We start from the raw sequence: 56,970 nt of genomic DNA, 5'->3' as shown, positions 1-56,970 counted from the left end.
CTTCACCATCGGGGTGGTGGTGAAGATCTCCTGATTCTCCGCGGCCGGAAGCGCGCAGGAGGCCTGCGGCTTGGGGGGGCCAGGCTTCACCTCGACCAGGCACATGCGGCAATTGCCCGCGATGGACAGCCGCTCATGATAGCAGAAGCGCGGGATTTCCTTGCCCGCAAGCTCACAGGCCTGCAGCACGGTGGCGCCCTGCGGCACCTCGATCTCGACGCCGTCGACTTTGACCTTAGGCATTATTCGGCAGCTTCCATCATCGGGGCGTTGCCGCCCGTCTCGCCTTTGCGTTCGCGAATGCGGCGTTCCATCTCCGGGCGGAAGTGGCGGATCAGGCCCTGGATCGGCCAGGCCGCCGCGTCGCCGAGCGCGCAGATGGTGTGGCCTTCGACCTGCTTCGTCACCTGGAACAGCGTGTCGATCTCGGACACATCGGCATCGCCGGTGCGCATCCGCTCCATCACGCGCCACATCCAGCCGGTGCCTTCACGGCACGGGGTGCACTGGCCGCAGCTCTCATGCTTGTAGAAATAGGACAGGCGGCTGATCGCGCGGACGATGTCGGTCGACTTGTCCATGACGATGACCGCCGCCGTGCCGAGGCCCGATCCGACCGCCTTCAGGCCGTCGAAATCCATCGGCGCGTCCATGATCTCGGCGGCGGGCACCAAAGGCACCGACGAGCCGCCGGGGATGACCGCGAGCAGATTGTCCCAGCCGCCACGGATGCCGCCGCAATGCTTCTCGATCAGCTCACGGAAGCTGATCGACATGCTTTCCTCGACCACGCAGGGGCGATCGACATGGCCGGAAATCTGGAAGAGCTTGGTGCCCTTGTTGTTCTCTCGCCCAAAGGAGGAGAACCACTCGGCCCCGCGCCGCAGGATCGTCGGCGCGACCGCGATCGACTCGACATTGTTGACCGTGGTCGGGCAGCCATAAAGGCCCGCCCCCGCCGGGAAAGGCGGCTTGAGGCGCGGCTGCCCCTTCTTGCCCTCCAGGCTCTCGATCATCGCGGTCTCTTCGCCGCAGATATAGGCGCCCGCGCCGCGATGGACGAAGACGTCGAAGTCGTAACCCGAGCCGCAGGCATTCTTGCCCAGGAAGCCCCGGTCATAGGCCTCGGCGACCGCCGCGAACAGCGTCTCAGCCTCGCGGATATATTCGCCGCGAATGTAGATGTATGCCGCCCGCGCGCGCATAGCGAAGCCCGCGACGAGCGCGCCCTCGATCAGCTTGTGCGGATCGTGGCGGATAATCTCGCGGTCCTTGCACGAACGCCGACTCGTCGGCGTTGATGACGAGGAAGCTCGGCCGGTCCGGGCGCGGTTCCTTGGGCATGAAGCTCCACTTCATGCCGGTCGGGAAGCCGGCGCCGCCGCGCCCGCGCAGACCCGACGCCTTGATGACGTCGATGATCTTGTCCTGGCCCAGCTCCAGCAGCGCCTTGGTATTGTCCCAATCGCCGCGCTTCATCGCCGCGTCGACGTTCCACGGCTGATAGCCGTAGAGATTGGTGAAAATGCGGTCCTTGTCAGCGAGCATTATGCGCCCCACTCCCCGCGATAGTCGTGATTCTCGCCGACCATGGCGGTCAGCGTGGTCGGGCCGCCGATCGGCTCGACCGTGTGGCGACCCGGCTCCTGCGTGCCGGTCTTGGGGCTCTCGCCCCGGGCCAGCGCTTCCAGGATCGTGACCGTGCGGTCGTAATCCAGATCCTCGAAATTATCGTCGTTGATCTGGACCATCGGCGCCGAGGCGCAATTGCCCATGCACTCGACCTCGGTCAGCGTGAACAGGCCGTCGGGCGTGGTCTTGCCCTTAATCAGCCCCTTGTTCTTGCACGCCGCCAGCACATCGTCCGACCCGCGCAGCATGCACGGCGTCGTGCCGCACACCTGCACATGATAGCGGCCGACCGGCGCCAGGTTGAACATCGTGTAGAAGGTCGCGACCTCGTAGATGCGCATGTACGCGACGCCGAGCTGACGCGCGACGAACTCGATCACCGGAACCGGCAGCCAGCCTTGCGTCTGCGTCTCGGCACCGACCTGACGCTGCGCCAGATCGAGGAACGGGATCGAGCAGGACTGTTCGCGGCCCTTCGGATAGCGCGCGAGAATCTCGTTCGCTTTCCGCTGGTTCTCGTCGGTCCAGGCGAAATTGCCCCAGCGGGCGCGGACTTCCGCCTCGTCGGGGATGTTGGGTGCGTCAGCCATTAGCGGTCACATTCACCAAAAACGATGTCCATCGCGCCCAGGATCGCGGTCGTGTCGGCCAGCATGTGCCCCTTGGACATGAATTCCATGGCCTGCAGATGGCTGAACGCGGTCGGGCGGATCTTGCAGCGATAGGGTTTGTTCGATCCGTCGGAGACGAGATACACGCCGAATTCCCCCTTAGGGCTTTCGGTCGCGACATACACCTCACCGGCGGGGACGTGATACCCTTCGGTATAGAGCTTGAAGTGGTGGATCAGCGCTTCCATCGAGCGCTTCATCTCGGCACGCTTGGGCGGCGTGACCTTGCGGTCGGTGGCGAGCACCGGACCTTCGGGCATCTGCGCCAGGCACTGCTTCATGATGCGGGCCGACTGGCGCACTTCCTCGACGCGCACCATGAACCGGTCATAGCAGTCGCCGCTGGTGCCCACCGGCACATCGAAGTCCACCTTGTCATAGGCGTCATAGGGCTGCGACTTGCGCAGATCCCACGGAATGCCCGAACCACGGATCATCGGGCCGGAGAAGCCCCACTTGATCGCGTCCTCACGGTTCACCACCGCGATGTCGACGTTGCGCTGCTTGAAGATGCGGTTGTTCGACACCAGGCCGATCGCATCCTCGAACAGCTGCGGCAGACGCGTATCGAGCCAGTCTGCGATGTCGGTCAGCAACTTGAGCGGCACGTCCTGATGGACGCCGCCGACACGAAAATAATTCGCATGCATGCGCGCGCCCGAGGCCCGCTCATAGAAGTTCATGCAGTCTTCGCGGATTTCGAACATCCACAGGTTCGGCGTCATCGCGCCGACGTCCATCACATGGCTGCCCAGGTTGAGCATGTGGTTCGAAATACGCGTCAGCTCGGCGAAGAACGTCCGCAGATATTGCGCGCGCAGCGGCACTTCGAGGTCGAGCAGCTTCTCGACCGCGAGCACATAGCTGTGCTCCATGCACATCGGCGAGCAATAGTCGAGGCGGTCGAAATAGGGCAGCGCCTGCGAATAGGTCTTGTATTCGATCAGCTTCTCGGTGCCGCGATGCAGCAGACCGACATGCGGATCGACCCGCTCGACGATCTCGCCGTCCAGCTCCATGACGAGGCGAAGCACGCCGTGCGCCGCCGGATGCTGCGGGCCGAAATTGATCGTATAGTTCTGGATCGACACGTCACCCGTGGTCGGGTCGGCCGCATCCGAATGGTGGAGCAGTTCGTCGACGTAGTCGCTCACTGATTCTGTCCTCCGCCCTTGCCCGGCACGACGTCCGGGTCCTTGGGCTTGTCCTCGGCCTTGTTGCCCGGATGCGGCTGACCCGCGCCCGTCTGCTTGGGGCTTTCGGTGGTCTTGGTCTCGGGCGCATTGGCGGCGACCGTCTTGTCCGGCGCCGCATCGGCCTTCTTCACCGCATCGGCGCTGGCCGGGGTCTGCGCGCCCTTGCCCTGCGCCTGCACGCCCTTCTCGTCGCCCGGAAGCACGTATTCGGCCCCTTCCCACGGGCTCTGGAAGTCGAAGTTGCGGAAGTCCTGCGCCAGCTTCACCGGCTCATAGACGACGCGCTTTTCCTCTTCCGAATAGCGCAGCTCGGTATAGCCGGTCAGCGGGAAGTCCTTGCGCAGCGGATGACCGCGAAAGCCATAGTCGGTCAGGATGCGACGCAGGTCGCTATTGCCCGAGAACAGCACGCCGTACAGGTCATAGACCTCACGCTCCAGCCAGCCGGCGACCGGCCACAGCCCCGTCACCGACGGCACCGGCTTGTCCTCGTCGGTCGAGACATGGACGTGCAGGCGGTGATTGCGGGTCAGCGACAACAGGCAATAGACCACCTCGAAACGCTCGTCGCGCTCCGGATAGTCGACGCCGGCGATTTCCATCAGCTGCTGATATTCCAGCCCCTTGGTATCGCGTAGCGCGGTCATGGCGGGCACCAGGTTCGCACGGTCAACGACCAGCGCGACCTCACCGACGTGCTCGCGCGCGTCGAGCAACCAGGGGCCGAGTGCGGCGCGCGCCGCATCGATCACGCCGTCATTCGCGGCGAAACGGGGAGCAGGCGCCCTCACCGTTCGATACTCCCGGCGCGGCGGATCTTCCGCTGCAGCTGCATCACGCCGTACAGCAGCGCTTCGGCAGTCGGCGGACAGCCGGGGACATAGATGTCCACGGGCACGATCCGGTCACAGCCGCGCACCACCGAATAGCTGTAATGGTAATAGCCGCCGCCATTGGCGCAGCTGCCCATCGAGATGACGTATTTCGGGTTCGACATCTGGTCGTACACGCGACGCAGCGCCGGAGCCATCTTGTTGCACAGCGTACCCGCGACGATCATCACGTCCGACTGGCGCGGCGACGCACGCGGCGCGGCGCCGAAGCGCTCCATGTCGTAGCGCGGCATGTTGACGTGGATCATCTCCACCGCGCAGCACGCCAGACCGAAGGTCATCCACCAGAGCGAGCCGGTGCGCGCCCATTGGAACAGCTCCTCGGTCGAGGTGACGAGGAAGCCCTTGTCGGTCAGTTCGCCGTTCAGCCCGTCGAAAAAGCCCTGATCGGGCTGGATGAGGGCCTGGCCGTCATGCACGGCTCCGCCATGGGCCTGCGGCTTGAACTCAACCGGACCGGAGTGAAGATTTACTCCCAATCCAATGCTCCCTTCTTCCACGCATAGACGAGACCCAGCGCGAGCTCGCCGATGAAGATCATCATCGAAAACCAGGCGGTCCAGCCGAGGCTGAAGACACTGACCGCCCAGGGGTACAGAAACGCCGCTTCCAGATCGAAGATGATGAACAGGATGGCGACGAGGTAGAAACGCACGTCGAACTGGCTGCGCGGGTCTTCGAACGCGGGGAAGCCGCACTCATATTCGGACAGCTTCTGCTCGTTGGGCTGGTGCGCACCGGTCAGGCGCGCGACGAGCATCGGCAGAAACACGAAGGCCGTCGACAGTGCCAGGGCAACGCCCAGGAACAGGAGGATCGGCAGATATTGCGACAGATCGACCAAGTTTTTCTCTCGCGGATGCGGAACTGGATGCGGACGGCTTTAGGCCGATGGGTCGGCTGGAGCAAGCCAGCGGAGCCATGAGAATGAATCGCAAATGAACCGCGCCATTCATCCCATCCGACAGGAATTCAGATGGTATCTGAGGGGCTTGAGCGCAATGGCGATCCGCCATCGCGCTCGAAATCCCTCAAAAAACCTTAACGGAGCGCGTTCGCCAGCAGCTTGTGCAGCTTGGAATGCAGACCCTCGTTGGCGGCCAGATACTCGCCGCGCTCGAGCGACTTGTCCGAACCCCGGAAATCGCTGACGAAGCCGCCGGCCTCGCGAACCAGCAGCATGCCCGCCGCCGCGTCCCAGGGCTTCAGGCCCGACTCCCAGAAGCCGTCATAGCGGCCCGCCGCGACCCAGGCGAGGTCGAGCGCGGCCGACCCGAAGCGGCGGATACCGGCGACCTGCGGGGCGATCGCACCGAAAATGCGGCTCCACTGGACGAAATCGCCATGCCCGAGGAACGGGATGCCGGTGGCGATCAGCGCCTCCGACAGATCGCGGCGCGACGACACGCGCAGGCGGCCGTCCTGCAACCACGCACCCCGGCCCTTTTCGGCCCAGAAGCTCTCGTCGGTCAGCGGCTGATAGATCAGGCCGGTCGTGACCTCGCGCTTGCCGTTCGCCAGCGGCTCCTCGACCGCGATCGAGATCGCGAAGTGCGGGATACCGTGCAGGAAGTTCGAGGTGCCGTCGAGCGGATCGATGATGAAGCGCGGCTTGGACGGATCGCCCTTGATCTCGCCGCCCTCCTCCATGAGGAAGTTCCAGTCGGGACGCGCCTTCTTCAGTTCCTCGAAGACGGTTTCCTCGGCGCGCTTGTCGGCCATCGACACGAAGTCGGCGGGACCCTTGCGGCTGACCTGGAGGTGCTGGACCTCGTTGAAGTCACGGCGGAGACGCGGGGCGGCCTTGCGCGCGGCGCGTTCCATGATGGTGAGAAGCCCGGAGTGCGAGGCCATGATCGTCCTTTCGATCGCGCCGCTGCTTGCCCAGGGCGCTCAGAATTGAAAAGGCCCGCCGCGAACGACGGGCCGGGATGGCGGATGACGGGGTCGCGCTTAAATCGCGCCGGTCATCCGCCGATACCGATTAGTCCGCGCGGCGGACGTAGGTCTGTTCATACACATCGACGACGATGCGCGTGCCGCTGGCGATGTGCGGCGGCACCATCACGCGCACGCCATTGTCGAGGATCGCGGGCTTGTACGAGGACGAGGCGGTCTGCCCCTTCACCACGGCGTCCGCCTCGACGATCGTCGCTTCGATCTGATCGGGAAGCTGGACCGAGATCGGCTTTTCCTCGTGCAGTTCCATCACGACGTCCATGCCGTCCTGCAGGAACGCGGCGGCATCGCCCAGCAGGTCGCGCGGCAGCGTGATCTGCTCATAGGTTTCCTTGTCCATGAAGGTCAGGTCGTCACCCTCGGCGAACAGGAACTGGAAGTCCTTGGTATCCAGGCGGACGCGCTCGACCGTCTCGGCGGAGCGGAAGCGGACATTGGTCTTGCGGCCGTCGATGAGGTTCTTCATCTCGACCTGCATATACGCACCGCCCTTGCCGGGTTGGGTGTGCTGAATCTTCACGGCGCGCCAGATGCCGCCTTCATACTCGATGATGTTGCCGGGACGAATGTCCACGCCGCTGATCTTCATGGGTCTTCAACCTACTGGAAAGAGCGAAGGATACCGGCGCGAGATACGCGGTCCGGCCTCCTGTGTCGGCCGCTTTAGCTCGAAGCGGTCTTTCCGGCAAGCAGCGGATAGGGATCGACCGGCTCCCCCTGATACCAGCGGTCGCCGGCGCGCATCCAGCTGACCCCGAAATGCAGATGCGTATTGCCCGCCCCCGCATTGCCGGTATCGCCGACATAACCGACCACCTGCCCCCGCGCCACGCGCTGCCCCTCGGCCAGGCCCGGCGCATAGCCTTTCAGATGCGCGTAATAGAGGCTCCAGCGGCGATCGAGCGAGCGGATATAGAGCGTATGGCCGCCACGTTCGCTGTCGAACAGCTTCTCGACCGTGCCCGGCAGCGCGGCGACGACCGGGGTGCCCGATGGCGCCATCAGATCGATGCCCTGGTGCTTGCGCTTGCCGCCCTCGCGCGGATCGCCCCAGTCGCGGTGCAGCGAGGTGGCAGGATAGCTCGCGATCGGCATGGCCAGCGCCGCCGAACTCCCGGCCGCCGCCTGTCTGGGCGGCGCGGTGACCTCAGGCACGACGACTTCGGCGGGGCCGAAGGACAGCATCGACAGGAAGCCGCCGATACCGATCACGATCAGCGCCAGCATCACCCATCCGAAACGGGAGAGCGGCCCCCTGCCCCCGCGCCGGCTCATTCGGGAATGGCCACCGCGGCCTCGATGGTCTTCGAAAGCGGCGCCATGATCGGTGCCTGCCGCACAGCGGGATCGGCGGTTCGGATCGCACCCTGTGCGGGGGTCGGATGGGTCGCGACCGCGACGAAGGCCAGAACGATGCCGCCGCCCATCGCCATTGCCAGTCTGCGCATCGGCCCCTCCTTCACGTCAAATGCTACCGCATGGGTTAACGCGAGGCGGCGCGCTTGTTTCCGGAGCGCAACGGATCGGCCGTTCCGCCCCGGGCATCGGGGCGGGCCAGACCAGCAAGACGGCTAGACCATGATGACATGGCATGAAACTAACGCGAGCCCCTCCCCTTCAGGGGAGGGGTTGGGGTGAGGCCTCATCACAGGCGGCATGCACGCGGAGCCGCCCCACCCCCGGCCCCTCCCCTGAAGGGGAGGGGTGAGTCCGTCTTATGTCATCACGCTTTAGGCTGTATTGACGTTTGGACGCAGCCGGATGGACTGCTCCCCGTAGTGCAAAGGTGGAGGGGCACTTCCGGTCGAGAGTATCGTCCTGCTTCACGAACCGTGACACCCCTCCGTCAGGCCTTCGGCCTGCCACCTCCCCTTGCAGGGGAGGACAAGGGGGAATGTCGATCAGCGCTCGCCGAGGATGTCCGCAAAGGCCTTGACCGCCGCTTCCTCGTCGCCGTTCCACACCGCGCCCGACACCGCCAGGAAGTCGGCGCCCGCCTTGATCAGTGGCGCGGCATTGGCCGGCGTGATCCCGCCGATCGCGACGCAAGGCAGCTCGAACAGGGTCGACCACCAGGACAGGATCACCGGTTCGGGGCGATGCGTAGTGTGCTTGGTCGTCGTCGGATAGAAGGCACCGAACGCGACATAGTCCGCGCCGGTCTCGCCCGCTTCCATGGCGAGGTGGCGGCTGTCGTGACAGGTGATGCCGATGTGCACCGACGGCCCCAGCACGTCGCGGGCTTCGCGCGCATCGCCGTCATCCTGACCCAGATGCACGCCGTCCGCGCCCAGCCGCTTGGCGAGGCTGATGCTGTCATTGACGATGAAGGCGACCTCGCGATCGGCGCAGATGCGCTGGAGCGGCTCGGCCAGCTTGGCGGCGGCGTGCTGGTCCATGTCCTTCACACGGAACTGGAAAGCCGCGACGGGGCCGGCATCGAGCGCGCGCGCCAGTCGGTCGGCGAAACCGCCGGTCACATCGAGCGGCGAGATCAGATAAAGCTGGCAGGGGGGCCGCCGCATGTCGCGCACGAAGGCGGAGGCGAAATTGGGGTCGAGGGGCCCCAGGGGATCGTCGTCAAGCGTCATGCCGCTTCCCTAGCGCGTGACGGGCCTCACGTCACCTGCCCGACGCACCCGGCAAAGAGGCGTGGAATGGGCGTCCCGGTTCCCCAACCGGAACGCCCAACCCTAGCAAGAACTTATTCTTCGTTCTTGTAGATCGCGATCAGTTTATCGAGCATCGCCAGCGCCTCGTCGCGCGGACGCTGGAAGGTGTTGCGGCCGATAATCGAGCCGTTGCCGCCACCGTCGCGAATGTCGCGCGCGTCCTGATAGACGGCGTCCGCCCCCTTGGCGGCGCCACCCGAGAAGACGACGATGCGACGGCCCGCAAAGCTGGACTGGACGACGTGGCGCACCCGGTCGGCCTGGTTGGACCAGTCGGTGCCCTCATAGACCTTCTTGGCCTCGGCCTGTTCGATATGGTCGCTGGGCAGCTTCACCTTGATGATGTGCGCGCCGAGCAGCGCCGCCATGTGCGCGGCATAGGCGCCGACGTCGAGCGCCAGTTCGCCGTCCTTGCTCAGCTTGCCGCCGCGCGGATAGCTCCAGATGACGGTGGCGAGGCCCGCCTCGCGCGCCTCGGCCGACAGGATCGCGATCTGGTCCATCGCATCGAAAATGCCGTCCGAGCCGGGATAGATGGTAAAACCGATCGCCGAGCAGCCCAGCCGCACCGCGTCCTGCACGCTGCCCGTCACCGCCTGGGTGATCGAGGTGCCCCAGCTGTTCGAGCTGTTGATCTTCAGGATGGTCGGGATCTGGCCCGCGAAGGTGTCGGCCCCGGCCTCCAGCATGCCCAGCGGCGCGGCATAGGCCGACAGCCCGGCGTCGATCGCCAGCTGGAAATGGTAATGCGGATCATAGGCCGGCGGGTTGACCGCGAAGCTGCGCGCCGGGCCATGTTCGAAGCCCTGGTCGACCGGCAGGATGATCAGCTTGCCGGTACCGCCCAGCTTGCCCTGCATCAGGATGCGGGCGAGATTGGCCTTCACCGCTGCCGGCGTGCCTTCATATTTGTCGAGAATGGCCTTCACGGTCGGGGTCATCGATTCTCTCCGGATTGAATGGGCTTCGGGAATAGGGGTCAGAGCATCAGCCAGCGGCGCAGCGCCTGATCGACCTGCTCCATGCGGGTGGGCGAAGCATGGCCGATGACTTTGACGATATGATTGCGCGGGATGGACAGGATCTTGTCGACCTGCACTTCGCACTCGACGGTCAGGCCGGTATGTTCGCGCGGCGAGAAGGCGACACGGAACAGCGCCTCGCCGCCGACGACCGAGGTCATCGGGCAGACGGTGATGGTGTTGTGCGTCTCGTTATACAGGTCCGACTGGACGACCAGGAACGGGCGGTGATCGCCGCCCTCCCCCGTCGTCGCCAGCACGATGGCGGCATGCGAAATCGTCATGCCTCGTCCCCCTGCGCGTCGGATTCCCGGGCCAGCGCGTTCCAGAAGGCGAAATCCTCCGGCGTGTCGCGCTTCGACGCCCGCGTCGATTGGCGACGGGCTTCGCGCCGATAAGCCTCGTCATGCAGGTCGACATAGCGGCGCACGGCTTCCCGCGCGATGTCGCTCTTGCTGCGCCCTTGCGTGCGGGCAACGGCCGCCAGCCGCTCTTCCAATTCGGTATCGAGGCGGACGCCGAGCATTGCCACTTCCTTCGTTTAACGTGTTTAACCTAGCAAGTCCGACAAGAGGGATCAAGCGGTCTTGCGTGCCGATGCCGACTGGATCATCCTGATCTGGGGCAAGGGGGGGGACGATGAGCATGGCATGGCTTCGATGGATCGCGGCAGCGGCACTGGCGGCGGCGTCCACCGGTTCGTCGGCGCTGGTGCGCTCGGACCCACGAGTGGGTGAGATGGCCCCCGATTTCGACCTGACCCTGGTCGACGGCACGCATGTCCGGCTGGCGGACCTGCGCGGACAGGTGGTCGTGCTGAACTTCTGGGCGACATGGTGCGGCCCGTGTCGCACCGAATTGCCGCTGCTCGACAAATATTATCGCATCCAGGGTCCGCACGGACTGAAGGTCTTTGCGATCGCCACCGAGGACTCGGTGCCGCTCTACAAGCTGAAGCCCCTGTTCGCGACGCTGGCCATGCCGTCGGCCAAGCGGATCAAGGGGCCGTATAATACGCTGGGCGCGGTGCCGACCAACTACATCATCGATCGCGGCGGGCGGGTCCGCTACGCGCAGGCGGCGGCGTTCGATCTGGACGACCTCAACCGGTTACTCGTGCCGCTATTGAAAGAAACCCCGCCGCCTGAGGCGACGGGGTTATAGCCCTGCAAGCTTCCTCCCCTGCAAGGGGAGGGGGACCATGCGCAGCATGGTGGAGGGGTGTCCCCGGTTGCGATGACAGCTATCCTCGCCAGCCCTGACACCCCTCCGTCAGGCCTTCGGCCTGCCACCTCCCCTTGCAGGGGAGGAATGATCTCAGGCCAGCAACGCCGCGACCCCAGGCAGGTCCTGCCCTTCCATCCACTCCAGGAACGCGCCGCCCGCGGTCGAGACGAAAGTGAACTGCGTCCCCACGCCGGCCTGGTTGAGCGCGGCGACGGTATCGCCGCCGCCCGCGACCGAGACGAGGCTGCCGTCCTGGGTCAGCGCCGCCGCCGTCTTGGCGAGCGCGACGGTCGCCATGTCGAAGGGCGGCGTCTCGAACGCGCCGAGCGGGCCGTTCCAGACCAGCGTACGGCAGTTCTTGAGCACATCGCCCAGCGCCTCGACGGCGTTGGGGCCCAGGTCGAGGATCATCTCGTCGGCGGCGACTTCGTGAACATTGACGGTGCGGGTCTCGGGGTTCGGCTTGAACTCCTTGGCGACCACCACGTCATAAGGCAGGTGGACGGTGCAGCCCGCCTTATCGGCGGCGTCGAGGATGTCCTCGGCGGTGCCGGTCAGGTCATGCTCGCACAGCGACTTGCCGACATCGACGCCGCGCGCGGCGAGGAAGGTGTTGGCCATGCCGCCGCCGATGATGAGGTGATCGACCTTGCCGACCAGATGCTTGAGCACCGCGAGCTTGGTCGAAACCTTGGCGCCGCCGACCACGGCCGCGACCGGATGCTCGGGATTGCCGAGCGCCTTTTCCAGCGCGTCGAGTTCAGCCTCCATCGCACGGCCTGCGAATGCCGGAAGCTGGCGCGCCAGCCCTTCGGTCGAGACATGGGCGCGGTGCGCGGCCGAGAAGGCGTCGTTGACGTACAGGTCGCCCAGCTTGGCGATCTGTGCCGCCAGCTCGGCGTCGTTCTTTTCCTCACCGGCATGGAAGCGGGTGTTTTCCAGGATCGCGATATCGCCGGGGTTCAGCGTCGCGACCGCCGCTTCCGCCGCCTCCCCCGCCACATCGTCGATGAAGCGAACCGGACGGCCCAGCACGTCGCTGTACGGCTGGGTCAGCATCGCCAGCGAATAGTCGGGGTTACGCTGCCCCTTGGGGCGGCCGAAATGGGCGAGGATCAGGACGATCGCGCCCCTGTCGGCCAGTTCGGTCACGGTCGCGATCGTCGCGCGCAGACGGGTGTCGTCGGTGACGCGGCCATCGGCCATCGGCACGTTCAGATCCTCGCGGACCAGCACGCGCTTGCCCTGGACATCGCCCATATCGTCGAGCGTCTTGAAGGCCTTGGTCATGATTCCTCGATCCTAATATTATCGCCGATGCTGATCGTGCCGCCCTCGATCACGCGCGTGCAAACGCCGCCGCGCCAGTCGGGGGTCAGGGCCGCGCGCAATCCGTCGGCGATCGCGTCCATGCGGTGGCACGGATCGCATTCCATGGTGATTTGCAGAAGGACAGGCCCGATACGCAGCCGGGTGCCCGGAATGTGGGGAAGGTCGAAATCCTCGACCAGCAGGTTCGCACGGCGCTCCTGCCAGGGGATGTCGTGGTCGATCTCGGCCAGCGCGGCGTCCCAATCGGCCCGCTCGATCAGCGTCACCTGACGCCGCCCGCGACCGCCGGGCTTTACGCGCCCGCGACAATCGCCTTCGATACCGCCCTCCAGGGTGACGATGGCGGTGTCGATCACCGCCATCGGCCCCTTCGGCACGGCATGACGGGCGATGCCGGCCAGACGCCCGGTCATCGCCCGCGCCGTCATCAGAGGAACTTCGCCATCGCGGTCGCGGTGTCGACCATGCGGTTCGAGAAGCCCCATTCATTGTCGTACCAGGACACGACGCGCACCAGCTTGCCGTCGATCACCGCCGTCTCGAGGCTGTCGACGGTCGAGGACTGCGGCGAGTGCATCAGGTCGATCGAGACGAGCGGCTCGTCGGTATAGACCAGCACGCCCTTCAGCGCCTCGCTCTCCGACGCGGCCTTCAGGATCGCGTTGACCTCTTCCTTGGTCGTGTCGCGCGCCGGGGTGAAGGTCAGGTCGACCAGGCTGACGTCCGGGGTCGGCACGCGGATCGCCGAGCCGTCCAGCTTGCCCTTCAGCTCGGGCAGAACCTCGCCCACCGCACGGGCCGCACCCGTGGTGGTCGGGATCATCGACATGGCGGCGGCGCGGGCGCGGCGCAGGTCGGGGTGGATCTGGTCGAGGATCTTCTGGTCGTTGGTATAGGCGTGGACCGTGGTCATCAGGCCGCGCTCGATGCCGATCGCGTCGTTCAGCACCTTGGCGACCGGCGCCAGGCAGTTGGTGGTGCACGAGGCGTTCGACACGATGGTGTGGTCGGCGGTCAGCTTGTCATGGTTGACGCCGTACACGACGGTCAGGTCGACATTCTTGCCCGGCGCCGAGATCAGCACCTTCTTGGCGCCCGCCGCGATGTGCTTCTCGCACGACGCCTTGTCGGTGAAGAAGCCGGTGCATTCCAGGACCAGGTCGACGCCCAGTTCCTTGTGCGGCAGGTTCGCCGGATCGCGCTCGGCGGTGACGCGGATGCGCTTGCCGTCGATCACGATGTCGTTGCCCTCGGCGGCGACTTCGCCCGGATAGCGGCCATGGATGCTGTCGCGGCTGAACAGCCAGGCGTTGGACTTGGCATCGGCGAGATCGTTGATCGCGACCAGTTCGAGAGCGCCTTCGCCACGCTCGAGGATCGCACGCGCGACCAGACGACCGATGCGGCCGAAACCGTTGATTGCAACCTTGACCGTCATGCCAGCAAGCTCCTGTCTCTTTCGGGCCGTGCCTGGACGACACCGCCCCCGGTTCGATGGACCCCCTGATCGGTGATTCCATCCTTCGCGCCACGCCTTTCGGAGCCGGCGGGTTCGCTGTCAACCGCCAGCCGACCCCGCATCGTCCAATTGCGGGTTGCCGCGTGAAGCCATCATGCTAAGCCGATCCCATGTCCGAACCCATTGCCGACGATGTCCTTTCCTCCGTCGAGCGTATCGACCGCGCCATTGCGCGCATCGAGCAGACGATCCGCAACCGCGCCGCCAAGGAAGAGGCGCTGGCCCGCCGCCACGCCGCGTTGAAGGCGCGCATGGCCGAGGCGGTCAGCGCGCTGGACGATGTCATCGCCCGGGGGAGTGCCGCCTGATGGCCGAAGTCACGATCATGGTCGGCGACCGCCCCCATACCGTCTATTGCCAGGACGGCGGCGAGGCGCGCGTGCGGATGCTGGGCCAGATGCTCGACCAGCGCTGGGCCGCCGCGCTGCGCGCCTCGGGCGGACATAATGGCGAGCGGGCGCTGCTGTTCGTGTCGCTGATGCTGGCCGATGCGCTGGAGGAGGCCGAGCGCCGCCCGCCGGCGGGCGCGGCGGTCAGCGAGGCCGCGCTGGCGCGCATCGCGGAACGGCTGGAGGCGCTGGCCGACGCGCTGGAACCCGAGGGTCCCGGCGCCTTTGAATAGGATCGGGGCCTTGAGTAAGACGCCACCCTCGCCTACATTGCTTGGCGGCGGGCTCTGCCCGGTACGAGCCACGATAATCCCTGAGGCTATTCTTCATCCAAGGGGGCTGTCCCTGCCCGGGCCCTGGCCCGACGCACATGGTCCCCACCTGACGTATTGGGCGTCAGTGGATATTACGGCACACGGCCACGGCGGTCCCGCCACCCGCCCTTCTCCCGATCCGGCGTCATGATCGACAAGCGCGCCCTTCGCGCCCGGACGCGGGCGGTCCGCGACGCGCATGGCCCCGGGCTGATCCCGGTGCCGCGGCCCTTTCTCGACCGGCTTTTCCCCCAACAGACGATCGCGGCCTATCGCCCGCTCGGCGCCGAGGCGGACCCGGCGCTCTGGGTTGAGGCCGCGCTGCATGCGGGTGCGACGATCGCACTGCCCCATGTCACCGACCGGGAGAGCCCGATCCGCTTTCTGCGGTGGTCGCAGGGGCAGGATTTGGCCATCGGCGCCTTCGGTCTACATCAACCCGCCGCCGACGCCCCTGAATGCCGTCCCGACATCATCCTGACCCCCCTTGTGGGCTTCGATCGGCGCGGCAATCGGCTGGGACAGGGCGCGGGGCATTACGACCGCGCTTTCGCGACCAATCCTGATGCCTGGCGGGTCGGCATCGCCTGGAACGTGCAGGAGGTCGAGGAACTGGTGCCCGACAGCTGGGACGTGCCGCTCCACGCCATCGCCACCGAATCGGAATGGATCGTCCCATGACCCCCAGTTGGCGCAAACCCGCCGGTATGCTGCTGATCGTCACGATCATCATCGCCTGGGCCGCGCTCGTCGCCAGCCTGTCGAGCGTGGTCGGGAGGTGGCATTGGGTGGTGCAGCTGGCGTTCTATGTCGTCGCCGGGATCGTCTGGATCACGCCGATGAAGCCGCTGTTGCGCTGGATGGAAGGTGGGCGGCGCTGAGGCGGGGGTTTTCGCGTGGCCTTCGACTGCGCTCAGGCTGAACGGAGTTTGGGGGATTGTCCTGGTCTAGCCCCAACCGACGCTTCCACACATCCTCCGACCCGTTCGCACTGAGCAAAGTCGAAGTGCACGCCCGACGCTCGCCACGGGACGGCTGGTGGCCTTCAGCGAGCCTTAAAAGCACGTTGCAGCGTGGCCTTCGACTTCGCTCAGGCTGAACGGGATTTGGGGAATGTCTGAAGTCGATTTTTTGGAAGCCCTCGACGCAGCCATGCGGTCGCGCATCCCAACCGACAACATTCGCGCTGAAAACAAAAACGCCATCCCGAAGGATGGCGCGAGTGACGGGGCTCGAACCCGCGACCTCCGGCGTGACAGGCCGGCGCTCTAACCAACTGAGCTACACCCGCTTGAAAGCCATGTGATACCAACCCAGATTGGCATCGGCCCCGAGAGGGGATTTCGATATTTTCAGCCATTCTCCGAAGAGGATGGCGCGAGTGACGGGGCTCGAACCCGCGACCTCCGGCGTGACAGGCCGGCGCTCTAACCAACTGAGCTACACCCGCTGAAAGCGTCGAGGCGCGCCAACTAGGCGAGGGTTCCGGACCTGTCAACGCATCTTTTCAACTTTCTTGCGGAACGTCCGGCGGATCGCTCTCGCGGTCGAGATGGGTGAGCGTGCCATGCTCGAACAGGAAGCCCGCAATGTCGGGCTTTCCGGCCGCCTTCAGGACGGTCTGCAGGATGATCAGCAGCGGGACCGCCAGCAGCGCGCCGACCGTGCCCCAGACCCATCCCCAGAAGCTCAGCGAGATCAGGATGAGCACCGGGCTGATGGTCAGGCGGTGCCCGACGATCAGGGGGGTGATCAAATTCGCCTCGACCAGATGCATGCCATACATGATCGCCGGCGGGGCGAGCGCGACCCAGATGTCGCTGAACGTCATCAACCCGCCAATCGCCAGCAGCAGCGCGCCGATCACCGGCCCGAAATAGGGGATGTAGTTCAACAGGGCGACGATACCGCCCCACATCAGCGGATAGGGCATGCCGAACAGCGACAGCGCGCCCGCCACCGCCCCGCCGAGCGCCAGGTTGATGATGGTGATGGTGCCGAGATAGGCCGAGACGTCGTCCACGACCTCCTGGATCACCCGCGCGGTCGCCATGGCCCCATCGAAGCTGGTCCGCCCCCGGATCGTCTCGCGCCGCATCCGCGTCCACCCCGAAAGCACGAAGAACACGACCAGCACCCCGAACAGGAATTGCACGATCAGCGCGGGCGCCGAGGTCGCCGCCAGCTCCAGGATCGAGCTGGGCGGCGACACCGCCGTCGTCTGCGCCTGACGGATGGGGGTGGTCGCGACTTGGCGCAGCGCCTTGTTCACATAGCGTTCGAGGTTGGAATAGAGATCGAGCAGCGGCGCCAGATTGTCCTGGATGCGCCCGATGCGGCTGGGCAGCAGCCGGAAGAAATCGGTTGCCGGCACGATGATCGCCGCCAGCGCGATGTTGGCGACGATCAGGAACAGCAGCACGCACATCAGCGCGGCCAGCGGCGACGGCACCCGCCGCCGCTCCAGCCATTCGAGGATCGGCACCAGCGCGATCGCGATGACCAGCGCGGTCGTCAGCGGCAGGAAGAACTCCGCCCCCGCCCGCAGCGCAAACGGCAAGGCCAGGATGAAACCCGCCCCCGCCGTCAGCGTCAGCCCGGCGAGCAGCCGATCGCGGCGCATCGCGATCCGCACCGCATCGCGCTGCCCCATGCCGACGGGCATGCCCAAGATCGAATCGCCGGCGATCCCGGTCTTGCCGATCGCCTCTTCCTGCGCGTCACTCATGACCGGCACGTTAGCGGCTTTCCCCTGAGTGAGAAGCCGCTAACGCGCGCGTATCGGGACGATTTTCATGACGAACCTGTCACGATGGACGGCGACGCGTCCCAAGCAACGCGCTACCAGGCGCGGGGGATGCCGCCGGTGCGCTCGGCCACCGCATTTTCGATCGACTGAAGCTGGCTCCGGCTCAAGACGCCCGCATCCATCAGGTGGCGCATCAATTCGTCCGTCAGGGCCGCCAGGAAGTGCAGTTCCGCACGTTCGGACGCGCCATCTTCGTTCAAAACTTCCATCGCAGACTCCCGGCTTGAGCGATGGCACCTGTGTAACCGCCCCGCATTTGTCGCGATAGTCGTTTCGGATCATTACCCTACACTTGACGTTGACGTAAACTGCACCCATCAAATCGCGATGGATACCGTCCCCCGTCCCGCCCCGTCCCCCGATCGCCTGGCCCAGGGTCTGGTCAACCTGCTCGACGTCGAGGAGATCGATACCGACCTGTATCGCGGCGCGCGCCGGCCGGGTGGTCAGGGCCGGGTCTTTGGCGGACAGGTGATCGCCCAGGCGCTGCAGGCCGCGCAACGCTCGACCGAGGCGCCCAAGGTCGCACATTCGCTCCACGCCTATTTCATGCGGCCGGGCGATGAGCGCTATCCGATCATCTACCGCGTCGAGCGCGATTTCGAGGGGCGCAGCTTCGCCACGCGGCGGGTGATCGCGATGCAAAAGGGCAAGCCGATCCTCAACATGGCCTGCTCGTTCCAGACGCCCGAGGAGGGTCTGCATCACCAGGATGCGATGCCCGACGTGCCGCGCCCCGATGCCCTGCTCACCGAACGCGCGCTGCTCGACGAACTCGGCGATCAGGTGCCGGCGCCGCTGCGCGCCTTTCTGAGCCAAATTCGACCGATCGAGATGCGCGTCACCGATCCCCGCCAGGTGATGACGCCCGCCCCCCGCGCGCCACAGCAATCGATCTGGTTCCGCCTGGTCGCGCCGATCGGAGACGATCCCATGCTGCACCGGGCCATCCTGGCCTATGCCAGCGACTTCGTGCTGCTGGGCACCTCCACCCTGCCGCACGGGGTGAGCTGGCTGACCCATGACATGCAGACCGCCAGCCTCGACCATGCGCTGTGGCTGCACGAGCCGTTCCGCGCCGATGAATGGCTGCTCTACACGACCGACAGCCCCTGGGCGGGGCATGCGCGCGGGTTCAATCGGGGGCGGATCTTCACCGCCGATGGCCGGCTGGTCGCCAGTGTCGCGCAGGAAGGGCTGATCCGCCTGCGCCAGCCCCAGAGCGACGCTGGCGCCTGATCAGCGGCGCAGCATCCGCCGCGCCGACTGGGTGGCGGTGCGCGTGTCCTCGGCCAGCTTCTTGACCTCGGCGGCGACGATGCCGAAGCCGCGCCCGGCGGGGCCGGCGCGCGCCGCCTCGATCCCCGCGTTCAGCGCCAGCATGTTGGTCTGTTCGGCGATCGTCGTGATGCTGTCGACGATCCCCTCCATATCGCGCAGCATGGTTTCGAGATTGGTCTGGCGTTCCTCGGCCATGCGGCGGAACTGTTCCGCCTGGCTGAGCTGCTCGGCGGCCTGCGCCTCGAGCAGGACGCGATCGGTCATGTCGCTGGCGAACTTCACGACCTTGTACGGCACGCCGTCGGCATTCAGGATCGGGGTGTAGGTCGCCTGCAACCAGACCGGCGAGCCGTCCGAACGGCGGCGCTCGAACCGGCCGGAGATAAACTGCCCGGCGGCGAGATCGGCCCAGAGCCTGGCATATTCGGGCGTGCGGGCATAGTCCGGGTCGCAGAAGCGGCGATGATGGACGCCGATCGCCTCGCCCCGGCTATAGCCCATCACCGACAGGAAGATGTCGTTGGCGGCCAGCACATGGCCCTTCAGGTCGAACTCGATCACCGCCTGCGACGTGTCGATCGCCGCCAGCTTGCTGTGCGCCTCGCCATCCGCCAGCCGGCGCTCGGTCACGTCGCGGCCGACCTTCAGGATCATGTCCACCCGGCCCTGCGCGTCGACGATCGGCGTATAGCTCGCCTCCAGCCAGACCGCGCGGCCGCCGCGCCCCTGTCGGCGATAGACGCCGCTGTGGAACTGCCCCTGCAACAGCGACCGCCAGAAGCGGTCGTAATTGGGCCCCGGCATGATGGTGGCGGGGCAGAGCAGGCGATGTGGCTGGCCGATCACCTGGTCGGCGCGATAGCCGAAGGCGCTGGCGAAATTCTCATTCGCCCACAACACCCGCTTTTCCGTGTCGAACACCGCCAGCATGTGCGCCTGATCGATCGACTGGAACAGAGGATCGGACCTCTGCCAGATTTGGCCAGTTTCGGCGGCGGGCGTGATGGAAAACATGGGTGCGATTTAGCCAAAATGGACTAATAATTGTTAAATTGCTCTGGATCAGGCACGCCGGATCAGGGGTGATGCACCATGCTTCGCCATACCGGATCGGCGGACCACCGCCCCGCCCGACACCCCAATGCCTTGTGCCGACACGCCGAAAATCCCGGTGACCGGCCATACTTTTTCTTCTAACGTCCTTGCTTGACCAAAAGGGAATAGCGGACATGGCGGCGATGCCCGTCACAGAGGGGCAGAATACCGAACGCTACCGGCAGAAACGCGACGCGATTCTCGCGGCGGCGGCGGCGGCGATCAACGAGCAATCGGCCAAGGGCATGACCTTCGCCGATGTCGCGCGGCGCGTCGGGCTGAACACCACCAGCGTCACCTATTATTTCAAGCGCAAGGAGGATCTGGCCGCCGCCGCGTTCGAGAATACGCTGGAACGGCTGCTCGACATGCTGGCGATCGCCGGGCGCGAACCGACGCCACAGGCTCGGATCGCCCGCTATATCGCGCTCAACATGGCCCGGCTGGCACGGATCGAGCGCGGTGAGGAAACCGCCTTTGCCGTGCTGTCCGATCTGCGCGCGATGGAGGAGCCGATCCGGGGGCGGCTGATGGCCGGCTGGCAAAAGGTGTTCCGCACCACGCGCGGCCTGTGGGGCACCCCCGCCAGCCGGGCGCATCAGGATCTGTACGGCGCACGTGCGCATGTCCTGCTGGAGAACACCTTCTGGCTGCCCATCTGGCTGCCGCGTTACGAACCCGACCAGTATCACCGGGTCGAGGAACGGCTGCTCGACGTGCTGACGCACGGCGTCGCCGCGCGTGGTTCGGCCTGGTCCCCCTCCCTGTTGCCGCTCGGTGCGGAAGGACATGCCGGGCGTGAGGCGGAGCCGGGGCGCGAGGCCTTTCTGCTGGCGGCGACGCGACTGATCAACCAGCTCGGCTATCGCGGCGCCAGCGTGCAGCGGATCGCCTCCGAGCTGAACGTCACCAAGGGCAGCTTCTACCATCATCTCGATGCCAAGGACGATCTGGTCGTCACCTGCTATCGCCGCAGCTTCGACACGATCACCTCGGCCCAGCAACTGGCCGACGCCGCCGGGGGCAGCCACTGGCACCGCCTGTCGAGTGCCATCGCGACCCTTCTCGACATCCAGTTCGCCGAGCGGGGGCCGCTGCTGCGGACCAGCGCGCTCTCCAGCCTGCCCGCCGACGCCCGTCGCGCGATGGTAGACCGGTCGGACCGGATCGCGCGGCGCTATGCCGGGACGATCATGGACGGCGTGGCGGCAGGGTCGATGCGTCCCGTCGACGCACTGATCGCCGCGCAGATGCTGATGGCGCTGCAAAACGCCGCCTTCGACATGCGCAAATGGGCCGCCACCATGGAGCGGCCCCGCGCGATCGCGCTCTATGCCTCGACCATCCTCTATGGCTTGTTCGACGACCGGTTGCTGGCGGACTGACGCCCCCTACAAATTGCGACAATTGCGGGGGCGCCACGACATGATCGGGGGACAGGCGCGGGCCATAGACGCCATCATCGGAAGGGATCGGCCCTTCCCCGACCCAAGGACCCGCCCACCATGCGAAAGACCCTGATCGGCCTTTCCCTCGGCCTGATGATCACCGCGACCGCCGCCCAGGCGCAGACCGGCACGCCCAACCCCACCCCGATGCGCCATGGCCTGATGGGCGTGCAGCCCGATGCCCAGGGCAATATCGACCGTACCGCCGCGCTGGCCGCCGCCGACCGCCGCTTCGCCGCGATGGACGCCAATCACGACGGCACCGTCACGCCCGAGGAAATGCGCGCCTATCGCGACCAGAAGCGTGCCGAGCGCGCGCAGCGCCAGGGTGACCGCCCCGGCCCCCGCGCGCCGCAGCCGATGACCGCCGAGGCCTTCCGCGCGCGGGCGGCGGCGATGTTCGACCGGCTCGACACCAATCGCGACGGCAAGATCGACGCGCAGGAACGCGCCGCCGCGCCGCGCGGGCGCTGGGGCCGTCATGGCGGTGCGGGCCAGCCGGCCCCGGCCACGCAGCCCATGCGCGACGGCGACTGATCGTCGGCGGGGCGGTGCCGAACGCCGGCCCGCCCCGCTTGCGAGGATCTGCCGCCATGCTAGACCCCGGCCCCATGTCCGACACGCCGCATCTGCTGCTCGTCGATGACGAGCGTTCGATCCGCGAACCGCTCGCCGTCTATCTGACCAAACAGGGCTTTCGCGTGACGCAGGCCGGTGATGCCGCGTCGGCGCGCACCCGGCTGGCCGCCTATGCGATCGACCTCGTCATCCTCGACATCATGATGCCGGGCGAGGACGGGCTGTCGCTGTGCCGCCATATCGCGGCGACAAGCGAAGTGCCCGTCATTCTGCTGACCGCCCGCGCGGAGGAGACCGACCGCATCGTCGGGCTGGAGATGGGCGCGGACGATTATGTCGTGAAGCCCTTCTCCCCGCGCGAACTGGCGACCCGTGCCAAGGTCGTGCTGCGCCGGACCCAGGCCGGCGGCGCCCGCGTCCATGCGCCCGACAGCGGCTCCTACGCCTTTGCCGGCTGGGTGCTGAAGTCGGGCGAGCGCTCGCTGGTCGATCGCGAGGGCGTGTCGGTGATGCTGTCGACGGGCGAATACAACCTGCTGCTGGCGCTCGTCAGCCGCCCGCGCCAGGTGCTGACCCGCGACCAGCTGCTCGACCTGACCCAGGGACGCGAGGCCGCCGCCTTCGACCGGGCGATCGACAATCAGGTCAGCCGCCTGCGTCGCAAGATCGAGGCGGACCCGAAATCGCCCGAGATCATCAAGACCGTATGGGGCGGCGGCTATACGCTGGCCGCCGAGGTCACCCGCCTGTGAACCCCCGTCTGTGAGCGTCTGCCCATGACGCTGCGGCTCTGGCCGCGCCGGCTGGCGGCGCAACTGGCGCTGCTGCTCGCCGTGGCGCTGTTCGTGGCGCAGGCGATCAGCTTCACGCTGCTGCTGCGCGAACGGCGCTCGTTGCTGCTCGAACAGATTTCGGGACCGGCCATCGCGCGGCTGAACGACGCGATCGAGCGGTCGGCCAATGGTCGCATCCCGCCCTACGAACGCGGGCGCGTGCGACGCGCCGCCGCCATTCCGATCGCCCCGGGCCTGCCGCGCGTGACGGGTGTCGAGACGCTGATCCGCGAAGGACTGGTCGAGTCGGGCCATCCGGTCGGGCGCATCGTCACCGGTATCCGCCCGTTCAACCCGGCCGATTTCGACTGGCCACGCCGCCGCTTCGGACGGCGTCATCCGGTCGACGAGCTGATGATCGCGGTCGAACAGCCGGGCGGGCGCGGCTGGCTCGTCACCCGTTCGATCTGGCCGCGCGACGGCATGTATTTGGTCTGGCGGCTGATCACCCAGACGCTGATCCTCTATGGCATCATCCTGCTGCCCGTGCTGTGGATCGGCCGGCGCATCTCGCGCCCCTTGCGCGACCTGACCCGCGCGGCCGAGCATTTCGACCCGCGCGAGCCGGGCGAGCCGATCCCCGAACAGGGGCCGCTCGACGTGTCCGCACTGATCGCCGCGTTCAACGCGCTGCGCCTGCGGATCGGGGCGATGCTGGAGGAAAAGGACCGGATGCTGGGTGCGATCGGCCATGACCTGCGCACGCCGCTCGCCGCGCTCCGGGTGCGGATCGAGTCGGTCGAGGACGAGCAGGACCGGTTGCGCATGGCCGACACCATCGCCGAGATGAACAAGACGCTGGAGGACATCCTCTCGCTCGCGCGGGTCGGCCGGCCCAGCGAGGCGGAGACCGATGTCGACCTGAACGCGCTGGTCGATGCCGTGGTCGCCGACTTCCACGATCTGGGGCAGGAGGTGACGTTCGAGGAGAGCGGGCGGCTCCGGCTGAAGCTGCGTCCTTCCCTGATGCGGCGTGCGGTGCGCAACCTGATCGAAAATGCGGTCAAATATGGCCATGCCGCCGATGTGCGGATCGATGCCAAGCCGAACGAGGTCGCGATCATCGTCGCCGATCAGGGGCCGGGCATCGCGCCGGATCAGCTGGAGACGGTGTTCGATCCCTTCATCCGCCTGGAAAGCTCGCGCAACCGCGATACCGGCGGCATCGGCCTGGGACTGGCGCTGGCGCGGTCGATCGTGCGCGAGGCGGGGGGCGACATCCGCCTGGCCAACCGGCCGGAGGGCGGGCTGGCGGCGACCATCACCCTGCCCCGCTAAGCCGCCTCACGCATCGCGTGCGACCCGCAGCATCGCGAGCGCGGCGAGGCCCATCACTCCGGCGGCGATGGCCATCGTCCAGACCACGTCGTGCGGGAAGAAGCGACTGACCACCGCCCCCATCACCGACGACACGATCAGCTGCGGCAACACGATAAAGATGTTGAACAAGCCCATATAAATGCCGAGCTTTTCCGCCGGCAGCGCCGCCGACAGGATCGCATAGGGCATGGTCAGGATCGAGGCCCAGGCGATGCCGACCAGCGCCATCGATGCCAGCAACACCCACGCGTCGGTAATCACCAGGAACGACGCGAACCCCGCCGCGCCGCAGAGCAGCCCGAGGATATGCGTGTTGCGCCGCCCGATCGCGCGCGCCAGCGGCGGCAGCGCGAAGGCCCAGAGCGTCGCCACCCCGCTATAGACCGCGAACAGCACGCCGACCCAGTTCGCACCCTCGTTGAAGGCCGCGCTCGTCGCGTCGCGGGTATGGAAGACCCGCTCGGCCACAATCGGCGTGGTATAGATCCACATGATGAACAGCGCCGACCAAGTGAAGAACTGGACCAGCGCCAGCCGCTTCATCGTCGCCGGCATCGCCGCCAGATCGGCCAGGATCTGGCTCAGCGCGTTCTGTGCCTTCCCGCCCCGCACCAGTACCGCGCTGACGATCTGCGCGAGGCCAAAGGCAATGAGGCCACCGCCTAGCAGATAAACCGGCTTGTCGAGCCCCAGCCAACCCACCGCCGCGACGATCAGCGCCCCAGCGGCGATCCAAATCGGCGCCGCCCCGATCCGCGTGGAGGGCACGGCATCGCTATGCACCGCCTGCCCCGCATCCTGCTCGGCAAAGGCGGCGATCTGCTGGGGCGAATATTCGCGCGTGGTCAGGACGGTCCAGAGCACCGCGACGAACAGCGCCGCCGCGCCGATATAGAAGCCGTAGCGTACCGATGCCGGCACGTCCCCCGCCGGCGCGACATTGGCGACGTGAAAGACATCGGTCAGCAATTGCGGCGCCAGCGACCCCAGCACCGCGCCCGCGCCGATAAAGGCCGTCTGGAACGCATAGCCCGCCGTGCGCTGGCGACTGGGCAGCATATCGCCGACGAACGCGCGGAACGGCTCCATCGAGATGTTGAGCGAGGCGTCGAGCAGCCACAACAGCATCGCCGCCGCCAGCAATCCACCCGCATTGGGCATGCCGATCAGCGCCAGCGTGGCCAGCACCGCACCCGCCAGGAAATAGGGCCGCCGCCGTCCGAACCGGCTCCAAGTTCGGTCGCTATAATGGCCGATGATTGGCTGGACGAGCAGCCCGGTCAGCGGTGCGGCGATCCACAGAAAGGCGAGGTCCTTCTCCGCCGTACCCATCGACTGGAAGATCCGACTGACATTCGCATTCTGCAACGCGAAGCCGATCTGGATACCGAAAAAGCCGAACGAGGTATTCCACAACCCCCAAAAGCCTTGACGCGGTTTCTCCATATCCCCTCCCAATATATTCTTATCGTTGTGATTAGGGCCGCACGCTCGATCCGCGCACGACCAAGGTCGCAGGCAGCAACGTCGCGGTAGTCGGCTTGCCCGAAATCTCCGCCAGCAGCGCCCGGACCAACAGTCGGCCCGCCGCCGCCGCATCCTGCACGACCGTGGTCAGTGGCGGATGTGCGAAGCTGGCGGCGGGAATGTCATCGAAACCCACGACCGAGACATCGGCGGGCACGCGCCGTCCCGTCTCGGCCAGCACCCGCATCGCGGCGAGTGCGATCAGGTCGCTCGCCGCCATGATGCCGTCGAATGCGACGCCGCGCGCCAGCAGCGCGCGCGCCGCGCGCTCGCCCGCTTCCTCGCTGGAGATGGCACCGACCTGGAGCATGGGGTCGCAGGGCAGCCCCGCTTCGGCCAAGGCATCGCAATAGCCGCGATAGCGATCGTGGAATTCGGGATAATGATCGGTCGCGTCACCCAGAAAGGCAATCCGCGTCCGTCCTTGCGCGATCAGGTGTCGCGTCGCCGCCAGCGCGCCGGCATGATTGTCGCAACCGATGGTCAGGCCCGGCTGCCCCGGCGCCACCGATCCCCAGCGCACGAAATGCGTGCCGCGCGCGACCAGCTGGTCGAGCTGTTCGCGGTAATCGGCATAATCGCCATAGCCGAGCAGGATCAGCCCGTCGGCGCGGTGGCTGTCCTCATAATCGGCCTGCCAGTCATTCTCGACATTCTGGAAGGAGACGAGCAGGTCGTATCCGACCTCCGCACAGCTCTCCATGATCGAGCCCAACATACCGAGAAAAAAGGGATTGATCAGCGTCCGCCCGGGCGAAGGATCACGGAACAGCAGCAGCGCCAGCGTCCGCGTCTGCCCGCTGCGCAGGTTGGAGGCGGCGCGATCGACCGTGTAGTTCAGCGTCTTGGCGATCGCCTGTATCCGCGCGCGCGTCGCCGCGCTGACCGAGGGGCTGCCCCGCAGCGCACGGCTGACCGTTGGCTGCGAGACGCCGGCCATTTGCGCGATATCGAACGATGTGGGCTTTCTCTGGCCAACCACGGCTCGGGCATCCTCCTGTGCGAATGCCCTCCGGTATGACCGATCCGGGTTGGGCATGCACCCTGTCGTAATAATGCAACAGACCGAAACGGCCGCATTGAATACGTATGCGGGTTGATTGGCATTTGCCGCGATCGATTTCACAGAAAGCGCCAACAACCATACCCGTCCCTTGAAAGAAGGCGGGGTTTCCTGGAGGGGATTTCATGACGGTTCGCCCTGTGGCGCCGGCCGATGCCGCGCGCTCGTTCCTGAAGCTCGGCGCCAGCACGCTGGCCCTGGTCATCGCCGCGCCGCTCGCCGCGCAGAATTATGCGATCGTGCCCGATCCGGCGGCCAAAACGGCCGACAGCGCCAACCCCAATGACGGCGCCGCCGCCCAGTCCCAGACGCCAGCGCAGGGCGAAGCCGACAGCACCGATATCGTCGTCACCGGCTTCCGCGCCGCGCTGGAAAACGCCGTCGCCGAGAAGAAGAACCGCGATCTGGTCGTCGAGTCCGTCTCGGCCGAGGATATCGGCAAGCTGCCCGACGCCTCGATCGCCGAGTCGATCGCGCGCCTGCCCGGCGTCACGTCGCAGCGCGTCAACGGCCGCTCCAACGCCATCTCGATCCGCGGCTTCGCGCCCGATTTCTCGACCACGTTGCTGAACGGCCGCGAGCAGACCTCGACCGGCGACAACCGCGCGGTCGAATATGACCAGTATCCGGCCGAAGTCGTCAATCAGGTCCTGATCTACAAGACCGCCAATGCCGCGCTGATCGGCCAGGGTCTGTCGGGCACCGTCGACCTGAAGACCATCCGGCCGCTCGATTACGGCAAGCGTGTCTTCTCGGTCGGCGCGCGCGGCACCTATGCCGATATCGGCAAGCTGAATGCCGGATCGAAGGACTTCGGCTATCGCGCGACCGCGACCTATGTCGACCAGTTCGCCGACGACACGATCGGCGTCGCGCTGTCGGCCAGTTATCTCAACGAACCATACCAGATTCAGGAAGGCAATGCCTGGGGCTATGCCGACACCACGGTCGGCGGCCAGCCGGCGAAGGTCATCGGCGGCTCCAAATCCTATGTCACCTCGACCACGCTGAAGCGACTGGGCCTTTCGGGCACGGTGCAGTGGCAAATGAGCGACCATTTCACCAGCACGCTCGACGGCTTCTATTCCGACTTCAACGACGACCAGATCAAGCGCGGTATCGAACTGCCGCTGGCCTGGGGTTCGGGCACGTCGCTGACCAACCCGGTCGTCGCCAACGGCCTGGTCACCTCGGGCACCTTCAACAATGTCGAAGGCGTGATCCGCAACGACTCGTTCCAGCGCAAGGCCAAGCTCTATTCGTTCGGCTATAACGGCAAGTATAAGGGCGATGACGGCTGGAGCGCGATGCTGGACCTCAGCTACTCGCGCACCGATCGCGACGAGATCACGCTGGAGACCTATAGCGGCACCGGATACGGCCAGGGCGTCGGCGCGACCGATACGATTGGTTTCACGACGGGGCGAAACGGCACCGTCTTCAAGCCGACGCTGAACTATTCCGATCCCAACCTGATCCAGCTCACCGATCCGCTGGGCTGGGGCGGCCAGACGCGGCAGACCGGCTATTTCAACGACCGCAAGGTCACCGACGAGATCAAGCAGTACCGCGTCGAGATCGAGCGCGAGGTCGCCACGCCGATCGTCAGCGCGCTGCGCTTCGGGCTGAACTACACCGACCATTCCAAGTCGCTGAGCCCCAATGAGCAGTTCGTCACCCTGCCCGGGGGCGCCACCATCGCGCCGTTGCCGCAGCAATATCGCCAAGCGCCGACCGACCTGACCTATCTGGGTCTGGGACCGATGCTCAGCTATGATCCGCGCGCGCTGCTAGCGGGCGGGGTCATCACCCTAACGCCCAACGCCAGCCCCGACGTGCCCGCCAAGGCGTACACCACGACCGAGCACCTGATGACCGCCTATCTCCAGGCCGATCTGAAGGCGCAGCTGGGCACGGCCGAGCTGACCGGCAATATCGGCGTGCAGGCGGTCGGCACCGAGCAGAAGTCGCGCGGGCTGATCTATAACGGCACCGGCTATACCAACATCGTCCAAGGCGACGATTACTGGGACATCCTGCCCAGCGCCAATTTGTCGCTGCGCCTGCCCAGCGAGTGGGTGTTCCGCGTGGCGGCGGCGCGCCAGATGATGCGCCCGCGCTTCGACGACATGCGCGTCGCCCTGTCCTATGGCTTCGATGCGCAGCAGGGCATCATCTCCGGCAATGGCGGCAACCCGTATCTGCGTCCGATCCGGTCGAACTCGTTCGACGTCACCGTCGAGAAGTATTTCGGCACGCGCGGCTATCTGGCGGCGCAGGGCTTCTACAAGGATCTCAAGAGCTTCGTTTACAATCTTGAGCAGCCCTATGACTATACCGGCCTGCCCCTGCCCGCCGCACTTCCCGCCGGCATCCCGAACCAGGGCCGCATCACCCGGCCGATCAACGGCACCGGCGGCAAGATTTATGGTGTCGAGCTGGCGGGTACGCTGCCGCTGGGTCAGGTGGTCGACTTCCTCGACGGCTTCGGCCTGACGGGCGGCGGGTCGTACACCAAGACCGAGATCACGCCGACGCCGGGCGGCGAGCCCGAGGACATTCCCGGCTATTCGCGCTGGGTCGCCAACGGCACCGCCTATTTCGAGAAATGGGGCCTGAACATCCGTGGCTCGGTCCGCTACCGCTCGACCTTCGTGGGCGAGCTGTCGGGCTTCGGCGCCAACCGCGTCCGCCGCCGCGCCATCGACGAGACGATCGTCGACGGCCAGATCGGCTATGACTTCCAGGAGGGCACGTTCAAGGGGCTGTCGCTGTTCCTGCAGGGCCAGAATCTGACCGACACGCCGTTCATCACCACCAATGGCGGAAACCGTGAGCAGGTGATCGATTATCAGAGCTATGGCCGCCGCTTCCTGGCCGGCTTTACCTATCGCTTCTGATGCCCCTACCCCGCGCCGGTTCGATGATCGGCGCGGGATTTCGTGAGACGCCGCATGGACGCCGCCCCTTCGACAGACCGTATCGCAAGGCCCGCGATCCCACAGGCAGCCGTCACACAGCGCGTCGTGATCGTCGGTGGCGGCACTGCCGGATGGATGGCGGCGGCGGCACTGGCGCGGTTCGTGCCCGCCTCGACCCGCATCACCCTGATCGAATCCGATGCGATCGGCACGGTCGGGGTGGGCGAAGCGACCATCCCCGGTATCCGCCTGTTCAACCAGATGCTCGGCCTCGACGAAGCCCAATTCCTCCGCGCCACCAATGGCAGCTTCAAGCTGGGCATCCGGTTCGAGGGCTGGTCGGGTGAGGGCAGCGGCTATCTCCACGCCTTCGGCAGCATCGGGCGCGGCCTGGGGCTGGTGCCGTTCCATCATTACTGGCTGCGCGGCGGCGGGGCGGCGAACCCGGCTTCGCTCTGGACCCATATGGCGAGCGCGCAGGCCGCGATGGCGGGCCGCTTCGCCCCCGACCCCGGCCGGCCCGACCTGCCCAGCGGTCTGGCCTGGGCCTATCATTTCGATGCCAGCCTCTATGCCGCTCTGCTGCGCCGCCATGCGGAAGGTGCGGGCGTGGTGCGGATCGAAGGTAAGATCGCCTCCGTCGCACGCGACGCCGCCGGGCGGATCGACCACGTCATGCTGGAAGGCGGCCACCGCGAGGCGGGTGACCTGTTCATCGACTGTACCGGCTTTCGCGCGCTGCTGATCGGCGAGACGCTGGCCGAGCCGTTCGACGACTGGGCCGAGCTGCTTCCGTGCGACTGCGCGCTGGCGGTGCCGGGCGAGCGGACCAGCCCCCTGCCCCCCTATACCCGCGCGATCGCGCACGGCGCGGGGTGGCGCTGGCGTATCCCGCTCCAGCATCGCACCGGCAACGGTCTGGTCTATGACGGCCGCCATCTCTCGGACGACGAGGCCGCCGACCGGCTGCTCGGCGCGCTCAATGGCGAGGCGATCGGCGATCCGCGCCTGCTGCGCTTCACCACCGGGCGGCGGCGGCGCGCCTGGGTGGGCAATTGCGTCGCATTGGGGCTGGCGGCGGGGTTCCTGGAGCCGCTGGAATCGACCAGCATCCATCTGATCCAGTCGGGGATCGCGCGGCTGCTCGACTATTGGCCGGGGTCGACGCTCCAGCCGGTCGAGGTCGATGCCTATAACCGCCTGACCGAGACCGAATGGCTGGGCATCCGCGACTTCCTGATCCTGCATTACCACGCCAATGCCAGGGCGGAGCCGTTCTGGACCGAGCGCCGCGCGGTGCCCCTGCCCGACAGCCTCACCGCGCGGATTGCGCTGTTCCGGGCCAATGGCCGTATCCAGCGCGAGGGCGACGAACTTTTCGCCGAGCCTGCTTGGGCGCAGGTGATGATCGGACAGGGCATCCTGCCCGTCGGCCATCACGCCCTCGCCGATGCGCTGTCGGCCGACGAGTTGGATGATTTCCTCAGCCTCACCCGGCGTCACGCCGCGCAGGTGGCCAGCCGGCTGCCGACGCACGACGCCTTCCTCGCCGCGCATTGCGCCGCGCCTGCTCCGAAGGTTTTCGCATGAAAAAGCTGCTGCTCGCCCTGCTCGCGACCGCCACGCCGCTCGCCGCACAGGATTATCGCCAGCGCCTGCCGCAGGACGAGGTGATCTATTTCGTCCTACCCGACCGTTTCGAGAATGGCGACACCGCCAATGATCGCGGCGGGCTGAAGGGCGGGCCGCTGACCACCGGCTTCGATCCGACGCACAAGGGTTTCTATCATGGCGGGGACCTGAAGGGGCTGACCCAGCGGCTTGACTATATCCAAGGCTTGGGTGCGACCGCGATCTGGCTGGGGCCGATCTTCAAGAACAAGCCTGTGCAGGGTGCAAAGGGCCAGGAGAGTGCGGGCTATCACGGTTACTGGATAACCGACTTCACCACGGTCGATCCGCATCTGGGCAGCGAAGCCGATCTGCGCGCCTTCATCGCCGCCGCGCATGGCCGGGGGATGAAGGTCTATATGGACATCATCGTCAACCACACCGCCGACGTGATCCAGTATCACGAATGCGCGGAAGGGTCGCCCTGCCCGTACCGCGACCGCGCAACCTATCCCTATCAGCGGCGCGGCGGCGTGAAGGGTGCGGCGATCAATCCGGGCTTTCTGGGCGACGATGTGCCGACAGCGGCGAACTTCACGAAGCTGACCGATCCGAATTACGCCTACACGCCCTACGTCCCGGTGGCGGAGAAGAACGCCAAGACTCCCGCCTGGCTCAACGACCCGATCTATTATCACAATCGCGGCAATACGACGTTCGAGGACGAAAGCTCGACCACCGGTGATTTCTCCGGGCTGGACGATCTCTATACCGAGAACCCGCGCGTCATTGCGGGGATGATCGACATCTATGGCAGCTGGATCGACCGCTTCGGCATCGATGGCTTCCGCATCGACACCGCCAAGCATGTGAACCCCGAATTCTGGCGCAGTTTCGTGCCCGCCATGCTCGATCGCGCGCGCGCCAAGGGCATCCCCAACTTCCACATCTTCGGCGAGGTGACGGCGGGGATGGAGCCGGGCTATCTCGCGCGCTGGACCAAGATCGCCGACTATCCGGCAGTCCTCGACTTCGCCTTCATGAACGCGGTGATCCAGACGGTCGCCGAGAACAAGCCGACGCGCGTCCTCTCCAACCTGTTCGAGGGCGATGTGCTCTATGCCAAGGGCGAGGCGACGGCGGACATCCTCCCGACCTTCCTTGGCAATCACGACCATGGCCGGTTCGCGCGCGACGTTCGCCTGGCGAACCCGAACGCCTCGGACGACGAAATCCTGAAGCGGGTCGAACTAGGCCATGCGATGCTGCTGACCCTGCGCGGCGTGCCGACCATCTATTCGGGTGACGAACAGGGGTTTGCGGGCGACGGCAACGACCAGGATGCGCGCGAGGACATGTTCGCCAGCAAGGTCGCGAGCTATAACGACAACAAGCTGGTCGGCACGTCCAAGACGACCGCGACCGACAGCTTTGTCCCCACCCACCCGCTCTATCGCGAGATCGCGGCGCTCGCCCGTCTGCGCACCGCCAACCCCGCCCTGACGCGAGGTCGGCAAGTGATCCGCGCGCGCGGCGATGCGCCAGGGCTGTTCGCCGTATCGCGCTTCGATCCCGCCACGGGTCGCGAATATGTGATCGCCTTCAACACCTCGGCCAAGCCGCTCACCCAGGCCGTGCAGGTCGAAACGGCATCGGAGCGGTTCGCAACCATGGCCGGAACCTGCGCGCCCAGCGCCGCCGCGCCGGGGAGCCTGATGCTGGAATTGCCCGCCTTCGGCTATGCCGTCTGCGCGGCGGAGAGCCGTTGATGACTAAGACCATCCCCACCGCCGCCCGCCCCTGGTGGAAGGGCGCGGTGATCTATCAGATCTATCCGCGCAGCTTCGCCGACAGCAATGGCGATGGCATCGGCGATCTGCCCGGTATCACCGCGCGGCTGGATCATGTCGCCAGCCTGGGCGTGGACGCGATCTGGCTGTCGCCCTTCTTCACCTCGCCGATGAAGGATTTCGGCTATGACGTCGCCGACTATCGCGACGTCGATCCGATCTTCGGCACGCTTCACGATTTCGACGCGCTCGTCGCGCGCGCGCACGAGCTGGGGCTGAAGGTCGTCATCGATCAGGTGTACAGCCACACCTCCGACGAGCACCCCTGGTTCACCGAAAGCCGCGCCAGCCGCACCAATGCGCGTGCCGACTGGTATGTCTGGGCCGATGCCAAGCCCGATGGCTCGCCGCCGTCCAACTGGCAGTCGGTGTTCGGTGGCCCCGCCTGGACCTGGGACGCGCGGCGCGGGCAATATTATCTGCACAATTTCCTGAAGGAACAGCCGCAGCTTCACGTCCATCATCCGGACGTGCAGACCGAATTGCTGGCAACCGCGCGCTTCTGGCTGGACCGGGGCGTGGACGGCTTCCGGCTGGATGCGATCAACTTCATGATGCACGAGCCGACGATGCGCGATAACCCGCCCGCGCCGGACACGGGCAAGACGCGCACCCGGCCGTTCGACTTCCAGTTGAAGCTCTACAATCAGAGCCATGCCGACATCGTGCCCTTCCTGGAGCGTATCCGCGCGACGCTGGAGGAATATGGCGACCGCTTCACCGTGGCAGAGGTCGGCGGCGACGAGGCGGATCGCGAGATGAAGCTGTTCACCGCCGGCGACCACCGGCTGAACACGGCCTATGGCTTCGACTTCCTCTATGCCGACCGGCTGACCCCGCGCATCGTCGCCGAGGCGCTGGCGAAATGGCCTGCTGAGCCGGGGATGGGCTGGCCGAGCTGGGCGTTCGAAAACCATGACGCGCCGCGTGCCGTCTCGCGCTGGGCCAGCCCCGAGCATCGTGACGCCTTTGCGCGGATGAAGATGCTGTTGCTGCTGTCGCTTCGCGGCAACGCCTTTGTCTATCAGGGCGAGGAACTGGGGCTGACCCAGGTCGATGTGCCGTTCGAGCGGCTGGTCGACCCGGAGGCGATCGCCAACTGGCCGCTGACCCTGTCGCGCGACGGGGTACGCACGCCGATGCCGTGGAGCAGCAACGCGATCAACGGTGGTTTTTCGGACGCAGAGCCCTGGCTGCCGGTCGGGCCGGACCATGCCGCGTTGGCGGTCAACCGGCAGGACGGCGACCCGGACTCGCTGCTGAACCTCACCCGCCGCCTCGTCCGCCTGCGGGCCGAGACGCTCGCGCTGGCGGTCGGCGACCTGACGCTGCTCCACGCCGACGACCAGCTGCTCGCCTTCGAGCGGCGCGAGGGCGAGCAGCGGCTGCTCTGCCTGTTCAATCTGGGCGACACGCCCGTGACCCTGCCCCCTGCCCTGCCACGCGGTGGGCGGGTGCTGGTCCAGATCAATAGCGCCACCGACGAACGCCTGGGCGCGTTCGCGGCGGCGATCCGGGAGATGACTGCATGAAGACGACCATTGCCATCGGGCTCGGCCTGATCGCCAGCGCCGCCCAGGCCCAGAACGGCCCCGCCGATCCGGCGGTCAACGAGACGTTCAAATTCGCCAAGCCCGCCGGACAGCCCGACGCGATCGAAACTTCGCCGGACGGCAAAATCACCGTGCAGGTGTCGACCGACAATGACGGTCGCGCGGTCTATATGATCGCGCGGGGCGGCGAGGCGATCGTCGCGCCCTCGCGACTGGGCATGATGTTCACCGACGCGCCCAAGATCGAGCGGGGGCTGAAGATCGAGTCCGTGTCGCACGCCAAGTCCGACACCAGCTGGACCCAGCCCTGGGGCGAGTGGCGCACCATCCGCGACAATCACCGCGAGATGCGCGTCCGCCTGATGGAGTCGAGCGCGCTCCATCGCCGCTATGACGTGGTGTTCCGGGTGCAGGATGACGGCGTCGGCTTCCGCTACGAATTTCCCGAGCAGCAGGCGCTTCCACACGCCAACATCGCCGAGGAGTTGACCGAGTTCAACATCGCCCAAGGCGGCACCGCCTGGTGGAAGCCCGCCTTCCTTTGGAACCGCGAGGAATATCTCTATAACCGCACAGCCATCGGGGCGGTGGGTACGGCGGCGACACCGATCACCATGAAGCTGGACGACGGCACCCATATCGCCATTCATGAGGCGGCACTGGTCGACTATGCCAGCATGGCGGTGATGAAGACCGAGGGGAACAGCTTCAAGGCGGTGCTCACCCCCGGCTCCGGCGCGCCCAAGGTCGTGAAGACGGGTGCGTGGACGACTCCGTGGCGCACCTTCCTGATCGCACCCGATGCGGGCGGGCTCTACATGAGCCATCTGATGCTCAACCTGAACGAGCCCAACAAGCTGGGCGACGTATCCTGGGTAAAGCCGGGCAAGTTCGTCGGCGTGTGGTGGAAGATGATCAAGGGCGAATGGAGCTGGGCACGCGGGCCGCGTCACGGCGCGACCACCGCCAATGTGAAGACCTATATCGATTTCGCATCCAAATACGGCATCCCGGGCGTGCTGGTCGAAGGGTGGAATATCGGCTGGGACGGCGACTGGGCGGGCAATGGCTCGGCGATGCAGTTCGCGACCCCGGCGGAGGATTTCGACGCGGACTATCTGGCCAGATATGCGAAGTCGAAAGGCGTCTCGTTGATCGGCCATCACGAGACGGGCGGCGCGGTCAGCCATTATGAGAGCCAGTTCGACCCGGCCTTCAAATTCGCCGCCGATCATGGCGAGCATGTCGTCAAGACCGGCTATGTCGCCGATGCGGGCCAGATCGAGCGGGTGAACGCGGACGGCTCGGTCGCCCGTGAGTGGCATGAGGGCCAGTGGATGGTGAACCACCATCTGCGCGTGCTGGAGGCCGCCGCCAAGTACAAGGTGTCGATCGATGCGCATGAGCCGGTCAAGGACACCGGCCTGCGCCGCACCTATCCCAACTGGCTGGCGCGCGAGGGCTCGCGGGGCATGGAATATAACGCCTGGCCGGGCAAGAACCCGCCCGAGCATGAGGTCAACCTGGCCTTCACCCGGATGCTGGAAGGGCCGATGGACTTCACGCCGGGCGTGCTGAGCCTGACCGGCAGCGACAATAGCCCGATCCAGTCGACTATCGCCAAGCAGCTGGCGCTCTATGTCGTGCTCTACTCGCCGGTGCAGATGGCGGCCGACACGCCCGAGAATTATGCCAAATATCCGCAGGCCTTCCGCTTCATCGCGGACGTGCCGGTCGACTGGGAGGATAGCCGCGTGTTGAACGGCGAGGTCGGCGATTACGTCACCTTCGCGCGGCGGGACCGCAAGAGTCGCGACTGGTATATCGGGTCGATCACCGACGAGAATGCGCGGGAGCTGACCGTCACGCTGGATTTCCTCGATCCGGGCAAGTCCTATGAAGCGCAGGTCTATAAGGATGGCCCTGGCGCGACCTATGCGACCGACGCGCGCCATTCGATCGCGTTCGAGACCAAGCGGGTCAAGAAGGGCGACACCCTCATTCTGTCGCTCGCACCTGGTGGTGGCCAGGCGATCCGGTTGAAGGCGCTGTAAACCCAATCCTCCCCATCTCCGATGGGGAGGGGGACCGCGCCCGCAGGGCGTGGTGGAGGGGCATTCACCCCTCGCCCCTCCACCATCGCTTCGCGATGGTCCCCCTCCCCAAGCAGAGCTTGGGGAGGACTGGGTTTGTTACTTCGTCGGGAAGCCCCGCTGCTTGAGCAGCGCGTTCACATCCGGATCGCGACCCCGGAACGCACGATACGCCTCTGCCCGGTCGGTCTCATTCCCCGTCGACAGCAGGATACGCGCGAAGCGGTCCGCCGTCGCCTTGTCCCACGGGCTCCCCGCTTCCTCGAACGCGGCGAAGGTGTCGGCGTCCATCGTCTCCGACCAGAGATAGCTGTAATAGCCCGCCGAATAGCTGTCCGACGAGAAGAGGTGATTGAACTGCGGCAGGCGGTGCCGCATCACCAACTCCTTCGGCATGCCGATCTCCTTCAGCGTCGCCGCCTCGAACGCCGCCGGATCGACGATCCCGTCCGGGATGGTGTGCAGCTTCATATCGACGATCGCCGACGACAGATATTCGGTCGTCGCAAAGCCCTGGTTGAAGGTCTCCGATGCCTTGATCTTGTCGAGCAGCGCCTGCGGCATCGGCTGGCCGGTCTTGTAGTGGCGCGCGTACTTGTCGAGCACGTCGCGGGTCAGCAGCCAATGCTCGTTCACCTGGCTGGGATATTCCACGAAGTCGCGCGGCGTGCCTGCCAGCCCCGGATAGGTCACGTTCTGGAGCATCGCGTGAATCGCGTGGCCGAACTCGTGGAACAGCGTCTCGGCATCGTCCAGGCTGATCAGCACCGGCTCGCCCTTCGCACCCTTGGCGAAGTTGTTGTTGTTCGACGACAGGACATTCTGCACCGGCGGCAGGTTGCGCTGGCCACGATAGGTGTTCGCCCATGCGCCCGAACGCTTGCCCGTCCGTGCGAAATCATCGCGGTAGAACAGGCCGACTTCCTTGCCATTCCGCGTCACATGCCAGACGCGCATGTTCGGCTCGAACACCGGCACCGTGCCGGTGATCTCCTTGAACTCCAGCCCATAGAGCCGGTTCGCGGCATAGAGCGAACCCTGGATGATGTTGTTCAGCTCGAAATAGGGCTTCAACTCGGCCTGATCGAGGTCGTAGCGGCTCTTGCGGACCTTCTCCTGATAGAAGCGATAGTCCCAGGGCTCGATCGTGATCTTCGCGCCTTCCTTATCCGCAATGGCCTGCATGTCGCGGACCTCCTCGGCGACGCGCGCCTTGGCGGCCGGCCAGACGCGCATCATCAGGTCCATCGCGGCGGCCGGGGTCTTGGCCATCGTGTCCTGCATCCGCCAGTCGGCATGGGTCTTGAAGCCCAGCAGATGTGTGCGGTTGGCGCGCAGGCGCACGATGCGGGCGATGGTCGCCTTGGTATCGTTGATGTCGCCATTGTCGCCGCGCTTGGTGAAGGCACGCCACACCTGCTCGCGCAGCGCCCGGTCGGTGCCGAAAGTCAGGACGGGATCGACCGCCGAGCGGGTGTTGACGATCGCCCAGCCCTGTACCCCGCGCTCGACCGCCGCCGCCTTGGCGACCGCCTTCACGCTGTCGGGCAGTCCCGCTAGCCGCGCCTCGTCGGTGACGATGATCGCGGTGCCCTCGTCCGCCAGCAGCCGCTGCGAGAACTCGCTGAAGTTGATCGCCAGATTCTGGTTGAAGGCGGACAGTTCCTCCTTCTGGGCAGGGGTCAGCTTGGCACCCTGCCGGACGAAGCTGTCATAGGTACGCGTGACCAGCCGCTTCTGCTGCGCGTCCAGCCCCGACGTGTCGCGTGCCTTGTAGATCGCGTCGATCCGGGCGAACAGCTTGGGGTTGAAGGTGATCTCGTCCGACGCCTTGGACAGCTTGGGCGACCATTCACGGTCCAGCGCCTGATAGGCGGGCGTATTCATATTGCCCGTCATCACCCCGAACAGCGTCATCACGCGGTTCAGCGTTTGCCCGGCATTCTGCATCGGAACGAAGGTGTTGGCGAAGGTCGGCTTGGCCGGATTGTTGGCGATCCGCTCATAGTCCTGGCGACGCTCGGCCAGCGCCGCCTCGAACGCGGCCGGGAACAGCTCGGGCTTCACCTTGTCCCAGGGCGGCACCCCGCCATAGGGGCCGGTCCAGGGGGCGATCAGCGGGTTGGTCGCTGGGGCCTGCGCGGCCTGGGGCGGACCGGCGAGCACGGAACTGCTCAGAAGCGCCGCAAGACCAGCGGCGAGGTAGAGATGACGCAAGGCGAACTCCCGTTCATGAAACGGGCGTCATCATAGGCCCCGGCGCAAACGGGTAAAGTCTTCTGTCCCACTCCCCGAGCGTCAGGAAGCGTCGTCCGGCTGTTCGCGCGCGGTCCGCGCCGCCGCGATCAGCGACTGTCCCGTCGCTTCGGCGGCAAAGGGGGTCATCGCCACCGCGACCCCATTGGGGCCATCGAGCATCACCACGCCCTGTTCGGCGGTGGCGACGCCCGGATCCGCATGGACCGGCGACGAGCGGAACGGCGTGTTCATGCGCCCTTCTCGTTCATCGCCGGACCACCGCCGAAGAGATAGCCGGAATCGAAGTCCGCCAGCGCGCGGAGCGCCTTGGGGTCGAGGATATGGACCTCGCCGCTGCGAAAGGTCATCAGCCCGCGTTCGCGCAGCGACCGCAGCACGCGGTTGAGATGGACAGGCGTAATGCCCGCCGCCTCCGCAAGATCGATCTGGGTGACGGGAAAGCGGAACATGCCGTCACGCACCAGGTCGACCATCGCGAGCCGTTCGTGCAGCTCGCAGAACAGATGCGCGACCCGCCCGTCCGCCTCCAGCCGGCCGAGGCGGAACACCCATTCGCGGTGCATCGCGGCATCGAGCAGCGTCGAGAACCACAGCATGCGCGTCAGCCGGGGCCGATGCTGCAGGATGGACTCCAGCCGGTCATGACCGACGGTCGCGACCCGCACCGGGGTCAGCGTGGCGACGTCATGGTCCAGATAGCGCATGGGAAAGGCGTGCAGGTCGACGAAATCGCCCGGCACATGGAAAGCCACGATCTGCCGGTTGCCCTGACGATCGTCCATGTACCGGCACATCACACCTTCGAGCAGCAGGCTGCTATACCGCACCCGCTCGTCGCGGCGGATGACGATTTTGCGCGCCGGCATCGCGATGACGTCGGCGACGCTGTCCTCCAGCACCGCCATGTCGTCGGGCGTCATCGCCTCGCGCCCGCGCCCCTTCAGGAACAGGTTCGTATGCCGAAGCGGCTTGGATACGAACGCGTCACCCTCCAGGGTATCGATCGCCGATGTCGGCATGCGCAGTCCTTTTCGCCAGCGTTACGAAAAGGGTAATCGTTCGTGGCGGCAACGGTTCCGGATCAGGCGCCGACCGACTTGCCGGTCGGCTGCACCGGATCGGCACTCGCCAGCGCCTGGTCGGGATGCTTGCGATTGCTGCGCACCGAGGCCCAGAAGGACAGACCGATCAACGTCGCGCCGATCAGACCGGTGATCGTCTCGGGAATCTCGAAGCGAACCGACAGCAGCATGATCGCGGCCAGCGCGATGATGGCGTAGAAGGCGCCATGCTCGAGATAGCGATACTGGGTCAGCGTGCCCTTATCGACCAGCATGATCGTCATCGAACGCACGAACATCGCGCCGATGCCGAGGCCGAGCGCGATGATGAACAGGTTGTTCGACAATGCGAAGGCACCGATCACCCCGTCGAACGAGAAGCTGGCGTCCAGCACCTCGAGATACAGGAAGGCCGCGAAGCCCGACTTGGCCGCCGCGCCCGTCGCCGCGTCGCCATCGCCCTCCAGCAGCACGCCGATCGCATGCACCGCGATATAGGTCAGCAGGCCGAAGATGCCGGCGGTGATGAAGGTCATCGCCTCTTCGGCGGGGATGAACTGCGAGATGCCATACAGGGCGAGCAGGACGATGCCCGTCGCCAGCCCCGAAATCTCGCGCAGCGCAGCCAGCGGACGCTCGATGATCGACAGCCAATGCTCCTCCTTCTCGTCGTCGAGGAAGAAGTTCAGGCCGACCATCGCCAGGAAGCTGCCGCCGAAGCCCGAAATGCCGACATGGGCCGAGGTGATGATCTGTTCGTAGCGGACCGGATCGCCGGCGGCGAGCTTGATTGCCTCGATCGGCCCCATATGCGCCGCGATCGCCACGATCGCGAGCGGGAAGACGATCCGCATGCCGAAGACCGCGATCAGGATACCCCAGGTCAGGAAGCGCCGGCGCCATTTGTCGTCCATGTCGCGCAGCACGGTGGCGTTGACCACCGCATTGTCGAACGACAGCGACACCTCCAGCACGCCCAGGACCAGCACGATCCACAACACGCCGAGCGTGCCGGGCAAGGTGCCCGTGCTCTGAAAGCCCAGCCACGCCGCGATCGCCAGGCAGATGCCGGTGAAAAGGAATGAACCCTTATAATATTTCAGCAGCATCGGCTTGACCCCCTGTACGCTTTTCCGGCCCGGTGGCCGGCACTCCGGCAAGTGGACGGTAAAGCCCGCACCGCCATGATTTGTTCAATCATCGGCGGCTCTATCGTCGGGGATGCCGACAAGGCAAGCCGGCGGACATGAGGTACATTCGCGCGGCCGGCGTGACGGCGGGGTCAGACGCCGACGTCGTTGCCCGACAGCTGCTCGCTGATCCGCTCGGCGCTGATCCGCGCCTGCGCCAGCGCCTCGTCTTCGTTCACCATCGCGTCGGTCAGGCGGATGAACGGCACGGTCAGCACCGCACAGGTACGCTGCCCGCGTCGGATCGGCGTGGCCAGTTCCACCATCCCCGCCATTTCCGGGCTTTCGCCGCGCGCATAACCCTGCGCGCGGACGGTGTCCGCCTGGGCGATCAGGGCGGTGCGCGCCGCATCGTCTAGCGGCGGATGGAACAAGGCTTCCCAATCGCGCCGGACCGCATCGGTCTGACCCGCATAAAGGACCAGCCCCGAGGGGGTCTCATAAAGCGGCCGGCGATAGCCGACCCGCACGGAGAAGCCGATCGTCGTGCTCGCCTCCATCCGCGCGATGACCGAGGACGACGCGCCCGAGGGGATCGCCAGATAACAGGACTGGCCGATCCGATCCGCCAGCTGGCGCATTTCGGGCAACGCCTGTTCCATCAGGCTGCGCACCGGCGGCCGCTTCAAGCCCAGATGGAACAGCCGCTCGGTCATGACATAACCATCGGGGCCCTGGCGGACATAGCCGCGATGCTCCAGCACCTGGATCATCCGGAACAGCTCGCCGGTCGAACGGCCCAGCCGGGTGACGATCGCGCTCATCGTCAGCGGATTTTCCTCCGCCGATAGAAGCTCGAGAATATCGAGCCCCTTTTCCAGTGCCGGCGCGCGGTACAGCCGCTTGTCTTCCGATACCTCCGTCGACTCCGTAATCAAGCAACCCCTCCGTCATCCTGTGAGCGGTCGCCCGCACCGGTCCATTATCGGAAAAATCCGGGCCCGGATTACATCCAACGGCCAAATGGCATCAAGTTGATATATATTGACTACGACGTCGGTTCATCAATCAGGATGTGAGCGATATTCCCATCGCGGATCGCGAGGGTGCGCACGCCCGGCGCCGTCCCCTTCGTGACCAGCCCGGTGTCGCGCAACTCCACCCGCCAGCGCCCGGCATGGGGCGTGGCCGACCGGATATTCCCCGCCCCGCCCAGCAAGGCGGACAGCGCATCCGGCAAGGTCGCGGCCGAAGGGGTCGCCGTCGGCGCGACCGCCGGCGTCGGCGACGATGCGGGCGCGACCGGACTGATGATACGTTGCCCCTGCCCGGCCGCCATCGCCGCGCGCATCTCCATCGCGACGGTGTCGGCAACGGGCCCCAGCACCACCTGCACGCCTGTCGGCGAGGGCCGCAGGATGCCGCGCGCGCCCAGTCGCTTGAGCGCCGGCTCGTCGACGATGGCGGGATCGTTGACGATCAGGCGCAGACGCGTGGTGCAGGCGGCGACCTCGGCCAGATTGGCGCCGCCGCCCATCGCCGAGACGAAGGACGCCCCGCGCCCGCCCTCGACGACCGGCTGCTCGCCCTCGGCGACGCTCTCGCCCGCCGGCTCGACCTCGCGGCCCGGCGTCTGGAGGTTCCAGCGACGGATAGCGAAGCGGAACACGGCGTAATACAGAACCGCATAGACCGCGCCCACCGGCACCAGCAGCAGCGGCTTGGTCGCCTGTCCGAAGTTCAGCACATAGTCGAACAGCCCGGCCGAAAAGCCATAGCCCAGCCGCACGCCCAGCGCGTTCATCAACGCTTCCGCCAGACCCGTCAGGATCGCGTGGAAGGCGTAGAGGACCGGCGCCAGGAACATGAAGCTGAACTCGATCGGCTCGGTCACGCCGGTCAGGAACGACATCAGCGCCAGACTGAAGAGCATGCCACCGACCGCCTTTTTCCGCTCGGGCAGCGCTTCATGATACATGGCGAGACAGGCGGCGGGCAGGCCGAACATCATGACGGGGAAGAACCCGCTCATGAACGCGCCCGCCGTGGGGTCGCCCGCGAAGAAGCGGCGCAGGTCGCCGGTCGTGCCCTGATAATCGCCGACCACGAAATAGGCGACGTTGTTCAGGATGTGGTGTAGCCCGGTGACGATCAGCAAGCGGTTGAGCACGCCGAACGCAAACAGGCCGAGCCCGCCGGCCTGCACGACGCCCTGGCTCAGCGCATCGACACCGGCATTGACCGGCCCGAAGGCGAGGCCCAGCAGCCCCGCCAGCCCGAGGCCCGCCAGACCCGCGATGATCGGCACGAAACGCCGGCCGCCGAAGAACGCCAGATATTCGGGCATCTTGATGGTGGCGAACCGGTTGTAGAAGCTGCCGCCGATCAGGCCGGCGACGATGCCGACCGGCACGTCGAAACGGTGGACCGCCTTCATCCGCCAGGCGGCATCGACGGTGGCGGCGATGTCCTTGGCAAGCCCCGCTCCTGTGCCGGCGGGCGGCACGACCAGCGTCTCAGCCCCCTTGATGGTGACGAGATAGCAGGTGATCCCCGCCAGCGCCGCCGCGCCATTGCCATCGCGGGCAAAGGCGGTGGCGACGCCGACCGCGAACAGCAGGCCCAGATTGTCGAAGATCGCATTGCCCGCATTCGCCATGAAGGCGATGTTGAGCATGTCGGGCTGGCCCAGGCGCAGCAGCAGACCCGCCACCGGCAGGACCGCAATGGGCAGCATCAGCGCCCGCCCGAGCGATTGAAGCGAGGCCATGGGCGAGCTCATGCGCCGATCTCCTGAAGCATCTTGGTGATATACGCGCGCACCGCCGCCGCCGAGGGAAGCTCCAGCGCCTCCGCCGCCACGGCGCGGCACCGCGCAAGGTCGAGCTTGCCGACCAGCGCCTTGATCGCGGCGACCCGCGCGGGCGGCGCCGACAATTCGGTCACGCCCAGGCCGAGCAGGATCGGCACCGCGAGACGATCGGCGGCCAGCGAACCACAGACGCCGACCGGCGTGCCATGCCTGGCCGCACCCTCGCAGGTCGTGCCGATCAGCCGCAGCACGGCCGGATGCAACCCGTCGACCCCGGCGGCCACCGCCGCGTTGCCGCGATCCATGGCCAGCGTATACTGGGTCAGATCGTTCGTACCGATCGAGAAGAAGTCGGCCTTACGCGCGAGAATATCAGCGGAAATGGCGGCGGCGGGCGTCTCGATCATCACGCCGACCTCCGCCTTGCCACCTTGGCGTTCGACGACGTCGCGCACCGACTCCAGCTCGGACAGGCTGGCGACCATCGGCGCCATGATCCGGCATGGCTGGCGCACCGCCAGGATCGCCGCCACCTGATCCTCCAGCAATTGCGGATCGGCCAGCGACACGCGAATGCCGCGCAGACCCAGCGCCGGATTCTCCTCGACGGGCAGGTCCATGTACGGCGCGGGCTTGTCGCCACCGACATCGAGCAGCCGGACGATCATCGGCCGGTCGCCCAGCGCATCGGCGATCGCCTGATAATCCTGTGCCTGTTCGTCGCGGGTCGGCGCGGTCGCGCGCTCCAGGAACAGGAATTCGGTGCGGAGCAGGCCACAGCCTTCCGCGCCCTCCGCCACCGCCGCCTCGGCATCCGCGACCGAGCCGAGGTTCGCGAACATCTCGATCCGGGTGCCATCCGCCGTGCGGCATGGTCCCTGCGAGGCGCGTGCCGCCTCCATCTCGGCCTTGCGGCGGGCGATGGTGTCACGGACGCCGTGCTGCACCTCGGCATCCGGCTCGGGGTCGATCAGGCCGCGATCGGCGTCGAGTATGATGACGCGACCGTCCTCCAGCGCCGCCAGCGGCTCGCCGAACGCGACCGCCATGGGCAGCCCCGTCCCCGCCGCCAGGATCGCGGCGTGCGAGGTCGGCCCGCCTTTGACCAGCGCGATGCCGGCGACGACGTTCGCGTCGAGCGCGGCGACCTGGCTGGGCAACAAATCCTCGGCGACGAGGATGGCACCGGCGGGGACGCTCGGCCCCTCGATCGGCAGGCCGGCCAGCGCGGCCAGCACATGGCGTTCCAGATCGCGCAGATCGTCGGCACGCTCGGCGATGCGGCGGTCGCCGCTCGACACCAGCACCGCGACCTGCTCGGCGATCGCCTCCTGCCACGCTACGCCCGCACTCAGACCCCGGCCGACGCCCGCCATCGCCGCTTCCGACAGGGTGGGATCGGCCAGCATCGCGCCATGCGCGGCCATCACGCCACCGCGCGCACCACCTGCCGCCGCCGCCAGCACCAGTTCCTCACGAACATGCGCCAGCGCGTCGGTCAGCTTGTGACGCTCCGCCTCGGGCGTGTCCGCGACCGTCTCGACCGGGATCGCCGCGCGGATCAGCCGGTGGATCGGCCCCACCGCCAGACCGGGTGCGGCGGGCACACCGCCCAGCCCAGGCCCGTCGCCACGCGCCGGCTCGGGGGCTTCGCGCGGCCCTTCCTCGACGGTCGCATCGTTCAGAAAGGCGATGACCTCGGCCATCGCGGCGGCGGCCTGGGGGCCGGTCGCCTCGATCCGCACGGTCGTGCCATGGCCAAGACCGAGGCCAAGCAGCCCGACGGCGCTCAAGGCCGAGGCATGACGATCGCCATGATACAGCGTGACCTGCGCCTCGTGCCGACGCACCGCCTCGACCAGCCGCGCGGCGGGACGGGCGTGCAGGCCATGCGACAAGGCGACGACCGTCTCCTCGATCAGCGTATCGCCGACCACCTGCGTCTCGGCCGTCTCCACCGCCAGCGGCACGACGCGGAGCAGCGGATCGCCGACCGCGACCACGCCCGATGCGATCGGCTCGACGCCGTAGCGGGTGGCATCGGCGACGATGATCGGGGTCACGACCGCCGGCGCGTCCCGGACCAGATGGTCGAGATCAAAGCGGATCAGCGGCTGGCCGGCCAGCACCTTGGCCCCCGCCTGCACCTGCGGCGTCAGCCCCTTGCCGCCGAGCGACACGGTGTCGATGCCGATATGGCAGATCAGTTCATAGCCGTCGGTGCTGCGCAGCGTCACCGCATGACCCGCCTCATGCACGGTCAGCACGGTCGCATCGCACGGCGCGCAAAGTACATCGTTGACGGGGTCGATGGCGATCCCGTCGCCCAGCATCTTTTCGGCGAAAACCGGATCGGGCACCTGCGCCAGCGGCATCACCCAACCCGCCAGCGGGGCATAAATGGTCAGGTCACTCATCGCACGTCACTCTCGCCAAACTGCTATTCCTCTCCGCAACGGCCCCGCTGTCTCAGCGCGGGCGGACCGTCACGCGGCCGATCAGACCGCTCTCGATATTGCCCAGCCCCGCGACGACCAGCGCGATCGTTCGCTTGCCCTCGCCCGCCGGTAGCGTGGCCGTCAGAGGGCCGGGCTTGGGATCGCGCTTCTCCGCGACCAATTGCCCGTCGACGAACAGGCTGGCCATGCCGCTGACTTGCGCAAAGCTCAGCTCGCCGCCGCGCCCCGCCACCGCCCGACGCGGGGTCAGCACGGTGCGATACAGCCGCCAGCCGGCCGGCTCCGCCGGGGTGGGCGTACCGGCGCGGACAAAGGCCCAGCCATTATTGTCGCTGGCCGCCGGCGCCAGATCGGCCGCCGGCCTGGTGTCGAACCGGGGCGAGCGCCGCCAGTCGCGCAGATCGGTTTCGGCCGGCACCGTCGCGACCTGCGCGCGCGGGGGCACGCCCAGCCGGTCGAGCCGCAAGCTGGCGGGCTTCAACCCATCGGCGACGGCGCGAATGGTGATGCGCCCGCGCCCGACATCCGGCCGCACGATCATCTGGGCCAAGCCGTTGAACAGCGAACGCTGGTTGCCTTTCTCGGGCTCATGGCTGTTGGGATCGCCATTGCCGACGCCGATGATCGCCCCGCCCTCGATGGTGAAGCGCGTCATCAGATTGGCGGTCGGGACGTGGCGCCCCTTGGCGTCGACGGCATCGATGGTGATCGCCTGCGCATCCTCGGTATCGCCCGCCATCACGGTGCGCGCCGGGGTCAGCCGCAGCGCGACTGGCGCGCCGACCGTCTCGTGCGCCGCGCGGGCGACTTCGCGGCCGCCGCGATAGGCGATCGCCTCGATCCGGCCCGGCGCATACGGCACGGTCCACTCATTGCCCATCAGCCGGTCGACCGCCGCCTCGCCCACCGTCTTGCCGTTCAGGCGAAGCACGACATGCTCGGCATTGGACAGGACCATGACCTTGGTCGGCTTGCCCTCACGCCCCGGCCAGCTCCAGTGCGGCGCGATGGCAACGACGGGGGCGTCGTCGACCCAGGCGGCGCGGTGGATGTCGAAGGCGACCTTCGGGAAACCGCACAGATCCATGATGCCGAAGAAGCTCGCGATGGTCGGCCATTCATAGGGCGTCGGCTCGCCATGATAGTCGAAGCCGGTCCAGACGAACCCGCCCGCCACATAGGCGCGCTCGGCGATCTTCTTCCACGCACCCCGGTGCGTGTCGCCCCAGCTCGCCGCCTCGACATCATAGCTCGACGCGATATGGCGCGCCGGATCGCTCTCGAACGCGCCGCGCGTCATGAAGGCGCTGGTGTCCTCCGAGCTGGTCATCGGCTGATCGGGGTTCCGCTGGTGATAGCGGTCGTAGTCACCCTGATAATAGTTGAACCCGGTCACATCGACGACCTGCGCGACGTTGACCGGATCGAAGAACGCACCGTTCATCGCCGCCGTCACCGGACGGCTGTCGTCGAGCGCGCGGACCCAGTGCGCCATGCGCCGCACCATTTCGACGCCCGAGGGCGTGCCCTGCATCGGTTCTTCGTTGAAGACCGACCACATGATGACGCTGGGATGATTGCGGTCGCGCCGGACCAGCCATTCCAGCTGCGCGCGATATTCGGGCGCGGGATTGAACTGCCGGTTCTCGTTCATCACCAGCAGGCCCAGCCGGTCGCACCAGTCGAGCAGCTCGGGCGTTGGCGCATTATGGCTAGAGCGCACCGCGTTGCAGCCCATTGCCTTCAACCGCTCCAACCGCCAACCGATCAGCGCATCGGGGATCGCGGTGCCGACGCCGGCATGATCCTGATGCAGGCAGACGCCCTTCAGCTTGACGGGCCGGTCGTTGAGGAAAAAGCCTTGGCCTGCATCGAAGCGGAGCGTGCGGAAGCCGATCGGCACGCGGCGCTCATCCGCCACCTGTCCGTCGCGAAGCACCCGGACATGCACCGTATAGAGCGTCGGCCGCTCGACCGACCAGAGCATCGGGTCGGCCACCGACAGGTCCAGCGTGGCGCTGCCCTCGTCCAGCGACGTGACCGCCGCCTGCGCCTGCCCCTGCGCCACGAGCCTGCCTTGCGGATCGAGCAGCCGCGCCTCGACCGTGACGCTCGCGTCGACGGGGGCGATGCTGGTCAGCGTCGTGGTGACGGGGACATGCCAGCCGCCATCGCGCTTGCGCGGGTCGCAATGCACGCCGTCGGTCGCGATCGAGACAGGCGCATAGTCGCCCAGCCAGACATGGCGATAGAGGCCGGCGCCTTCGTACCACCAACCCTCCATCGCATTCGCATCGACGCGGACCGCGACGACATTGGCCTCGTCCCCGAAGCGTGCGAACGGGGTCAGGTCGATGCGCACCGCATTATAACCGGAGAAATTGTGCGAAACGACGCTGCCATTGACCCAGACGGTCGCATGGGTCGCGATGCCGCCGAACTCCAGCTCGATCCGCCGTCCGCGCAAAGCTGGGTCCAGTCGGAAGCTGCGCCGATACCAGCCGATCCCACGCGGGCGGTATCCTTGCGCGACATTGGCGGTCTTCACGAAAGGCTGGAACGAGGCCCAGTCGTGCGGCAGGTCGACCGCCTGCCAGTCGCTATCGTCATAATCGACCGCCGCCGCGCCGCGCGCATTCCCGGCCTTGACCGACAGGTACGTGGCGTTGTGCGTATCGAGCGCGGCCGGCTCGACATCGCCCTCATGGAACAGCCAGCCGCGATCCATCAGGACGCGCGCGGCGTCCTGCACCGGCAAGGCGGACGGAAGCCGGTCGACGGGAGCAGGCATGGGAAGCGCACCGGCACCATCCGCCGGGCGGCGATCGGCGGCGATAAGCGGAACAGGCGCGATGCCGCCCGCCAGCCCCACCACCGCGCTGCCCAGCAGCAGGTCCCGGCGCGCGACCGTCATGCCGCCACGCGCTCCGCCGAGGCGATGCGCGTCTCGATCGGCTTGAGCGCGGCGTCGAGCACCACCCAGTCGGCACGCAGCCCCTTGGCCAAGGTGCCGCGCTCATGCGAAAGCCCCAGGAACGCCGCCGGATGCGTCGCGGCCATCGCGGCGGCCTGATCGACGGTGATGCGCAGTTGCGCGACCGCGTTGGCGACCGCCGACCCCATGTCGAGGTCCGAGCCCGCCAGCGTGCCGTCGGTATAGGTGCACTTGCCGCCCGAGACATCGATATGACGACCGTGCAGGACAAAGTCCTTTTCCACCGCGCCGACCGACGACATGGCGTCGGTGACCAGCATCAACTTCTCGAACGGCCGCGCCTTCAGCGCCAGCCGCAGCATCGGCGCGGAAACGTGGAAGCCGTCGATGATCAGGCCCGCAAAGGGGCGCGGATCGTCGAGCGTCGCGCCTGCCAGCCCCGGCACGCGCTGCTGCATGGCGGGCATCGCGTTGTACAGGTGGGTGACGCCGATCAGACCGGCATCGAACGCCTCGACCGCCTGTTCGTAGCTTGCCTCGCTATGCCCAGCGCTGACCAGCACGCCCGCGTCTACCAGACGCTTGATCGTGGCGACCGGCACGCGTTCGGGCGCGACGGTCAGCATGACCTTGCCACGGCGCGGGTGGGTCAGAACGGCGATCATCTCCTCATCCAGATCGCGGAAGCGCGCCGGGTCGTGGATGCCTTTCCGCGCCGGATTGAGCACCGGCCCCTCGACGTGGATGCCGACGATGCCGGGCACCTTGGCCTCGATCGCCTCGTCGATCGCATCGAGCGCGCGGGCGATCTTGTCGGGCGTCTCGCTGACCAAAGTCGGCAGCATCGCGGTCGTGCCATAGGCCGCATGCGCCGCCGCCATCGTCGCGATGCCGTCCACGTCGAGACGGTCGTTGAACAGCACGCCGCCGCCGCCATTGACCTGCGTATCGATATAGCCGGGCACGACCCAGCCGCCGTTCAGGTCGATCGTGCCCGACGAACCCTCCACCGCGCCGATCGAAGCGATACGATCGCCGTCCACGACGATCTCCGCACCCGGCAGAACCCCATTCTGGGTCGCGACATGGCCGTTGACGAAACGGAAACGGGTCATAGCGTGCGGGTCACTTTCTGCAGATGCGGCGGCGAGTCGGGGTCCATGCCACGGGCGAGCGCCAGCGCCTCGACCATGCGGTAGAAGCTGGCGAGCATCGCGATCGGCTCCAGCGCGGGGTGGCCGGCGACCATCGGCAGGTCACCGCCCTGCCCGGCGACGAACGGCTTGGCACCGCGCGCGGCGAACTGGTCGGCGACCGCCTTCACATCCTCACCCGCCACGTCGGAGGTAGCGAAACCCAGCACCGAATAGCCCGGCTCGACGATGCGCATCGGGCCGTGGCGAACCTCGGCGGCGCTGAACGGCTCGGCCTGGATCGAGCAGGTTTCCTTGAGCTTCAGCGCGGCTTCCTGCGCCACGCCGTATCCGTAACCGCGCCCCAGCACGAACATCTGGCTGACCTCACGCAGCCCCTCGACCGCCGAGGACCAGTCGAGGCCCAGCGCCTGCTCGACCTGACCGGGCAGATCGTTCAGCGCAGCCTCCAGCATCTCGTCGCCTGCCCAGGCGGCGGCGAGTTGCGCCAGACCCGCCAGCGCGGTCAGGCAGGACTTGGTGGCGGCTACGGCCTTTTCAGGACCGGCCGACAGCGGCAGGAAAGTGTCCGCACCGGTCGCCAGCGGCGACTCTTCATCGTTGACGAGCGCGACGATATGCGCGCCGCCCGCGCGATACGCCTCGACCGTCGCCAGCAGGTCCGGACTGCGCCCCGACTGCGAAATGGCGATGACCAACGCGCCTTGCACCTTCATCGGCGTTTCGAAGATCGACGCGACCGAGGGCGCGGCCGACGATACCGGTACGCCGGTCTTGGTCTCCAGGATATATTTGCCATAGGTCGCGGCGTGATCCGACGAGCCACGGGCGATGGTGATGATCACCGGCGGCGGGGCGGCACGCAGCCGCTCGGCCAGCGCCTTGACGGTCGGCGCATTGCGCGCGAGCAGCCGGGCGATCGCCTCCGGCGCCTCCCCCGCTTCCGCTCCCATCAGGGTGCTGGTCCCCGCACTTCCGGCGGTCATCACTTCAGACATCGGTTAACTCCGCGACGAAATCATAGGCATCGCCGCGATAGAAGGACTGGGTATATTCCACCGCCCGTCCATCGCGTAGAAATCCGCGCCGCTCGATCAACAGGCCGGCATGGCCCGGATCGACGTCCAGCATCTTGGCATGATCGGCCCCGAACGGCACCGCGCGCAGCCGCTGCAGCGCGCGCACCGGGCGATTGCCCGTGCGCTCCAGCGCGGCGTAGAGCGAGCGATCCACCGCCTCGACCGAGGGCAGCGCGAAGCCGGCGATGGTCGAGATCTCGATCGCCATCGGCACGTCATCGGCATAGCGGACACGCTGGAAACGATAGACCGCCGCGCCCGGCGACAACCCCAGCGACAGCGCCTCCTCCGGCGTCACCATGCCCGGCGCGCGGCTGACCCACTCGCTGCTCGGCGTGCGACCGCGCGCGATCATGTCTTCGGAGAAGGACGACAGCTTGGAAAAGCTCTTCTCGACGCGCCCCGCGACGAAGGTACCCGCGCCGCGCCGGCGCGTCAGCAGCCCTTCCTCGACCAGACCGCCGATCGCCTTGCGCACCGTGATCCGCGATACGTCATATTCGATCGCCAGATCTCGCTCGGCGGGGATGGCATCGTCCTCGGCCAGCACATTGTTGGTGATCGCATCACGCAACAGCTGCTGGAGCTGGAGGTATAGCGGCGCGGGGTTCCCTTTCCGAAAGGAGCCGACCTGCGCCGAAAATGTCATGGCCGCGCCATCCCCCTTTGCGGGCACATCGCTCATGCCGCGCCCCGCTTCACCAACGGACTTATCGCAGCCCAACCATAGGGGCAATAGGTATTATATTTGGCATACATTGGGATTTACTTCCTCTCTATCGCCTGACGCAGGCCCGCCACCTTCTCCACACTCGTCCGTCGCCTGGGGCCGGTCGCGAAGCCCATGGCGGTGATCCGGGGATCGCTCCAATCCGCGCGGACGCTGGCCGAGGCATGGACCGCGTCGACCCCGGTTCGCGCGATCAGCGCCGCCGCATTGTCGGCGGAGACGCCCGATCCCGCAATGATCGCGATACGCCCCTTGGCAGCCGCGACCATTGCCGCGATGACGTCCGCCCCGGCCTCCGCCGTCACCGCACCGCCCGAAGTCAGGATATGGTCATAGCCCAGCTCCACCGCCTGCTCGACCGCTGCGACGGGATCGGCGACCAGATCGATCGCGCGGTGCAGCACGATCGCGACATCCTTGGCAGCATCGCGCCACCGGGCAAGGACATCCAGGTCGAGCGTCCGGTCATCCGCCATCGCCCCGACGACGACACCGGCTACCCCTAACGCCACCATCTGACCGATCTCCTCGGTCGCCAGCGCGACATCCGGCGCATCATAGCGGAAGTCGCCGTCACGCGGGCGGACCATGGCATGGACGGGGACGCCCGACGCTACCGCCTTCGCCACCAGCGCCGCCGAAGGCGTCAGCCCGCCCAGCGCCAGCGCCCCGCACAGCTCGATCCGGTCGGCGCCCCCTGCGACGACGGCCGCCACGCCATCGGCATCGTCGATACAGATTTCGAGCAGCGGCCGCGTCCCGTGCCGTGGTGGTGCCGTCATGTTATCCCCCGACTTGCGTCCCGTTTTGATCCAGTTCGCGGCGCAAAACCGCCGAACATCCGCCCATTTAAGCAGCAAGCCACGCCTCAGGCCAGCCTAATGGTCCCATGACGGCAAGATGACGTTTTTCCCGTTTGCGGACCAATGTCAGTTTGGTTACAAGTTGGTAGCCCGAGCATATGATATAAAAAGCTCGTCCGGGGAGGTCCCACCGAACTCCCCGCCAGTGGATTGAAACCATTTCGCGTGGTGGCGCGACCGGATTTGGGGGGATTTCAGCATGTTGAGCTTTCGCAGCATGATCCTGACGGCGACCGCGCTCGCCGGACTTCAGGGCACCGCCTTTGCACAGACCACCGATCAGCAGACCGCGCCGACGCAGACCGCGACCGGCAGCGACAGCGCCGACAACAATGGCGACATCGTCGTCACCGGCTTTCGCCAGAGCCTTCGCAACGCCATCAACGTCAAGCGCGAGGCCAACGCCGTCGTCGACGTGATCACCGCCGAGGACGTGGGCAAGTTCCCCGACCGCAACGTCGCGGAATCGCTGTCGCACATCCCGGGCGTCAGCATCGACCGCCGCTTCGGCGAGGGCGAGAAGGTCGCGATCCTGGGCACCGACCCGGCGCTGAACCGCATGCTGCTCGACGGCCATGCGCTCGCCTCGGCCGACTGGGGCGGCAACGACAACGATCCGTCCAGCCGTACCTTCAACTATTCGCTGCTCGCCCCCGAACTCGTCGACCGCCTCGAGGTCTACAAGTCGCCGGAACCGCGCATCGAGGAAGGCAGCCTCGGCGGCACGGTCATCGTGCGCACCCGTCGTCCGCTCGACCTGAAGCCCAACGCGATCTTCGCCTCGGGCGGCTATACCTATAACGACCGCTCCGAGAAGGGGAATATCCGCGGATCGGGCCTGTACAGCTGGCACAACGAGGCCGACAATTTCGGCTTCCTGGTCGCCGCGACCTATGACAAGCAGGCGCTGACCCGCGCCGGCGTCGAGTTCTTCGGCTATCAGAGCGGCGCGGACTTCTTCCAGAAGAATGCCGACGGCTCGGTTCGTCGTGACGCATCGGGCCAGGGCATCCTGCTGAACCCGAACGCCACCGTCACCGGCGGCACCAAGAACGACCTGATCAACGCGGTCGCGCCGTTCGGCATCAACTATGCCTATTTCCAGCAGACCCGCGAGCGCGCCAGCGTGTCGGGCACCGTGCAGTATCGCCCGGCCCCGAACCTGACGCTGACCTTGAACGGGCTGCACATCGACGGCAACTACAACAATTACAGCCAGTCGATGTACACGATCCCGGTCGCCTGGACCGGCAGCGTGCTGCAGACCGCCAATGTCGCCAACGGCGTCGTCAACTCGGCCAGCTTCGCCGCCGCGCCGAACCAGTCGGCCCAGCTCGACACGCTGGTCCGCAAGACCAAGCTGAAGACCGACAACCTCAACTTCTTCGCCGACTGGGAAGGCGATGACGGCGCGAAGATCAGTTTCGCGGGCGGCTGGTCGAAGGCGACCGGCGGGCGCAATCCCGAATATCTGTTCAACGTGCAGACCAAGCTGCCGTTCAACTATGCCTTCACGCCGACCTCGGCGACGGTAAACTTCACCGGCGACCTGACCAACCCGGCGAATTACTTCACCAACCCGAACAACAACCCCGCGCAGATCGAGGGCCGCCCGGTCCTGGTCAATGGTCAGCAGCTGAACGGCGCGCAGATCGGCGGTCTGGACTACAGCGTCACCACCGACCGCGACATCTATGGCGGCTATGACGCGACCATCCCGGTCGAGTTCGGTCCGTTCAAGCAGATCCTGCTGGGCAGCCGCGTGACCGACCACGTCAACCGCGTCGATGGTCGTGGCATCAACACCTACAAGACCAGCTCGCAGACCGCCAACCAGCTGGGCGTGACGACGCTCGTGACGCCGGGCGGCGTGTTCGACGGCAGCGGCGGCATGGGCAATGCGACCCAGTATCTGAACCTGCCCGAGCAGGCGGTGATCGACATCCTGGCGAACTCGATCAACAGCCCGCTGGTCAACAAGGTCGGCGCGTCGACCAAGGTGCGCGAGACGGTCATCGCCTCGTACATCCAGGCCAATTTCGATGAAGGCGGCCTGCGCGGCAATATCGGCGGCCGTCTGGTCTATACCCGCGACAAGTCCAACTATGCGCTGACGCTGGCCAACACCGTCGCGCCGGTGCCGGTCCCGACCAGCACCTCGACCGACTATCTGAAATTCCTGCCGAGCGTGAACATCGCCTATTCGATCACGCCCGAGTTCATCGTGCGTGGCTCGGTCGCGCAGGTGATCTCGCGTCCGCGCTATCAGGATCTGGCGGCCGCGACCTCGCTCAACGACGTCACCCTCGATGGCGGCGGCGGCAACCCGAACCTGAAGCCGTATGAGTCGACCAACTACGAACTGACGGCGGAATGGTATCCGCGCGCCGGCTCGCTGATCGCGGTCGAACTCTTCCGCCGCGACATCTCGAACTACATCATCAACACGCGCACCAACGCGGTGTTCTTCAACTCGCTGCAGAACCGCCTGACGACCTACAACGTCAACCAGCCGATCAATGGCGGCAAGGCGAAGGTCAACGGCGCGCTGATCTCGGGCCAGACCGAAATCTGGGGCGGCTTCGGCATCCAGGCGAACTATTCGTACCAGGACAGCTCGACCTCGTCGGTCGACTCGAGCGGTGCGGAGCTGAACCTGCCGTACCTGTCGAAGCACACCGTCAACGTGATCCCCTATTTCGAAAGCGGGATCTTCCAGGCGCGCCTGAGCTACAACTACCGTTCGAGCTATTTCCGCACGATCGGTCGCCTGAATTCGCGTGAAATGGTGGCGCCGTACAGCCAGCTCGACTTCTCGGCGGGTGTGAACCTGACCAAGGAGATCACGCTGACCGTCAACGCGCAGAACCTGCTCGACGAGACCTATTACCAGTATAACGCGACCCGCGACCGTCCGACCGCCTTCTACAAGAACGGCCGGACCTATGCGGCATCGGTGGCGGTGCGCTTCTAAGCACCTCCTGCCTTCTTAAGCCCCTCCCGCAAGCGGGAGGGGTTTGGGGAGGGCATGGAGTCTCACAGAGCCTGTCGCCTGCGGCCTGCCCTCCCCCATCCCCTCCCGCTTGCGGGAGGGGCGTGAGACACACTTAGCGTAGTCTATCGAAAAGCCCGTCGGTCCTACGGATCGGCGGGCTTTTCCTGTCCGGTGACTTCAAGGAGTCACCGAAATGCTGCGCCGCTGTCACCGATCTGCGACGAAGGCGTCACAGATGACAGGCATGATAATCCCAACGCCAAGCGTGGGGAACGCCGATGCCGATGACCAGCATTCCGATGGATGGCTCGCTGCACGAAGACGCCGCCATTCTCGACTTCATTCCTCGCGCGCCGGTGACGCCCGAACCGGAAGGCAATGAACGGCGTCGCTATCGCACCATCTGGATTTCGGACGTCCATCTCGGCACGCGCGGCTGCAATGCCGAGATGCTGATCGACTTTCTGGACCATGTCGACAGTGATACCATGTATCTGGTCGGCGACATGATCGACGGCTGGCGGCTGAAGAAGAAATTCTATTGGCCCGCCGCGCATAATGACGTGGTCTGGCGGCTGCTGAAGCGCGCCAAGCGCGGCACCCGCGTCGTCTATATTCCCGGCAATCACGACGAGATCTTCCGCCAGTTCACCGGCATGGACTTCGGCGGCATCGCCATCTGTC

Annotated in this window: 51 protein-coding genes, 2 tRNA genes and 1 pseudogene (2 of these 54 only partly in view); 17 read left to right on the top strand and 37 right to left on the bottom strand. The window is 66.4% G+C overall.

Features of this window, described 5'->3' with window-relative positions; translation table 11 throughout:
- The 15 genes and pseudogenes from nuoG to ACQHGV_RS05000 form a co-directional block, all read right to left on the bottom strand.
- Positions 1-243, bottom strand: partial view of an NADH-quinone oxidoreductase subunit NuoG gene (gene nuoG / locus ACQHGV_RS05070; protein ID WP_440979674.1) — the 5' portion only. Its footprint begins 1,776 nt before the window's first position; 243 of the gene's 2,019 nt are visible here — the first part of the coding sequence; it begins with the start codon at positions 241-243; the stop codon falls past the left edge of the window.
- Positions 243-1,548, bottom strand: a pseudogene (gene nuoF, locus ACQHGV_RS05065) (NADH-quinone oxidoreductase subunit NuoF). Before nuoF ends, nuoG begins: the two are co-directional and overlap by 1 nt.
- Positions 1,548-2,222, bottom strand: coding sequence for a complex I 24 kDa subunit family protein (locus ACQHGV_RS05060; protein WP_440979673.1), 675 nt, complete (start codon positions 2,220-2,222; stop codon positions 1,548-1,550). The pseudogene nuoF and the gene ACQHGV_RS05060 overlap by 1 nt, the downstream one beginning before the upstream one ends.
- Complete coding sequence (locus tag ACQHGV_RS05055) at positions 2,222-3,457, bottom strand: NADH-quinone oxidoreductase subunit D (protein ID WP_440979672.1); 1,236 nt, start codon at positions 3,455-3,457, stop codon at positions 2,222-2,224. The genes ACQHGV_RS05060 and ACQHGV_RS05055 overlap by 1 nt, the downstream gene beginning before the upstream one ends.
- Positions 3,454-4,290: an NADH-quinone oxidoreductase subunit C gene (locus ACQHGV_RS05050; RefSeq protein ID WP_183951385.1), complete on the bottom strand. Its 837-nt coding sequence runs from the start codon at positions 4,288-4,290 to the stop codon at positions 3,454-3,456. Before ACQHGV_RS05050 ends, ACQHGV_RS05055 begins: the two co-directional genes overlap by 4 nt.
- Positions 4,287-4,871, bottom strand: a complete 585-nt coding sequence (locus ACQHGV_RS05045; RefSeq protein ID WP_221211432.1) for a NuoB/complex I 20 kDa subunit family protein — start codon at positions 4,869-4,871, stop codon at positions 4,287-4,289. The genes ACQHGV_RS05050 and ACQHGV_RS05045 overlap by 4 nt, the downstream gene beginning before the upstream one ends.
- Entirely contained in the window at positions 4,862-5,236 is a 375-nt protein-coding gene (ndhC, locus tag ACQHGV_RS05040; protein ID WP_230481820.1) for an NADH-quinone oxidoreductase subunit A, read from the bottom strand. The genes ACQHGV_RS05045 and ndhC overlap by 10 nt, the downstream gene beginning before the upstream one ends.
- Positions 5,237-5,433: 197 nt before the next feature.
- Complete coding sequence (locus tag ACQHGV_RS05035; protein WP_056438117.1) at positions 5,434-6,246, bottom strand: inositol monophosphatase family protein; 813 nt, start codon at positions 6,244-6,246, stop codon at positions 5,434-5,436.
- A gap of 130 nt (positions 6,247-6,376) precedes the next feature.
- Complete coding sequence (gene efp, locus ACQHGV_RS05030; RefSeq protein ID WP_058716349.1) at positions 6,377-6,940, bottom strand: elongation factor P; 564 nt, start codon at positions 6,938-6,940, stop codon at positions 6,377-6,379.
- Positions 6,941-7,014: 74 nt separating this feature from the next.
- Positions 7,015-7,578, bottom strand: coding sequence for a M23 family metallopeptidase (locus ACQHGV_RS05025; RefSeq protein WP_440979671.1), 564 nt, complete (start codon positions 7,576-7,578; stop codon positions 7,015-7,017).
- A gap of 44 nt (positions 7,579-7,622) precedes the next feature.
- Positions 7,623-7,799, bottom strand: a complete 177-nt coding sequence (locus tag ACQHGV_RS05020) for a hypothetical protein (protein WP_440979670.1) — start codon at positions 7,797-7,799, stop codon at positions 7,623-7,625.
- 453 nt (positions 7,800-8,252) lie between these two features.
- A complete protein-coding gene (thiE, locus tag ACQHGV_RS05015; RefSeq protein ID WP_440979669.1) occupies positions 8,253-8,942 on the bottom strand; it encodes a thiamine phosphate synthase in 690 nt (229 codons plus the stop codon).
- A gap of 113 nt (positions 8,943-9,055) precedes the next feature.
- Positions 9,056-9,964, bottom strand: coding sequence for a class I fructose-bisphosphate aldolase (locus ACQHGV_RS05010; protein ID WP_175311414.1), 909 nt, complete (start codon positions 9,962-9,964; stop codon positions 9,056-9,058).
- Between the two features lie 38 nt (positions 9,965-10,002).
- The gene (locus ACQHGV_RS05005) at positions 10,003-10,329 is read right to left on the bottom strand and encodes a type II toxin-antitoxin system PemK/MazF family toxin (RefSeq protein WP_184105877.1); all 327 of its coding nucleotides are present in this window, start codon (positions 10,327-10,329) and stop codon (positions 10,003-10,005) included.
- A complete protein-coding gene (locus ACQHGV_RS05000) occupies positions 10,326-10,571 on the bottom strand; it encodes a ribbon-helix-helix protein, CopG family (RefSeq protein ID WP_312487483.1) in 246 nt (81 codons plus the stop codon). Before ACQHGV_RS05000 ends, ACQHGV_RS05005 begins: the two co-directional genes overlap by 4 nt.
- A 119-nt stretch (positions 10,572-10,690) precedes the next feature.
- On the opposite strand from ACQHGV_RS05000, the gene ACQHGV_RS04995 reads away from it, so the two are divergent.
- Positions 10,691-11,209: a TlpA family protein disulfide reductase gene (locus tag ACQHGV_RS04995; protein WP_440979668.1), complete on the top strand. Its 519-nt coding sequence runs from the start codon at positions 10,691-10,693 to the stop codon at positions 11,207-11,209.
- Positions 11,210-11,362: 153 nt separating this feature from the next.
- Here ACQHGV_RS04995 and ACQHGV_RS04990 read toward each other — a convergent pair whose 3' ends face one another.
- Genes ACQHGV_RS04990 through gap form a run of 3 tightly spaced genes read right to left on the bottom strand, consistent with a single transcriptional unit; the run spans position 11,363 to position 14,042 of the window.
- The gene (locus ACQHGV_RS04990; RefSeq protein WP_440979667.1) at positions 11,363-12,562 is read right to left on the bottom strand and encodes a phosphoglycerate kinase; all 1,200 of its coding nucleotides are present in this window, start codon (positions 12,560-12,562) and stop codon (positions 11,363-11,365) included.
- The gene (locus ACQHGV_RS04985) at positions 12,559-13,017 is read right to left on the bottom strand and encodes an MOSC domain-containing protein (RefSeq protein WP_440979666.1); all 459 of its coding nucleotides are present in this window, start codon (positions 13,015-13,017) and stop codon (positions 12,559-12,561) included. The genes ACQHGV_RS04990 and ACQHGV_RS04985 overlap by 4 nt, the downstream gene beginning before the upstream one ends.
- Positions 13,018-13,031: 14 nt before the next feature.
- Complete coding sequence (gene gap, locus ACQHGV_RS04980) at positions 13,032-14,042, bottom strand: type I glyceraldehyde-3-phosphate dehydrogenase (RefSeq protein WP_183951395.1); 1,011 nt, start codon at positions 14,040-14,042, stop codon at positions 13,032-13,034.
- A gap of 191 nt (positions 14,043-14,233) precedes the next feature.
- Between gap and ACQHGV_RS04975 the strand changes: the two genes are divergently transcribed.
- The 4 genes from ACQHGV_RS04975 to ACQHGV_RS04960 all read left to right on the top strand — a co-directional run bounded on the left by ACQHGV_RS04975 (position 14,234) and on the right by ACQHGV_RS04960 (position 15,707).
- A complete protein-coding gene (locus ACQHGV_RS04975; RefSeq protein WP_183951396.1) occupies positions 14,234-14,431 on the top strand; it encodes a hypothetical protein in 198 nt (65 codons plus the stop codon).
- Entirely contained in the window at positions 14,431-14,745 is a 315-nt protein-coding gene (locus tag ACQHGV_RS04970; RefSeq protein WP_183951397.1) for a cell division protein ZapA, read from the top strand. The genes ACQHGV_RS04975 and ACQHGV_RS04970 overlap by 1 nt, the downstream gene beginning before the upstream one ends.
- A gap of 228 nt (positions 14,746-14,973) precedes the next feature.
- Positions 14,974-15,507: a 5-formyltetrahydrofolate cyclo-ligase gene (locus tag ACQHGV_RS04965; RefSeq protein ID WP_440979665.1), complete on the top strand. Its 534-nt coding sequence runs from the start codon at positions 14,974-14,976 to the stop codon at positions 15,505-15,507.
- Positions 15,504-15,707, top strand: coding sequence for a DUF2842 domain-containing protein (locus tag ACQHGV_RS04960; protein ID WP_440979664.1), 204 nt, complete (start codon positions 15,504-15,506; stop codon positions 15,705-15,707). The genes ACQHGV_RS04965 and ACQHGV_RS04960 overlap by 4 nt, the downstream gene beginning before the upstream one ends.
- Before the next feature lie 333 nt (positions 15,708-16,040).
- Here the strand turns inward: ACQHGV_RS04960 and ACQHGV_RS04955 are convergent.
- From ACQHGV_RS04955 to ACQHGV_RS04940, 4 genes are all read right to left on the bottom strand, one after another.
- Positions 16,041-16,117, bottom strand: a tRNA-Asp gene (locus ACQHGV_RS04955).
- A gap of 82 nt (positions 16,118-16,199) precedes the next feature.
- A tRNA-Asp gene (locus ACQHGV_RS04950) sits at positions 16,200-16,276 on the bottom strand.
- A 57-nt stretch (positions 16,277-16,333) separates the two neighbouring features.
- Complete coding sequence (locus ACQHGV_RS04945) at positions 16,334-17,491, bottom strand: AI-2E family transporter (RefSeq protein WP_240455894.1); 1,158 nt, start codon at positions 17,489-17,491, stop codon at positions 16,334-16,336.
- A gap of 176 nt (positions 17,492-17,667) precedes the next feature.
- Positions 17,668-17,844: a hypothetical protein gene (locus ACQHGV_RS04940; protein WP_183951401.1), complete on the bottom strand. Its 177-nt coding sequence runs from the start codon at positions 17,842-17,844 to the stop codon at positions 17,668-17,670.
- Between the two features lie 118 nt (positions 17,845-17,962).
- Here ACQHGV_RS04940 and ACQHGV_RS04935 point away from each other — a divergent pair, with 118 nt between their 5' ends.
- The gene (locus ACQHGV_RS04935; protein WP_440979663.1) at positions 17,963-18,874 is read left to right on the top strand and encodes an acyl-CoA thioesterase; all 912 of its coding nucleotides are present in this window, start codon (positions 17,963-17,965) and stop codon (positions 18,872-18,874) included.
- On the opposite strand, the gene ACQHGV_RS04930 is transcribed toward ACQHGV_RS04935, so the two are convergent.
- The gene (locus ACQHGV_RS04930) at positions 18,875-19,930 is read right to left on the bottom strand and encodes a methyl-accepting chemotaxis protein (RefSeq protein WP_440979662.1); all 1,056 of its coding nucleotides are present in this window, start codon (positions 19,928-19,930) and stop codon (positions 18,875-18,877) included.
- A 215-nt stretch (positions 19,931-20,145) separates the two neighbouring features.
- On the opposite strand from ACQHGV_RS04930, the gene ACQHGV_RS04925 reads away from it, so the two are divergent.
- The 4 genes from ACQHGV_RS04925 to ACQHGV_RS04910 all read left to right on the top strand — a co-directional run bounded on the left by ACQHGV_RS04925 (position 20,146) and on the right by ACQHGV_RS04910 (position 24,149).
- A complete protein-coding gene (locus ACQHGV_RS04925) occupies positions 20,146-21,396 on the top strand; it encodes a TetR/AcrR family transcriptional regulator (RefSeq protein WP_440979661.1) in 1,251 nt (416 codons plus the stop codon).
- 120 nt (positions 21,397-21,516) lie between these two features.
- On the top strand, positions 21,517-21,996 hold the full coding sequence (locus ACQHGV_RS04920; RefSeq protein ID WP_440979660.1) for a hypothetical protein: 480 nt from the start codon (positions 21,517-21,519) through the stop codon (positions 21,994-21,996).
- Between the two features lie 74 nt (positions 21,997-22,070).
- Complete coding sequence (locus ACQHGV_RS04915) at positions 22,071-22,790, top strand: response regulator (RefSeq protein WP_007404208.1); 720 nt, start codon at positions 22,071-22,073, stop codon at positions 22,788-22,790.
- Positions 22,791-22,814: 24 nt separating this feature from the next.
- Positions 22,815-24,149, top strand: a complete 1,335-nt coding sequence (locus ACQHGV_RS04910; RefSeq protein WP_440979659.1) for a sensor histidine kinase — start codon at positions 22,815-22,817, stop codon at positions 24,147-24,149.
- Between the two features lie 6 nt (positions 24,150-24,155).
- On the opposite strand, the gene ACQHGV_RS04905 is transcribed toward ACQHGV_RS04910, so the two are convergent.
- Positions 24,156-25,637 (bottom strand): MFS transporter, encoded by a 1,482-nt coding sequence (locus ACQHGV_RS04905; RefSeq protein ID WP_440979658.1) that lies wholly within the window; start codon positions 25,635-25,637, stop codon positions 24,156-24,158.
- Between the two features lie 31 nt (positions 25,638-25,668).
- Positions 25,669-26,658 (bottom strand): LacI family DNA-binding transcriptional regulator, encoded by a 990-nt coding sequence (locus tag ACQHGV_RS04900; RefSeq protein WP_440979657.1) that lies wholly within the window; start codon positions 26,656-26,658, stop codon positions 25,669-25,671.
- Between the two features lie 248 nt (positions 26,659-26,906).
- Between ACQHGV_RS04900 and ACQHGV_RS04895 the strand changes: the two genes are divergently transcribed.
- From ACQHGV_RS04895 to ACQHGV_RS04875, 5 genes are read left to right on the top strand one after another with little or no spacing between them, the layout of a single operon-like run.
- Entirely contained in the window at positions 26,907-29,681 is a 2,775-nt protein-coding gene (locus tag ACQHGV_RS04895) for a TonB-dependent receptor (protein ID WP_440979656.1), read from the top strand.
- A 54-nt stretch (positions 29,682-29,735) separates the two neighbouring features.
- Positions 29,736-31,292 (top strand): tryptophan halogenase family protein, encoded by a 1,557-nt coding sequence (locus ACQHGV_RS04890; protein WP_440979655.1) that lies wholly within the window; start codon positions 29,736-29,738, stop codon positions 31,290-31,292.
- Positions 31,289-33,082, top strand: a complete 1,794-nt coding sequence (locus ACQHGV_RS04885; protein ID WP_440979654.1) for an alpha-amylase family glycosyl hydrolase — start codon at positions 31,289-31,291, stop codon at positions 33,080-33,082. The genes ACQHGV_RS04890 and ACQHGV_RS04885 overlap by 4 nt, the downstream gene beginning before the upstream one ends.
- Positions 33,082-34,695 carry an alpha-glucosidase family protein gene (locus ACQHGV_RS04880; protein WP_440979653.1) on the top strand — a complete coding sequence of 538 codons (1,614 nt, stop codon included), beginning with the start codon at positions 33,082-33,084 and terminating at the stop codon, positions 34,693-34,695. Before ACQHGV_RS04885 ends, ACQHGV_RS04880 begins: the two co-directional genes overlap by 1 nt.
- Entirely contained in the window at positions 34,692-36,770 is a 2,079-nt protein-coding gene (locus ACQHGV_RS04875) for a glycoside hydrolase family 97 protein (protein WP_440979652.1), read from the top strand. The genes ACQHGV_RS04880 and ACQHGV_RS04875 overlap by 4 nt, the downstream gene beginning before the upstream one ends.
- Positions 36,771-36,908: 138 nt before the next feature.
- On the opposite strand, the gene ACQHGV_RS04870 is transcribed toward ACQHGV_RS04875, so the two are convergent.
- The 12 genes from ACQHGV_RS04870 to ACQHGV_RS04815 form a co-directional block, all read right to left on the bottom strand.
- Positions 36,909-39,026 (bottom strand): M3 family metallopeptidase, encoded by a 2,118-nt coding sequence (locus ACQHGV_RS04870; RefSeq protein ID WP_440979651.1) that lies wholly within the window; start codon positions 39,024-39,026, stop codon positions 36,909-36,911.
- A gap of 81 nt (positions 39,027-39,107) precedes the next feature.
- Complete coding sequence (locus ACQHGV_RS04865) at positions 39,108-39,299, bottom strand: hypothetical protein (protein ID WP_440979650.1); 192 nt, start codon at positions 39,297-39,299, stop codon at positions 39,108-39,110.
- Positions 39,296-40,087: a Crp/Fnr family transcriptional regulator gene (locus ACQHGV_RS04860; RefSeq protein WP_183951416.1), complete on the bottom strand. Its 792-nt coding sequence runs from the start codon at positions 40,085-40,087 to the stop codon at positions 39,296-39,298. The genes ACQHGV_RS04865 and ACQHGV_RS04860 overlap by 4 nt, the downstream gene beginning before the upstream one ends.
- Positions 40,088-40,149: 62 nt before the next feature.
- Positions 40,150-41,238, bottom strand: coding sequence for a DUF475 domain-containing protein (locus ACQHGV_RS04855; RefSeq protein WP_183951417.1), 1,089 nt, complete (start codon positions 41,236-41,238; stop codon positions 40,150-40,152).
- A 173-nt stretch (positions 41,239-41,411) separates the two neighbouring features.
- The gene (locus ACQHGV_RS04850; RefSeq protein WP_183951418.1) at positions 41,412-42,197 is read right to left on the bottom strand and encodes an IclR family transcriptional regulator; all 786 of its coding nucleotides are present in this window, start codon (positions 42,195-42,197) and stop codon (positions 41,412-41,414) included.
- Positions 42,198-42,307: 110 nt separating this feature from the next.
- Positions 42,308-44,041: an N-acetylglucosamine-specific PTS transporter subunit IIBC gene (nagE, locus tag ACQHGV_RS04845; protein WP_440979649.1), complete on the bottom strand. Its 1,734-nt coding sequence runs from the start codon at positions 44,039-44,041 to the stop codon at positions 42,308-42,310.
- Positions 44,038-46,488 (bottom strand): phosphoenolpyruvate--protein phosphotransferase, encoded by a 2,451-nt coding sequence (gene ptsP, locus ACQHGV_RS04840; RefSeq protein WP_440979648.1) that lies wholly within the window; start codon positions 46,486-46,488, stop codon positions 44,038-44,040. Before ptsP ends, nagE begins: the two co-directional genes overlap by 4 nt.
- 52 nt (positions 46,489-46,540) lie before the next feature.
- Positions 46,541-49,444 carry a beta-galactosidase GalA gene (galA, locus tag ACQHGV_RS04835; RefSeq protein ID WP_440979647.1) on the bottom strand — a complete coding sequence of 968 codons (2,904 nt, stop codon included), beginning with the start codon at positions 49,442-49,444 and terminating at the stop codon, positions 46,541-46,543.
- Entirely contained in the window at positions 49,441-50,580 is a 1,140-nt protein-coding gene (nagA, locus tag ACQHGV_RS04830) for an N-acetylglucosamine-6-phosphate deacetylase (RefSeq protein WP_440979646.1), read from the bottom strand. Before nagA ends, galA begins: the two co-directional genes overlap by 4 nt.
- On the bottom strand, positions 50,577-51,617 hold the full coding sequence (locus tag ACQHGV_RS04825; protein ID WP_440979645.1) for an SIS domain-containing protein: 1,041 nt from the start codon (positions 51,615-51,617) through the stop codon (positions 50,577-50,579). Before ACQHGV_RS04825 ends, nagA begins: the two co-directional genes overlap by 4 nt.
- Positions 51,610-52,347, bottom strand: coding sequence for a GntR family transcriptional regulator (locus ACQHGV_RS04820; RefSeq protein WP_007404101.1), 738 nt, complete (start codon positions 52,345-52,347; stop codon positions 51,610-51,612). The genes ACQHGV_RS04825 and ACQHGV_RS04820 overlap by 8 nt, the downstream gene beginning before the upstream one ends.
- A 116-nt stretch (positions 52,348-52,463) precedes the next feature.
- Positions 52,464-53,210, bottom strand: a complete 747-nt coding sequence (locus ACQHGV_RS04815; protein ID WP_440979644.1) for a copper homeostasis protein CutC — start codon at positions 53,208-53,210, stop codon at positions 52,464-52,466.
- Between the two features lie 280 nt (positions 53,211-53,490).
- Here ACQHGV_RS04815 and ACQHGV_RS04810 point away from each other — a divergent pair, with 280 nt between their 5' ends.
- Both ACQHGV_RS04810 and ACQHGV_RS04805 read left to right on the top strand, forming a co-directional pair.
- Positions 53,491-56,265, top strand: a complete 2,775-nt coding sequence (locus tag ACQHGV_RS04810; RefSeq protein WP_240455885.1) for a TonB-dependent receptor — start codon at positions 53,491-53,493, stop codon at positions 56,263-56,265.
- Between the two features lie 299 nt (positions 56,266-56,564).
- Positions 56,565-56,970, top strand: partial view of a UDP-2,3-diacylglucosamine diphosphatase gene (locus ACQHGV_RS04805; RefSeq protein WP_440979643.1) — the 5' end (the start) only. The gene runs 479 nt beyond the window's last position; the window shows 406 of its 885 coding nt (coding positions 1-406); the start codon lies at positions 56,565-56,567; its stop codon lies beyond the right edge, outside the window.

The organism is Sphingomonas pseudosanguinis (genome assembly GCF_052056765.1).
GTDB lineage: Bacteria > Pseudomonadota > Alphaproteobacteria > Sphingomonadales > Sphingomonadaceae > Sphingomonas > Sphingomonas pseudosanguinis.
The sequence above is the reverse complement of the archived record's forward strand: the minus strand, read 5'-3'. Positions and strand labels throughout refer to the sequence as shown.

Coding starts and splice junctions, on each gene's coding strand:
- ACQHGV_RS04915 (WP_007404208.1), top strand. CDS start 22,071: ATGTCCGACACGCCGCATCTGCTGCTCGTCGATGACGAGCGTTCGATC.
- ACQHGV_RS04965 (WP_440979665.1), top strand. CDS start 14,974: ATGATCGACAAGCGCGCCCTTCGCGCCCGGACGCGGGCGGTCCGCGAC.
- ACQHGV_RS05035 (WP_056438117.1), bottom strand. CDS start 6,246: ATGGCCTCGCACTCCGGGCTTCTCACCATCATGGAACGCGCCGCGCGC.
- nagE (WP_440979649.1), bottom strand. CDS start 44,041: ATGAGCTCGCCCATGGCCTCGCTTCAATCGCTCGGGCGGGCGCTGATG.
- ACQHGV_RS04960 (WP_440979664.1), top strand. CDS start 15,504: ATGACCCCCAGTTGGCGCAAACCCGCCGGTATGCTGCTGATCGTCACG.
- ACQHGV_RS05010 (WP_175311414.1), bottom strand. CDS start 9,964: ATGACCCCGACCGTGAAGGCCATTCTCGACAAATATGAAGGCACGCCG.
- ACQHGV_RS04995 (WP_440979668.1), top strand. CDS start 10,691: ATGGCATGGCTTCGATGGATCGCGGCAGCGGCACTGGCGGCGGCGTCC.
- ACQHGV_RS04810 (WP_240455885.1), top strand. CDS start 53,491: ATGTTGAGCTTTCGCAGCATGATCCTGACGGCGACCGCGCTCGCCGGA.
- ACQHGV_RS04905 (WP_440979658.1), bottom strand. CDS start 25,637: ATGGAGAAACCGCGTCAAGGCTTTTGGGGGTTGTGGAATACCTCGTTC.
- ACQHGV_RS04935 (WP_440979663.1), top strand. CDS start 17,963: ATGGATACCGTCCCCCGTCCCGCCCCGTCCCCCGATCGCCTGGCCCAG.
- ACQHGV_RS04855 (WP_183951417.1), bottom strand. CDS start 41,238: ATGCTGCTGAAATATTATAAGGGTTCATTCCTTTTCACCGGCATCTGC.
- nagA (WP_440979646.1), bottom strand. CDS start 50,580: ATGACCCGTTTCCGTTTCGTCAACGGCCATGTCGCGACCCAGAATGGG.
- ACQHGV_RS05025 (WP_440979671.1), bottom strand. CDS start 7,578: ATGCTGGCGCTGATCGTGATCGGTATCGGCGGCTTCCTGTCGATGCTG.
- ACQHGV_RS04820 (WP_007404101.1), bottom strand. CDS start 52,347: ATGACATTTTCGGCGCAGGTCGGCTCCTTTCGGAAAGGGAACCCCGCG.
- ptsP (WP_440979648.1), bottom strand. CDS start 46,488: ATGAGTGACCTGACCATTTATGCCCCGCTGGCGGGTTGGGTGATGCCG.
- ACQHGV_RS04910 (WP_440979659.1), top strand. CDS start 22,815: ATGACGCTGCGGCTCTGGCCGCGCCGGCTGGCGGCGCAACTGGCGCTG.
- ACQHGV_RS04990 (WP_440979667.1), bottom strand. CDS start 12,562: ATGACCAAGGCCTTCAAGACGCTCGACGATATGGGCGATGTCCAGGGC.
- gap (WP_183951395.1), bottom strand. CDS start 14,042: ATGACGGTCAAGGTTGCAATCAACGGTTTCGGCCGCATCGGTCGTCTG.
- ACQHGV_RS04895 (WP_440979656.1), top strand. CDS start 26,907: ATGACGGTTCGCCCTGTGGCGCCGGCCGATGCCGCGCGCTCGTTCCTG.
- galA (WP_440979647.1), bottom strand. CDS start 49,444: ATGACGGTCGCGCGCCGGGACCTGCTGCTGGGCAGCGCGGTGGTGGGG.
- efp (WP_058716349.1), bottom strand. CDS start 6,940: ATGAAGATCAGCGGCGTGGACATTCGTCCCGGCAACATCATCGAGTAT.
- ACQHGV_RS04940 (WP_183951401.1), bottom strand. CDS start 17,844: ATGGAAGTTTTGAACGAAGATGGCGCGTCCGAACGTGCGGAACTGCAC.
- ACQHGV_RS04885 (WP_440979654.1), top strand. CDS start 31,289: ATGAAAAAGCTGCTGCTCGCCCTGCTCGCGACCGCCACGCCGCTCGCC.
- ACQHGV_RS04920 (WP_440979660.1), top strand. CDS start 21,517: ATGCGAAAGACCCTGATCGGCCTTTCCCTCGGCCTGATGATCACCGCG.
- ACQHGV_RS04880 (WP_440979653.1), top strand. CDS start 33,082: ATGACTAAGACCATCCCCACCGCCGCCCGCCCCTGGTGGAAGGGCGCG.
- thiE (WP_440979669.1), bottom strand. CDS start 8,942: ATGACGCTTGACGACGATCCCCTGGGGCCCCTCGACCCCAATTTCGCC.
- ACQHGV_RS04825 (WP_440979645.1), bottom strand. CDS start 51,617: ATGTCTGAAGTGATGACCGCCGGAAGTGCGGGGACCAGCACCCTGATG.
- ACQHGV_RS04815 (WP_440979644.1), bottom strand. CDS start 53,210: ATGACGGCACCACCACGGCACGGGACGCGGCCGCTGCTCGAAATCTGT.
- ACQHGV_RS05020 (WP_440979670.1), bottom strand. CDS start 7,799: ATGCGCAGACTGGCAATGGCGATGGGCGGCGGCATCGTTCTGGCCTTC.
- ACQHGV_RS04925 (WP_440979661.1), top strand. CDS start 20,146: ATGGCGGCGATGCCCGTCACAGAGGGGCAGAATACCGAACGCTACCGG.
- ACQHGV_RS04865 (WP_440979650.1), bottom strand. CDS start 39,299: ATGAACACGCCGTTCCGCTCGTCGCCGGTCCATGCGGATCCGGGCGTC.
- ACQHGV_RS05005 (WP_184105877.1), bottom strand. CDS start 10,329: ATGACGATTTCGCATGCCGCCATCGTGCTGGCGACGACGGGGGAGGGC.
- ACQHGV_RS04860 (WP_183951416.1), bottom strand. CDS start 40,087: ATGCCGACATCGGCGATCGATACCCTGGAGGGTGACGCGTTCGTATCC.
- ACQHGV_RS04970 (WP_183951397.1), top strand. CDS start 14,431: ATGGCCGAAGTCACGATCATGGTCGGCGACCGCCCCCATACCGTCTAT.
- ACQHGV_RS04945 (WP_240455894.1), bottom strand. CDS start 17,491: ATGCCCGTCGGCATGGGGCAGCGCGATGCGGTGCGGATCGCGATGCGC.
- ACQHGV_RS04975 (WP_183951396.1), top strand. CDS start 14,234: ATGTCCGAACCCATTGCCGACGATGTCCTTTCCTCCGTCGAGCGTATC.
- ACQHGV_RS04930 (WP_440979662.1), bottom strand. CDS start 19,930: ATGTTTTCCATCACGCCCGCCGCCGAAACTGGCCAAATCTGGCAGAGG.
- ACQHGV_RS05060 (WP_440979673.1), bottom strand. CDS start 2,222: ATGGCTGACGCACCCAACATCCCCGACGAGGCGGAAGTCCGCGCCCGC.
- ACQHGV_RS04890 (WP_440979655.1), top strand. CDS start 29,736: ATGGACGCCGCCCCTTCGACAGACCGTATCGCAAGGCCCGCGATCCCA.
- ACQHGV_RS04900 (WP_440979657.1), bottom strand. CDS start 26,658: ATGGCCGGCGTCTCGCAGCCAACGGTCAGCCGTGCGCTGCGGGGCAGC.
- ACQHGV_RS05000 (WP_312487483.1), bottom strand. CDS start 10,571: ATGCTCGGCGTCCGCCTCGATACCGAATTGGAAGAGCGGCTGGCGGCC.
- ACQHGV_RS04875 (WP_440979652.1), top strand. CDS start 34,692: ATGAAGACGACCATTGCCATCGGGCTCGGCCTGATCGCCAGCGCCGCC.
- ACQHGV_RS04985 (WP_440979666.1), bottom strand. CDS start 13,017: ATGACCGGGCGTCTGGCCGGCATCGCCCGTCATGCCGTGCCGAAGGGG.